This is a genomic window from Variovorax sp. M-6 (genome assembly GCF_052114385.1).
Taxonomy (GTDB): domain Bacteria; phylum Pseudomonadota; class Gammaproteobacteria; order Burkholderiales; family Burkholderiaceae_C; genus Variovorax.
In genome coordinates this window covers 1-55,827 of record NZ_JBFREQ010000005.1, presented here as the reverse complement: position 1 = coordinate 55,827, position 55,827 = coordinate 1, and the positions used below count along the sequence as shown (strand labels likewise).

General features: G+C 65.0%; 53 protein-coding genes and 2 pseudogenes (1 of these 55 only partly in view). 34 read left to right on the top strand and 21 right to left on the bottom strand.

All coding sequences use genetic code 11. The features are described 5' to 3' along the window. On the top strand, positions 1 to 450 hold the 3' portion of the coding sequence (locus AB4Z46_RS07600) for a TetR/AcrR family transcriptional regulator (protein ID WP_442282878.1). Its footprint begins 192 nt before the window's first position; only the last 450 of its 642 coding nucleotides appear in the window; the start codon falls outside the window, past its left edge; the stop codon is at positions 448 to 450. Between the two features lie 28 nt (positions 451 to 478). Here the strand turns inward: AB4Z46_RS07600 and AB4Z46_RS07595 are convergent, their stop codons facing one another. The 6 genes from AB4Z46_RS07595 to AB4Z46_RS07570 are packed head-to-tail and all read right to left on the bottom strand — an operon-like array spanning position 479 to position 7,222. After that, positions 479 to 1,444 (bottom strand): PDR/VanB family oxidoreductase, encoded by a 966-nt coding sequence (locus tag AB4Z46_RS07595; protein ID WP_442282877.1) that lies wholly within the window; start codon positions 1,442 to 1,444, stop codon positions 479 to 481. Between the two features lie 9 nt (positions 1,445 to 1,453). After that, on the bottom strand, positions 1,454 to 2,863 hold the full coding sequence (locus AB4Z46_RS07590; RefSeq protein ID WP_442282876.1) for an FAD-binding oxidoreductase: 1,410 nt from the start codon (positions 2,861 to 2,863) through the stop codon (positions 1,454 to 1,456). A gap of 20 nt (positions 2,864 to 2,883) precedes the next feature. Continuing rightward, positions 2,884 to 3,744: an ABC transporter permease gene (locus AB4Z46_RS07585; protein WP_442282875.1), complete on the bottom strand. Its 861-nt coding sequence runs from the start codon at positions 3,742 to 3,744 to the stop codon at positions 2,884 to 2,886. After that, complete coding sequence (locus AB4Z46_RS07580) at positions 3,722 to 4,525, bottom strand: ABC transporter ATP-binding protein (RefSeq protein WP_442282874.1); 804 nt, start codon at positions 4,523 to 4,525, stop codon at positions 3,722 to 3,724. The genes AB4Z46_RS07585 and AB4Z46_RS07580 overlap by 23 nt, the downstream gene beginning before the upstream one ends. Before the next feature lie 55 nt (positions 4,526 to 4,580). Beyond that, positions 4,581 to 6,212, bottom strand: coding sequence for a carboxylesterase family protein (locus AB4Z46_RS07575; protein WP_442282873.1), 1,632 nt, complete (start codon positions 6,210 to 6,212; stop codon positions 4,581 to 4,583). Then, a complete protein-coding gene (locus AB4Z46_RS07570; protein WP_442282872.1) occupies positions 6,209 to 7,222 on the bottom strand; it encodes an ABC transporter substrate-binding protein in 1,014 nt (337 codons plus the stop codon). The genes AB4Z46_RS07575 and AB4Z46_RS07570 overlap by 4 nt, the downstream gene beginning before the upstream one ends. A gap of 268 nt (positions 7,223 to 7,490) precedes the next feature. Between AB4Z46_RS07570 and AB4Z46_RS07565 the strand changes: the two genes are divergently transcribed. Further along, positions 7,491 to 8,693: a Rieske 2Fe-2S domain-containing protein gene (locus AB4Z46_RS07565; protein ID WP_442282871.1), complete on the top strand. Its 1,203-nt coding sequence runs from the start codon at positions 7,491 to 7,493 to the stop codon at positions 8,691 to 8,693. An 86-nt stretch (positions 8,694 to 8,779) separates the two neighbouring features. Continuing rightward, on the top strand, positions 8,780 to 9,703 hold the full coding sequence (locus tag AB4Z46_RS07560; protein ID WP_442282870.1) for a PDR/VanB family oxidoreductase: 924 nt from the start codon (positions 8,780 to 8,782) through the stop codon (positions 9,701 to 9,703). A gap of 43 nt (positions 9,704 to 9,746) precedes the next feature. Here AB4Z46_RS07560 and AB4Z46_RS07555 read toward each other — a convergent pair whose 3' ends face one another. Both AB4Z46_RS07555 and AB4Z46_RS07550 read right to left on the bottom strand, forming a co-directional pair. Next, positions 9,747 to 10,460 (bottom strand): hypothetical protein, encoded by a 714-nt coding sequence (locus AB4Z46_RS07555; protein ID WP_442282869.1) that lies wholly within the window; start codon positions 10,458 to 10,460, stop codon positions 9,747 to 9,749. Positions 10,461 to 10,465: 5 nt separating this feature from the next. After that, positions 10,466 to 11,140 carry an alpha/beta hydrolase family protein gene (locus AB4Z46_RS07550; protein ID WP_442282868.1) on the bottom strand — a complete coding sequence of 225 codons (675 nt, stop codon included), beginning with the start codon at positions 11,138 to 11,140 and terminating at the stop codon, positions 10,466 to 10,468. A 130-nt stretch (positions 11,141 to 11,270) separates the two neighbouring features. On the opposite strand from AB4Z46_RS07550, the gene AB4Z46_RS07545 reads away from it, so the two are divergent. From AB4Z46_RS07545 to AB4Z46_RS07520, 6 genes are all read left to right on the top strand, one after another. Further along, positions 11,271 to 12,062: an AraC family transcriptional regulator gene (locus AB4Z46_RS07545; RefSeq protein WP_442282867.1), complete on the top strand. Its 792-nt coding sequence runs from the start codon at positions 11,271 to 11,273 to the stop codon at positions 12,060 to 12,062. Positions 12,063 to 12,272: 210 nt separating this feature from the next. Then, positions 12,273 to 13,580 (top strand): MFS transporter, encoded by a 1,308-nt coding sequence (locus AB4Z46_RS07540; RefSeq protein ID WP_442282866.1) that lies wholly within the window; start codon positions 12,273 to 12,275, stop codon positions 13,578 to 13,580. 55 nt (positions 13,581 to 13,635) lie between these two features. Beyond that, complete coding sequence (locus AB4Z46_RS07535) at positions 13,636 to 14,175, top strand: hypothetical protein (RefSeq protein WP_442282865.1); 540 nt, start codon at positions 13,636 to 13,638, stop codon at positions 14,173 to 14,175. Positions 14,176 to 14,190: 15 nt separating this feature from the next. Continuing rightward, positions 14,191 to 15,843, top strand: coding sequence for a GMC family oxidoreductase (locus tag AB4Z46_RS07530; protein ID WP_442282864.1), 1,653 nt, complete (start codon positions 14,191 to 14,193; stop codon positions 15,841 to 15,843). 41 nt (positions 15,844 to 15,884) lie between these two features. Then, positions 15,885 to 17,363, top strand: a complete 1,479-nt coding sequence (locus AB4Z46_RS07525) for an aldehyde dehydrogenase (protein ID WP_442282863.1) — start codon at positions 15,885 to 15,887, stop codon at positions 17,361 to 17,363. Positions 17,364 to 17,451: 88 nt separating this feature from the next. Beyond that, positions 17,452 to 18,048 carry a helix-turn-helix domain-containing protein gene (locus AB4Z46_RS07520; protein WP_442282862.1) on the top strand — a complete coding sequence of 199 codons (597 nt, stop codon included), beginning with the start codon at positions 17,452 to 17,454 and terminating at the stop codon, positions 18,046 to 18,048. A gap of 25 nt (positions 18,049 to 18,073) precedes the next feature. Here AB4Z46_RS07520 and AB4Z46_RS07515 read toward each other — a convergent pair whose 3' ends face one another. Together AB4Z46_RS07515 and AB4Z46_RS07510 are read right to left on the bottom strand one after the other, a co-directional pair. Continuing rightward, on the bottom strand, positions 18,074 to 19,033 hold the full coding sequence (locus AB4Z46_RS07515; RefSeq protein ID WP_442282861.1) for a PDR/VanB family oxidoreductase: 960 nt from the start codon (positions 19,031 to 19,033) through the stop codon (positions 18,074 to 18,076). A gap of 6 nt (positions 19,034 to 19,039) precedes the next feature. Then, positions 19,040 to 20,032, bottom strand: a complete 993-nt coding sequence (locus AB4Z46_RS07510; protein WP_442282860.1) for a TauD/TfdA family dioxygenase — start codon at positions 20,030 to 20,032, stop codon at positions 19,040 to 19,042. Between the two features lie 298 nt (positions 20,033 to 20,330). On the opposite strand from AB4Z46_RS07510, the gene AB4Z46_RS07505 reads away from it, so the two are divergent. After that, positions 20,331 to 21,209, top strand: a complete 879-nt coding sequence (locus AB4Z46_RS07505) for a tripartite tricarboxylate transporter substrate binding protein (protein ID WP_442282859.1) — start codon at positions 20,331 to 20,333, stop codon at positions 21,207 to 21,209. On the opposite strand, the gene AB4Z46_RS07500 is transcribed toward AB4Z46_RS07505, so the two are convergent. Beyond that, positions 21,196 to 21,996, bottom strand: a complete 801-nt coding sequence (locus AB4Z46_RS07500) for an aldolase (protein WP_442282858.1) — start codon at positions 21,994 to 21,996, stop codon at positions 21,196 to 21,198. The two genes, AB4Z46_RS07505 and AB4Z46_RS07500, sit on opposite strands and share 14 nt — an antisense overlap. A gap of 322 nt (positions 21,997 to 22,318) precedes the next feature. On the opposite strand from AB4Z46_RS07500, the gene AB4Z46_RS07495 reads away from it, so the two are divergent. Continuing rightward, complete coding sequence (locus AB4Z46_RS07495) at positions 22,319 to 23,107, top strand: AraC family transcriptional regulator (protein WP_442282857.1); 789 nt, start codon at positions 22,319 to 22,321, stop codon at positions 23,105 to 23,107. Positions 23,108 to 23,180: 73 nt separating this feature from the next. Here the strand turns inward: AB4Z46_RS07495 and AB4Z46_RS07490 are convergent, their stop codons facing one another. Further along, on the bottom strand, positions 23,181 to 24,299 hold the full coding sequence (locus AB4Z46_RS07490) for a PLP-dependent cysteine synthase family protein (RefSeq protein WP_442282856.1): 1,119 nt from the start codon (positions 24,297 to 24,299) through the stop codon (positions 23,181 to 23,183). Between the two features lie 4 nt (positions 24,300 to 24,303). Next, the gene (locus AB4Z46_RS07485) at positions 24,304 to 24,696 is read right to left on the bottom strand and encodes a Rid family detoxifying hydrolase (RefSeq protein ID WP_442282855.1); all 393 of its coding nucleotides are present in this window, start codon (positions 24,694 to 24,696) and stop codon (positions 24,304 to 24,306) included. Between the two features lie 107 nt (positions 24,697 to 24,803). On the opposite strand from AB4Z46_RS07485, the gene AB4Z46_RS07480 reads away from it, so the two are divergent. From AB4Z46_RS07480 to AB4Z46_RS07470, 3 genes are all read left to right on the top strand, one after another. Then, positions 24,804 to 25,697 carry a LysR family transcriptional regulator gene (locus AB4Z46_RS07480; protein WP_442282854.1) on the top strand — a complete coding sequence of 298 codons (894 nt, stop codon included), beginning with the start codon at positions 24,804 to 24,806 and terminating at the stop codon, positions 25,695 to 25,697. Positions 25,698 to 25,795: 98 nt separating this feature from the next. Next, complete coding sequence (locus AB4Z46_RS07475) at positions 25,796 to 26,830, top strand: uroporphyrinogen decarboxylase family protein (RefSeq protein ID WP_442282853.1); 1,035 nt, start codon at positions 25,796 to 25,798, stop codon at positions 26,828 to 26,830. A 21-nt stretch (positions 26,831 to 26,851) separates the two neighbouring features. Continuing rightward, complete coding sequence (locus AB4Z46_RS07470; RefSeq protein ID WP_442282852.1) at positions 26,852 to 27,835, top strand: Bug family tripartite tricarboxylate transporter substrate binding protein; 984 nt, start codon at positions 26,852 to 26,854, stop codon at positions 27,833 to 27,835. A gap of 67 nt (positions 27,836 to 27,902) precedes the next feature. Here AB4Z46_RS07470 and AB4Z46_RS07465 read toward each other — a convergent pair whose 3' ends face one another. Next, the gene (locus AB4Z46_RS07465; RefSeq protein ID WP_442282851.1) at positions 27,903 to 29,669 is read right to left on the bottom strand and encodes an AsmA family protein; all 1,767 of its coding nucleotides are present in this window, start codon (positions 29,667 to 29,669) and stop codon (positions 27,903 to 27,905) included. A 47-nt stretch (positions 29,670 to 29,716) separates the two neighbouring features. Next, positions 29,717 to 30,265 (bottom strand): cupin domain-containing protein, encoded by a 549-nt coding sequence (locus AB4Z46_RS07460; protein ID WP_442282850.1) that lies wholly within the window; start codon positions 30,263 to 30,265, stop codon positions 29,717 to 29,719. 231 nt (positions 30,266 to 30,496) lie between these two features. On the opposite strand from AB4Z46_RS07460, the gene hisD reads away from it, so the two are divergent. The 4 genes from hisD (at position 30,497) to AB4Z46_RS07440 (ending at position 34,888) form a co-directional block, all read left to right on the top strand. Then, complete coding sequence (hisD, locus tag AB4Z46_RS07455; protein WP_442282849.1) at positions 30,497 to 31,777, top strand: histidinol dehydrogenase; 1,281 nt, start codon at positions 30,497 to 30,499, stop codon at positions 31,775 to 31,777. A gap of 29 nt (positions 31,778 to 31,806) precedes the next feature. Further along, on the top strand, positions 31,807 to 32,772 hold the full coding sequence (locus AB4Z46_RS07450; protein ID WP_442282848.1) for a Bug family tripartite tricarboxylate transporter substrate binding protein: 966 nt from the start codon (positions 31,807 to 31,809) through the stop codon (positions 32,770 to 32,772). Positions 32,773 to 32,774: 2 nt separating this feature from the next. Further along, positions 32,775 to 34,283 carry a M81 family metallopeptidase gene (locus AB4Z46_RS07445; RefSeq protein ID WP_442282847.1) on the top strand — a complete coding sequence of 503 codons (1,509 nt, stop codon included), beginning with the start codon at positions 32,775 to 32,777 and terminating at the stop codon, positions 34,281 to 34,283. Positions 34,284 to 34,381: 98 nt separating this feature from the next. After that, positions 34,382 to 34,888, top strand: a complete 507-nt coding sequence (locus tag AB4Z46_RS07440) for a CinA family protein (RefSeq protein ID WP_442282846.1) — start codon at positions 34,382 to 34,384, stop codon at positions 34,886 to 34,888. A gap of 124 nt (positions 34,889 to 35,012) precedes the next feature. Here the strand turns inward: AB4Z46_RS07440 and AB4Z46_RS07435 are convergent, their stop codons facing one another. The 5 genes from AB4Z46_RS07435 to AB4Z46_RS07415 all read right to left on the bottom strand — a co-directional run bounded on the left by AB4Z46_RS07435 (position 35,013) and on the right by AB4Z46_RS07415 (position 41,929). Further along, entirely contained in the window at positions 35,013 to 36,908 is a 1,896-nt protein-coding gene (locus tag AB4Z46_RS07435) for a serine hydrolase domain-containing protein (protein WP_442282845.1), read from the bottom strand. 195 nt (positions 36,909 to 37,103) lie between these two features. Next, positions 37,104 to 37,769: a LuxR C-terminal-related transcriptional regulator gene (locus AB4Z46_RS07430; protein ID WP_442282844.1), complete on the bottom strand. Its 666-nt coding sequence runs from the start codon at positions 37,767 to 37,769 to the stop codon at positions 37,104 to 37,106. After that, complete coding sequence (locus tag AB4Z46_RS07425) at positions 37,742 to 39,487, bottom strand: ATP-binding protein (protein WP_442282843.1); 1,746 nt, start codon at positions 39,485 to 39,487, stop codon at positions 37,742 to 37,744. Before AB4Z46_RS07425 ends, AB4Z46_RS07430 begins: the two co-directional genes overlap by 28 nt. Positions 39,488 to 39,653: 166 nt before the next feature. Next, entirely contained in the window at positions 39,654 to 41,732 is a 2,079-nt protein-coding gene (locus AB4Z46_RS07420; RefSeq protein WP_442282842.1) for a hypothetical protein, read from the bottom strand. A 17-nt stretch (positions 41,733 to 41,749) separates the two neighbouring features. Further along, entirely contained in the window at positions 41,750 to 41,929 is a 180-nt protein-coding gene (locus tag AB4Z46_RS07415) for a hypothetical protein (protein WP_442282841.1), read from the bottom strand. A 392-nt stretch (positions 41,930 to 42,321) separates the two neighbouring features. Here AB4Z46_RS07415 and AB4Z46_RS07410 point away from each other — a divergent pair. The 16 genes and pseudogenes from AB4Z46_RS07410 to AB4Z46_RS07335 form a co-directional block, all read left to right on the top strand. Next, positions 42,322 to 42,603, top strand: a pseudogene (locus tag AB4Z46_RS07410) (site-2 protease family protein); the annotation flags it as partial. A 455-nt stretch (positions 42,604 to 43,058) separates the two neighbouring features. Further along, the gene (locus tag AB4Z46_RS07405) at positions 43,059 to 44,057 is read left to right on the top strand and encodes a GNAT family N-acetyltransferase (RefSeq protein WP_442282840.1); all 999 of its coding nucleotides are present in this window, start codon (positions 43,059 to 43,061) and stop codon (positions 44,055 to 44,057) included. Positions 44,058 to 44,203: 146 nt separating this feature from the next. Further along, on the top strand, positions 44,204 to 44,470 hold the full coding sequence (locus tag AB4Z46_RS07400) for a hypothetical protein (protein ID WP_442282839.1): 267 nt from the start codon (positions 44,204 to 44,206) through the stop codon (positions 44,468 to 44,470). Between the two features lie 86 nt (positions 44,471 to 44,556). Next, on the top strand, positions 44,557 to 44,907 hold the full coding sequence (locus AB4Z46_RS07395) for a VOC family protein (protein ID WP_442282838.1): 351 nt from the start codon (positions 44,557 to 44,559) through the stop codon (positions 44,905 to 44,907). 296 nt (positions 44,908 to 45,203) lie between these two features. Beyond that, positions 45,204 to 46,292 carry a serine hydrolase domain-containing protein gene (locus AB4Z46_RS07390; protein ID WP_442282837.1) on the top strand — a complete coding sequence of 363 codons (1,089 nt, stop codon included), beginning with the start codon at positions 45,204 to 45,206 and terminating at the stop codon, positions 46,290 to 46,292. A gap of 36 nt (positions 46,293 to 46,328) precedes the next feature. Further along, positions 46,329 to 46,583, top strand: coding sequence for a DUF6868 family protein (locus AB4Z46_RS07385; protein ID WP_442282836.1), 255 nt, complete (start codon positions 46,329 to 46,331; stop codon positions 46,581 to 46,583). A 115-nt stretch (positions 46,584 to 46,698) separates the two neighbouring features. Next, positions 46,699 to 47,127, top strand: coding sequence for a hypothetical protein (locus tag AB4Z46_RS07380; protein ID WP_442282835.1), 429 nt, complete (start codon positions 46,699 to 46,701; stop codon positions 47,125 to 47,127). A gap of 547 nt (positions 47,128 to 47,674) precedes the next feature. Further along, entirely contained in the window at positions 47,675 to 48,628 is a 954-nt protein-coding gene (locus tag AB4Z46_RS07375) for a PKD domain-containing protein (RefSeq protein ID WP_442282834.1), read from the top strand. A 218-nt stretch (positions 48,629 to 48,846) separates the two neighbouring features. Then, positions 48,847 to 49,428 (top strand): hypothetical protein, encoded by a 582-nt coding sequence (locus AB4Z46_RS07370; RefSeq protein WP_442282833.1) that lies wholly within the window; start codon positions 48,847 to 48,849, stop codon positions 49,426 to 49,428. A gap of 165 nt (positions 49,429 to 49,593) precedes the next feature. Then, positions 49,594 to 50,319 carry a hypothetical protein gene (locus tag AB4Z46_RS07365; RefSeq protein WP_442282832.1) on the top strand — a complete coding sequence of 242 codons (726 nt, stop codon included), beginning with the start codon at positions 49,594 to 49,596 and terminating at the stop codon, positions 50,317 to 50,319. Positions 50,320 to 50,447: 128 nt separating this feature from the next. Beyond that, the gene (locus AB4Z46_RS07360) at positions 50,448 to 51,422 is read left to right on the top strand and encodes a hypothetical protein (protein WP_442282831.1); all 975 of its coding nucleotides are present in this window, start codon (positions 50,448 to 50,450) and stop codon (positions 51,420 to 51,422) included. 242 nt (positions 51,423 to 51,664) lie between these two features. Next, the gene (locus AB4Z46_RS07355; protein ID WP_162573579.1) at positions 51,665 to 51,922 is read left to right on the top strand and encodes an SWIB/MDM2 domain-containing protein; all 258 of its coding nucleotides are present in this window, start codon (positions 51,665 to 51,667) and stop codon (positions 51,920 to 51,922) included. Between the two features lie 67 nt (positions 51,923 to 51,989). Next, positions 51,990 to 52,541, top strand: a complete 552-nt coding sequence (locus tag AB4Z46_RS07350; protein WP_442282830.1) for a GNAT family N-acetyltransferase — start codon at positions 51,990 to 51,992, stop codon at positions 52,539 to 52,541. Between the two features lie 75 nt (positions 52,542 to 52,616). Beyond that, positions 52,617 to 53,465 carry an alpha/beta hydrolase family protein gene (locus tag AB4Z46_RS07345; protein WP_442282829.1) on the top strand — a complete coding sequence of 283 codons (849 nt, stop codon included), beginning with the start codon at positions 52,617 to 52,619 and terminating at the stop codon, positions 53,463 to 53,465. 1,460 nt (positions 53,466 to 54,925) lie between these two features. After that, positions 54,926 to 55,270 carry a hypothetical protein gene (locus AB4Z46_RS07340; protein ID WP_442282828.1) on the top strand — a complete coding sequence of 115 codons (345 nt, stop codon included), beginning with the start codon at positions 54,926 to 54,928 and terminating at the stop codon, positions 55,268 to 55,270. A gap of 76 nt (positions 55,271 to 55,346) precedes the next feature. Next, positions 55,347 to 55,652 carry a hypothetical protein gene (locus AB4Z46_RS07335; protein WP_442282827.1) on the top strand — a complete coding sequence of 102 codons (306 nt, stop codon included), beginning with the start codon at positions 55,347 to 55,349 and terminating at the stop codon, positions 55,650 to 55,652. Positions 55,653 to 55,685: 33 nt separating this feature from the next. Here AB4Z46_RS07335 and AB4Z46_RS07330 read toward each other — a convergent pair. After that, positions 55,686 to 55,827, bottom strand: a pseudogene (locus tag AB4Z46_RS07330) (IS30 family transposase); the annotation flags it as partial.

The window sequence follows — 55,827 nt, the reverse complement described above, 5'->3', positions numbered from 1 at the left end:
CTGCTGCAGATGGTCGTGAGCGAGTGGAGCCGCGAATCCTTCAATGAGCGCGACGGCGACCCTGCACGGGTGCTGGCCTCCTATGTGAAGCGCAAGCTGGAGTTCTCGTTCCGCCAGCCCCTGCTGTCGAAGATGTTCGCCAACGAGCTGATCAGCGGCGCGGAAGTGCTGCACAGCATCCTGACGCAACCGCGGACACGCGCCGGTCAAGCCATTCAGACGCTGACGCGCTGGATCGAGGAAGGAAAGATTCGCCCACTCGATCCATGGCTTTTCCTGATGCACATCTGGGCGGTCACGCAGCACTACGCCGACTTCGACGTGCAGGTCCGCTTCATGATGCGGCTGCGCGCCGGCGAGGCGCTCGACCAGGCGCGCATCACCCGTGAGGTGGTTGCCTTCGTGCTGCATGGCTGCGGCCTGTCGCCGACCGAGGAAGACCTCGCCTGAAGGGCGGGCCGGCCGCGCCGCAGGTTTTTCAGAGGGCGATCGCCAAGGCGTCGCCCTTCGCGCGCGAGCAGCAAAGGGCCACCTTGTGCTGCCGTTGCGCGCCGGTGAGGCAGAAATCGCGATGCTCGGCCGCCTGGCCTTCGCCCTCGACCACGCAGGTTCCGCACAAGCCCTGCTCGCACGACACCGGCACGTCGATGCCGATGGCCCGCAGCGCATCGACGGCGCTCTGGTCCGCCGCCACGGGCACGTCGATGCCACGCTGCGTCAAGCGCAATGCGAAAGGGCGACCGGCCAGCGGCGCGGATTCGGCAGGCGCCGCAAAGTACTCGGCATGCATCTGCTCTTCGGGCCATCGGCTGGCCGCAGCGGCATCGCGCACCGCCGCCATGAAGCCGGTGGGGCCGCACAGGTAGGCGTGCGTTCCGGGTGCCTGGGCGGCGAGAAGCGCATGCAGGTCGATGCGCTCATCGACTTTTCCCTCATCGATGTGCAAGCGGACGAAGGGCCGCAGGGCCGGGTCGCCGAGCGAGGCGGCGAATGCGAGGTGTTCACGCGAGCGGGCGAACACGCAGAGCGTGAAGGAGCCGCCTTGGGCGCGCAGGCTCTGCGCCATTGCGAGCATCGGCGTCAGGCCGATGCCTCCCGCCAGCAGCAGATGGTGGGCGGCTTCGCGGCGCAGGGGGAAATTGTTCCGCGGCGCGCTGACGGGCAGCAGATCGCCCTCCCGCACACGCGCGTGCATGGACGCGGAGCCGCCACGGCCCTGGGTTTCTCGCTTGACGCCGATCAGGTAGCTCCGGGTGCCCTGCACCGACGCACGGGCCAGCGAATACTGGCGGACGAAACCACCCGGCAGGTGCACGTCGATGTGCGCGCCGGCCGCGTGGTCGGGGAGTGGACGCCCCTGCGGATGCGTCAGCTCGAAGGAGAGGATGTCGGGTGTTTCGCGCGCGATGCGCGCGACCCGGACGGTCAGGATGCGATCGGACATGTCTTGGCCTCAGCGTTCCGTGGCCATGTCCAGGTGCCAGCCGCGCGTCTTGCCGGGGTTCATCAGGCCCATCGGGTCGCTGCGCTTCTTGAAGTCGATCTGCTGGCTGTCGATGGCCTTCATGCCGCCGTCCTCGATGGTCACCACATGTGGGTTGAAGATCTGGCAGCCGCCCTGCGACTCGATCTCGCGCATGACCTCGTACTGGTGCTCGATGCCCTTCCAGCGAACCAGCAGGATGCCGAAGGTGCCGTGCTCGCCACCGGCCAGGGAGAAGTCCTGGTGCTGCAGCACGTCGTCGCCGAAGATGTCGAGGTGCCGCTGCACCACGGCGGGGTCGAAGGGCTGCGCATAGGCCACCTGCAGGTAGGTCCAGGACTTGTCGACCTTCAGCGCCTGCAGCGTCGTGTGGTTGTACGCGCACTCATAGGCCGGCGGCAGCCCTTCGGCCAGCAGCTCGGCCTCGGTGCCGGCCACCGAGATGTGGCCGCCGTGCGCAGCCACCAGCGCGCGGAAGGCGGGCAGCGTGCCGGGCGACACCATCGTGAACGCGGCGTGCCGGTCGGGCGGAAAGCGCGCGCCCATGGAGGTGTAGTAGGGCGAAAAGCGCGCCTCCACCGTCGACAGCAGGAAGAGATCGATGTCCGGCCGGCAAGCGGCCTGGGCGAAGTCGAGCACGCCGCGGTAAGTGGGAAAGAGCGCAGTGCAATGGCGCCATTCGACGGCCGGGCTCAAGGCCACGGTGACGTCGAGGATCACGCCGTTCGTGCCGAAGGCATGCTGCACCTTCTGGATCTCGTCGCCTTCCAGTTCGATGATGCGGGGCTCGCGCTCCACCGTCATCACGCGGGCGCGCAGCATGTTGCCCGGATCGCGCAGGATGCCGTGGCGGAACGAGCCGATGCCGCCGAATCCGCCTGCGATGAAGCCCCCGAGCGTGGCGACGTGCCAGGTGGAGGGCCACATGCGCAGGGCCTGCCCGGTCTCGGCCACCGCCAGCTCGATGTCGCGCAGGCAGGCGCCGGCCTGCGCGCGCACCCAGCCGGCGCCCATGTCGAGCACGCGGCACATCGAGGTGACGTCCATCACCAGGCCGTTTTCCATCGGCACGCACTGGCCATAGTTGCCGGTGCCGCCGGCGCGCACGGTCAACGGCAGTTTCCACTTCGCGGCCGTCGCGCAGACCTGGCGCACATCGTCTTCCGTGCCGACCTTGACCACGAGGTCGGCCACGCGATCGGCCAGCTGCGCGGTCAGGATCGGGCTGTACCAATGGAAGTCGCGCGACAGGCGCTTGCGCGTGCCGGGCGCGGTGATCAGGTTCAGGCCGGCCAGGTCATGCGCCACCGCCGCCCAGTCGATGGGGCGGGGGTCGTGCAAGGCGCGCCCGGGGTGCGGAATGGATGCAACAGCGTTCATGAAATCAGGTTCGATCTGCGTCAGTGCTCGCGGCGCATTTCGCTTTCGTGCCAATGGCCCAGGACGGCGCGCGAGAGCGAGGCAAAGATGATGAAGATGACGATGCCCAGCAGCGACACCAGCAGCAGCGCGGCGAACATCATCGGGATCTCGGTGCGGAAGCTGGATTCGAGGATGCGCGAGGCCAGCCCGGTCTCGCGGCCCGCCGTGCCGGCCGTGAACTCGGCCACGACCGCCCCGATCAGGCTCAAGCCGCCCGCGATCTTGAGCCCGCCCATGAAGTAGGGCAGGGCGCTCGGCGCCAGCAGGTAGCGGAAGGTCTGCCAGGGCGAGGCCTTGTAGAGCTGGAACAGGTCGCGCAGGTTGCTGTCGGCGCTCTTCAGGCCGATGACCGTGTTCGACAGGATCGGGAAGAAGGCCACGATCCAGGCGCACAGCAGCAGGGCGATGGTCGTGTTCGGCACGTAGATCAGGATCAACGGTGCGATCGCGATGATCGGCGTCACCTGCAGGATCACGGCGATCGGGAACAGGCCGATCTCGACCCACTTGAAGAGCGCGAAGGCGATCGCCAGCAGCACCCCGCCGACGATGGCCGCGGCCAGCGCGAGCAGGGTCAGCTTGATGGTGAACCACAGCGCCACCGACAGCGAGGTCCAGTTGTCGACCAGCGTCTGCAGGATCAGCGTGGGCGCGGGCAGGATGTAGTGCGGAATCTCGTTGGCGCGCACCATCCACTCCCACAGCAGAAGAAGGGCCGCGATGATGGCCAGCGGCACCACCGTGCGCAGCAGGCTCTCGCGCCGGCGGCGACGGAGCGCGCGCGCTTGCAGCAGGTCCGCGCTCGGAGCGGCGGCATCAGTGGTCAATGTCGATCCCATTCAGGGCTCCATGCAACGAGTCGGAAACAGCCATGCAATGAGCGTTGTAGCGGCTGGAGGTGCGGAAGGCTTCGCCGCGCGGGTAAGGCTCGTCGATGCGGATCTCGTCGACCACGCGACCCGGTCGCGGCGCCATCACCACGATGCGGTTCGACAGGTAGACCGACTCGTAGACGCTGTGGGTGACGAAGACGACCGACAGGCGGTGCTCGCGCCAGATCGCCAGCAGGTCGTTGTTGAGCTTGATGCGCGTCATCTCGTCGAGCGCGGCGAAGGGTTCGTCCATCAGCAGCAGGCGCGGCCGCGTGACCAGCGCGCGCGCGATCGACACCCGCATCTTCATGCCGCCCGACAGCTCGCGCGGGTAGACGTCGGCGAAGCGCGACAGGCCGACCATCTCGAGCACCTGCGCCACCACCGGCGCCGCTTCGTCGCGGCCCATGCCGGCGAGCTTGAGCGGCAGCCAGACGTTGTCGAAGACCTTGGCCCAGGGCATCAGCGTCGGCTCCTGGAACACGAAGCCGAGCTCGCGGTCGCTGTGCGCGTCGGAGCTCTGGGGCGCGGTCCATTGCATGCGGCCGGCGCTGAGGCTGGTGAGGCCGGCGATCAGCCGCAAGGCCGTGCTCTTGCCGCAGCCCGACGGGCCCAGGAAGCTGACGAAGTCCTGCGCGCCGATGTCCAGCGTCATGCCCTGCAAAGCGAGGGTTCCGTTGCCGAAGCGTTTGCCGACGCCTGACAGGCGCACCAGCGGTGCGCTGTCGGTCGATGGGGAGGGTTGCATGCTTGTCATGGGCTTCGGGCGCTTGTCGGCGCCAATGCGGTTCGTCGGCCAGGCGCTAGTCCAAATAGGGACGCCACTTCTCGCAGCTCCCATGGGTGTCCGCGAAGCGGTGGGGCGACGACGTGGATGGCTCCGCCCAGACATGGGCCGACATGGCGGGCGAAGTCATTGCTTTCCAGTCGGGCGAGCCGGAGCCGGCCGTGGCGGCCGGGTCGGCGCCGTGGGCGATCGCGGCCCAACTGCGCATCATTCGCTGCGACAAGGCCTGGTCTTGCGGCGTGAAGGGATAGCCGGGCGGATACACCGGCAACCCGAAAAGAAGATCCAGCTCGTCGCCATGCGTCGCGCCCAGATAGGGCTTGGGATGGTTGGCGCTGACGTGCGAGAACCAGTAGCCGTAGACCGGGCGCCTGCTGTGGCGAACGAAGGCCTGCGCCGCGTCGTAGCTTCCGCAATAGAGGTAGAAGTCGCCCAGCAGACGGCTCAGGGCCTGCCAGTTGCCCTGGGCTGCACGCACAGGGGCATACCACGACAGCATGTCCTGGACCTGCTCCGGCGCGAAGAACGGCTGCAATGCGCTTTGCGCCGCGTTCTCATACACCGTGTCTGCCACCGGATCGCCGGGCTTCTTCCAGCCAGTGCGCGACAGGGCCAGGAAGTTGCCCTCGTTCGCATTGAGGCCGATGGTCACCGTGACGTCGCGCTGAAAGCGACCCTCGCGAAGCAGCCGAAGCGGCTGCGCCTTCAGGAGGCGCCCATCTACCGTCGGCTGGAAGTAGTGGCTCTGGGCTAGGCCCGGAAGCAACTTGTCGGCCGGCACCTGGCGCAGGCAGTCCAGCAACGGGGGGCCTTCCTGCGGGCAGCCCTGCGCTTGCGCCAATGCCTGCGTGCCGCGGGTCGCTTCCTGGAGTGTCGGCAGGCGCCATTGCCAGGTGGATTGCAGGATCGCGCGATGGAACAAGCCTGCGGATTTGTCCGCCAGCAGGTTCATCAGCACGCTTGAGGCCCCCGCGCTTTCACCGAACAGGGTCACGCGCGACGGGTCTCCGCCGAACATGCGGATGTTCTCGGCGATCCAGCGCAAGGCCATCTGCTGGTCCTGAATGCCGGCGTTGGCGTTTCCTTGCCGGGCGTGATCCTTCGTGGCCAGAAAGCCGAAGGCATTCAGCCGGTAGGCCGGCGTGACGACGATGACCTTGCCCTGGCGTGCCAGGATTTCGGCCCGGTTCTCCGAAGGGCGTCCGGTCCAGTACCGGCCGCCGTGGAGAAAGACCATGACGGGGAGCAGTCCGGCGGGCGGCTTGCCGTCGGCGGCGCTTGCTTCGGGACGATAGACGTTCAGGTACAGGCAGTCCTCCGACATGCCGATCTCGGCCGGCACCTTGCCGTCCTGCATGCAGGCGGGCTTGAAGCGTCCGGCTTCCAGCACGGCGGGCGCCCACGCCGGGGCCGGTGCGGGCGCCAGGAAGCGTCGCGCCTCGACCGGCGGCTGGGCGAAGGGAATTCCCAGGAATGCCGCCGTCCGGCCTTCGTCGAGATAGGTGCCGCGTACGGCGCCCAGTGCGGTCTGCAAGACCGGCCGCTCGGCCCCCGGTGGCCGTGGGCCCGCCTCCTGGCCGGCCGCCGGCAGCGCGGCGACAGCGCACAGGCCGAGGCACGCCACGGCCGCGAGGATTCTCCTGCTCACTTGGCGGAGGACTTCAGGCCGACCTTCTTGTTGACGAACTGATCGGTGACGGCGATGTCGGCGTTGACTTCACCCGGCTTGTAGATGCCGGCCTTGATCATCCGGTCGGCGAAGTCGCGCACGCGCGCCTTGTCGATGGCGCCGATGCCACGGGTCGCCGCGTCGCCGGAATCGACCAGGCCCAGCTTGATGACCTGGGCGCGCTCGGCCTCCAGCTTCGCATCGTTCAGGTCCGGGTTGAACTTCTTGATCAGATCGAGGCCGGGTCGCGGATCGCCGTTCAGGAAGTTGTTCCAGCCGATGATGGAGGCGTCGACGAAGCGCTGGACCAGATCCGGGTTGCTCTTGATCAGGTCGTTGCGCGTCTCGATCATGTTTCCATAGGTGTTGTAGCCTTGGTCGGCCAGCAGGAACAGGTCGGTCTCGGCGCCGAGATCGGCGGCGTACAGGGCCTCCGCCGTGGCAAAAGCCTGCTGCACCGACGTCTTGTCCGCCATGAACGGACCGAGGTTGAAGGTGTAGGGACGGAACTGCTCGTCGCTGAAGCCATGCTCGGCCTTGAGCCACTGCCAGAAGCCGAATTGATTGCTCTTGGCGATGAAGACCGTCTTCGCCGACTTGAGGTCCGCGAAGTTGCGGTACTGGCCCTTGTGGGTGATGAGTCCCGTCGGGTCCTTCTGGAAGAAGGCGGCCACCACGGTGGTGGGCACCTTGCTGCGCGTGTTCTCGAGCGCCGTCAGCAGGCCACCGGTCATCAGGAAGTCGACGCGCCCCGCCGCCAGCATGGGGCGATTGTTGACCTGCGGCCCGCCTTGCTGGATCGTCACGTCCAGACCGAACTTGCGATAGGTGCCGTCGGCCACGGCCTGGAAAAAGCCGCCCTGACTGGCTTGGGCTTTCCAGTTGGTGGCCAGGCTCACCTTGTCCTGCGCCAGCGCCAGCGTGCTCGTGATCAACATGGCCGTGGTGGCCAGAAGCCTGGCGCTGCGCATCAAACGAAACCGGTTCATCGTGTTTTCCTTGGAGCAACTGAGGGTGCAGATGCGAGTTCGCTCAAAAGCCGAGCGCCTGGGTCAACTGTACAAACGGTTTAACCAATTGGTCAAATGCGAGTTTACCCTGATGCCCATCGACATTCTCCTTCTTGTATTCGCGGCTATTTGAAGCCTATCATTTGGTTTGACCGATTGGTAAGTTTTCTGTTGTCTCGGGCGCCGACAGGCCTGCAGTCGACGCCTGCGGCGAGCACGCCCCGCTCTCTATGAAGGAGATCCATTTTTGAACGTCATCGAGAAACCCATTCACCTCTTCGGAACCGCGTACGGACGGAAGCCCGCCACGCACGACGCCGTGCTGACCGAAGTCGGACCGGGCACGCCTTGCGGAGAGTTCATGCGCCGGTACTGGCACCCCGTCGGGCTCTCCGAGCGTGTGACGGATCGTCCGGAGCGTGTCCGGATCCTGGGCGAGGACCTGATCCTGTTTCGTGACCGGAAGGGACGCCCGGGCTTGCTGTATCCGCGTTGCGCCCACCGGGGAACGGATCTCTATTTTGGCCGCATCGAGGACGAAGGCATTCGCTGCTGCTACCACGGCTGGTTGTTCAGCGTGGACGGCCAGTGCCTGGACCAGCCCTGCGAGAAGAACGGCGGTGAGCACCGCGACAGGATCCGCCAGCCCTGGTACGCCGTGCAGGAGCGCTACGGCATCGTGTGGGCGTACATGGGCCCGCCGGACAAGATGCCGCTGCTGCCGCGCTGGGACATCCTGGAAGACGTGGCGCCGGGAATGAAGCTGCACGTCACCCATTCCAGCCTGTACGCGGGCGGCGACGACGATGTCGAACTGGTTCCCTGCAACTGGCTTCAGGAGTGGGAGAACGTCATGGACCCGTTCCACATCCCGGTGCTGCACACGACCTTCAGCGGCGTGCAGTTCGTGCCCGAGATGGGGGTGATGCCCGAAGTCCACTGGGAATACACCGACACCGGCGTTCGCTACACCGCCTACCGGCGCCTGGACGACGGCCGCGAAGTCGATCGCGTGACCGCCGCCATGTTCCCGTACGTGCGCATGGTCCCGAACGTCCAGCTGAAGCATGGCGCGGCGTCGGGCGTCGGCTGGGTCGTGCCGGTGGACGACACCTCCTTGCGCCTGTGCTTTGCCATGAAGATCCCGGAATCGGAGAACTCCCTGCCCCGAAGCCCCAATCTGCGCCCCTGGTCGAAGATGACGGAGGCCGAGCGGCAACGCTATCCCGGCGACTGGGAAGCCCAGGTCGGACAAGGCCCGATCACCTTGCATGGCGAAGAGCACCTCGCCACCAGCGACAAGGGCGTGGGGATGCTGCGCCGCACGTTGCTGCAGCAGATCAAGGCCGTGCAGCAAGGGCAGGACCCGGCCGGCGTCATCTTCGATCCGGCCCAGGAACTCGTCCGGGTGGAGGCCGGCAACTTCTTCCGCGACACGGCCACGCGATGAGCAACGCCGCGGTCGCGCAGGCCGCCGATGCCTCGACCACGCCGGGCCGGGCTGTCCACTGGCACGCGGCGCGCGTCAGGCAGCGCGTGGCGATCGCCGCGCAGGTGTGGCTGTTCGAGCTTTCACCGGAAGCGGCCTACCCCTTCGAGTGCGTGGCGCCGGGGGCGCACATCGATGTCGAGTTGCCGAACGGCGCGGTGCGCCAGTACTCGTTGCTCACCCACATGGCCGATCAGCCGGCGCGGTTGGTGATCGCGGTCAAGCGCGATGCGCTTGGGCGCGGCGGTTCGATGCAGCTGTGCGACGCCGTGGAGGCTGGCGCCCGCTTGCGCATCGGCGCGCCGCGCAATCACTTTGCGCTGCATGCGGGCGAAGCGCCGGCCGTCCTGTTCGCCGGCGGCATCGGCATCACGCCGATCTGGTCGATGGTGCAGGCACTGAGGCAGCGCGGCAGCCCGTGGACCTTGCACTACGCCGCGCGTTCGCGCGCGGATGCGCCGCTTTGGGATCGGCTGGAGGGCGACGCGAACGTCCACCTGCATCTGGATGACGAGTCGGGCGGGCAGCCGATGGACATCGTCGGGATTGCGCACGAGGCGCCGCCGTCCGCGCATCTGTACTGTTGCGGGCCCGCGCCGATGCTGGACGCCTTCGAATCGGCTTGCGGCGATCGGGACCGGTCGCGTGTGCATCTGGAGCGATTCGGTGCCGCGCCGGTCCCGGCGGTTGCGCCGAGCGCGGCGAATGCCTGCGTGCTGCGCCTCGCGCGCGCCGAGGTGGAACTGCAGGTGGAACCTGGCCAGACGATCCTGGAGGTGCTTCGACAAGCGGGGATCGAGGTCTCGTCGTCCTGCGAGCAGGGCATCTGCGGCGCCTGCGAGACCCGGGTCCTCGAAGGCGAGATCGAGCACCGCGACGGTATTCTCAGTCCCGCGGAACGCGCCGCCGGCAACCTCATGATGATCTGCTGCTCGGTCGGCAAGGGACAACGGCTGGTGCTGGATCTGTAGCAGGGCGTGGGGGCCGGGTTGCAGCCGTCGCTCGCGCGGATGCTCAATCGACCCGGCACCACCGGCCGGAATCCGGGCACACACGGGCCCGCGCACCATTCAGCCAGACCTGCTCTTCGTCCAGCTGCAACGAGGTCGAAGGGTCGACATCGAAGGCGATCCGAAGTGCGCGCCCGACCTGGACGTTTTCGATGGGAAGCTCCCAGGTCAGGAACAGCTGAGTGCAATCCTGGTCGGGTGTGAAGTCGGCCACATCGAAGCGGTCGCTGTGACGCCTGATGACGGCGTGTGGCTGGCCGGTATCGAAAATCACGGCCGTCCCCCTGGCCAATGGGATTCGATGACCGGCAGAGGGGAAATGCAGGTCCAGGCCCTTGTCTTCGCTCAGGAAGAGATTGCAAAACGCCGCACCGCCGTAGTGCGCGCCGTCATGGTGGTACTTCGCGCCGCGGCAGGCCATGAGGGCGACGTCGCTGGAGGCAAGAACCTCGTGGAGACCGAGCGTGCGCGTCCAGTCGGTCGCCGCCTGCACGCAGTGCCTGTAGTCCGGCCAGCGCATGCGGGCTCGCGCCAGAGGCAATGGCTCGACATCTCCGGGTTCCAGGTCCAGGCGCAACGAGATCTCCCTTTGCCAATCCGCCATCAGCCTCGCGGGGGGCGCAGGCACGTCGACGGTGCCTGTCAGCACGACGTCGCTCACGCTTCGGCTGCGGATGGCATCGCCACTCCAGAAGTAGGAAGCAAGGAGGTGGTTCATCCGGATCAGTGTCGCAGCATCCAGTCGGCCGAGCCGTCGAGGACCTGGGCCATCACCTCGCGGTCATTGCGGCCCGAGCGGACCAGCACGTGGAAGGAGTGGTCGGCTTCGTCGATCCGCATCAGGGTCGCCGGCGGTCCGAGTTCGGCCACGAGCTTCTCGATCCGGTCGAACTCCGCCAGCTTGTCGCGCGTGCCCTGGACGAACAGCATGGGCGTGCGGACGTCGAAGAGATGGCGGGCACGGTCGCTCGATGGCGCGCCGGCCGCGTGCAGCGGAAAGCCCAGGAACACGAGGCCCGCCACGCCCGGCAAGGGCTTCAGGGCCTGCGCCTGGGAGGTCATGCGGCCGCCGAACGACTTCCCGCCCGCGAAGAGCGCAAGCGAGGGAAAGAGTCCGGCGGCATGCGCCACGGCGGCGCGCACCGCGGCATGCGCGATCGCCGGCGAATCGGTGCGCTTCGAGCCGCGCTCCATGTAGGGAAACTGGTAGCGCAGCGTGGCGATGCCGCGCTGTGCCAGGCCGTCGGCCACCTCGGCCATGAACGCGTGCGCCATGCCGGCGCCGGCACCGTGCGCGAACACGTAGCAGGCGCGCGGCGCCGGCGGCGACTGCACCAGGCCGGAGACGCTTTCGCCGTCGGCCAGAGCGATGGTGGTGGGTCGTGCTTCGGTGTTCATGTGGCGTCCTCTCGATTCCGGCGCACGGCAGCGCCGCAGCCCGAAATTGTGGCGCATGTCGGCGCGTCGGCGGGGATCGGGAGGTCGCATCAAGATTGCCTCATCGGCAGCGCGCCATAGAATCCGCGCGATGAGAGATCGATCGGGTGACGTCGACAACTGGGTCCGGAGCGTCGATGTGGCGCTGCCGCCCTTGCTGGTCACCGAGTACCGATGGACTCGAACCACAGTGCCGCAAGGCCACAAGCACAGCCGCGGGCAGCTGGCGTTTTCCGGCGAAGGCGTGATCACCGTCACGACGGCCGGCGGCCGGTGGGTGACGCCGCCGAATCGGGCGGTGTGGATACCGCCCCTGGTGTTCCATGAAACGTCGGCGGTTGCCGATGTCACGATGCACAGCGTGTTCGTGCAGGAGAACCTGGCGGCGGAACTTCCCAAGGCCGTGACCGCGGTGGCGGTGTCGCCGCTCTTGAGAGAGTTGATCTTCCACGCCGCGGAGTTCCCCGAGCAGACCGACAAGTCGGCCGCCGAGCAGCGCATCCTCGACGTGATCCTGGATCAACTGCATCTGATCCAGACGTCTCCGCTGGACCTTCCGATGCCGCAGGACAAGAGGCTGCGGAAGATCTGCGAGGGCATCCTGCGCGATCCGGCCTCGCGCGCCTCGCTGCTCGAGTGGGAGCGGATCGTCGGCGCGAGCAAGCGCACCATCACGCGGCTCTTCCCGCTGGAAACGCAACTGACCTTCGACGAGTGGCGCAAGCAGGCCGTGCTGCTCGAGGCCTTGCGTCGCCTGGCCGCTGGCCAGGCCGTGAGCCAGGTCGCCATCGAGCTCAACTACGACAGCCCGAGCGCCTTCATCGCGATGTTCAAGAAGTCGCTCGGCGCCACGCCCGGAAAGTACTTCCCCCGGGGGAAGTGACGACACGCGCCGGACAGCGGCGCCGTTCTTCCAACCGACTCTCTCGCACGTTCCGTCGCAGGCCCAGGGCATTGCGTCGGGGCCGGTTTGCGCACGTTCGCAATGTGACGCAATGCGGGCATGCGCTGTCCGATTCCGGCAAGTCCCGCGGCCACCCTCCGGCTATTCTGAGCCCATCCAATCCGAGCAACCGATCAACTGGAGTGTGAGATGGTGAGCCAAACTATTGCGCCGACTTTCGGCGTCGACCTGATCCCTTCGCTATCCCAACGCAGGAAGGCCGCGGCGGCCAGCGTGATCGGGACCACGATCGAGGTCTACGACTTCTTCATTTTCGGAACCGCTGCGGCACTGATCTTCAGCAAGCAGTTCTTTCCGAGCCTGGACCCGACCGCAGCCCTGATCGCGTCCTTTCTCTCGTACGCGGCCGGGTACTTCGCGAGGCCGCTCGGTGCTTTCCTGTTCGGCTATTTCGGTGACCGGTGGGGCCGCAGAGACACGCTGCTCATCACGCTCGTTTTGATGGCAACGCCGACGATCCTGATCGGTCTGCTGCCGCCCTATGCGCAGATCGGCCTGCTCGCTCCCTTGTTGCTGTGCGTCCTGCGCATCCTCCAGGGCATTGCCTACGGCGGCGAGTGGGGCGGCGCGGTGCTGTTGGCGGTGGAGTACGCGCCCAAGGGCCGCAAGGCCTTGTGGGGCAGCCTGCCCGCGGCCGGGGCCTCGGCCGGCATCGTGCTGGCCAGCCTGGCCTGGGCCGCCACCTCCTCGCTGGCGGAAGACGCATTCCAGTCCTGGGGTTGGCGGCTTCCCTTCCTGGCCAGCGCGATTCTCCTGGTGGTCGGCGTGTTCCTGCGCCGCAGCGTGAAGGAAACACCGCAGTTCGAGAAGGCCAAGCGCAACGGCGAGACCTCGAAGGCACCCATCTCGGAACTCTTCGCAACCGCCAAGCTGCCGATGCTGCGCTGCATGGGCATGCGCATCTTCGAGAACAGCTGGTTCGCCATCCTGCTGGTGTTCATCGTGTCGTATGCCGTCAGCACGGCGAAGATTCCGAAGGCCGAGGTGCTGAATGCGATCGCATTCGGCGCGGCGATCTCGATGCCGATGTTTCTCTTCGTCGGATGGATCGGCGACCGCATCGGGCAAAAGATCGTCTACGCGGCGGGTGCCGTGCTGCTGGCGGGCTGGACCTGGATCATGTTCGACGCCATCGCCGGAGGCCGGCCGCTGATGCCCATCGTCGTCGCCCTCGGCTTCATCTGGCCGATGGTGTTCTCGCCGCAAACCTCTCTGTTCGCGGCCCAGTTCGATACGCGGGTGCGCTACTCGGGGCTGTCGGTGTCCACGCAGATCGCCGGCATTCTCGGTGGCGGCATCGCGCCCTTCATCGCGGCGGTGCTGGCGGCCAAGGCGGGCGGCAGTCCCCACCTCATCGCCGTGTACCTGACGGTGCTCGCGGGCCTTGGCCTCGTCAGCGTGTATTTCATGCGCCCCACCAGGTCGTTGGACGACTGACCGGCCCGTCGAGGCCGGAATCAACCCCCACGGATCAAGCAACAGGAGAAAGCAAATGGCTGCATCAACCGATGTACAACGGCGCGGCGTGGAGTTCTATGCATCGTGGTCGCCCGCGATGCAGAAGTTCCGCGTCCCGGAGGAAGACCTGGCGGTCGTCATGCAGGCCGCCGACCACATGATTCCCGGCGGCGATGGCTGGCCCAGGCCGTCCGGCACCGATGTCGCGGGCTACATCGCCCGAGGCGCCCGGCGCAAGACCGACGTGGACATGCTGTCGCTGGTCGCCGGGCAGCTGCGTGCATCGCTGGGCTCGGCGGATGCGTTGCAGAAGGCCCTGACGGAACTGCAGGCGAGCCAGCCCGTGGCGTTCCGCGTGTTGCAGGAGTTCGTGTACTACGCCTACTACGCCCAGCAGGACGTCGTGCGCGCGATTCGCAACCTGCTCGATTGCGACTACATCAGCCCGCCGCAGCCGCGCGGCTACGAGATGCTGCCCGACGACGAAATCGCCCCGTCGCGGGCCCACAGCTATGTCCCGACGCATGCCGTGCGCCGGGTGGACCTGAGCAAGGTCGACTTTTCCGAGAAGTAAGAAGAGGAGAGAAGCATGCGCACCGATCCCCACCGCGTCACCCGGACGGAAGTACTGATCATCGGCGCCGGCATGGCCGGCGGCGCCATCGCCAAGCGGCTGAGCGACCACGGCATCCAGGTGATCTGCCTGGAGCAGGGCCCCGAGATCCAGCAGAGCCAGCTGCCGCATCTGTCCGAGATGTTCGAGCTCGACAAGACCCGCGATGCCAACGTGCACCCGAACGTGCGCGGCCTGAAGGAGGACTATCCCGTCACCTCGGACGACGTCGGCTCCAGCATCCGCATGGTCAGTGCCGTCGGCGGCAGTGCCACCAAGTACTCGGGTGTCTGGATGCGGCCGCGCCCCAGCGATTTCAGAAAAGGCACCGAGCACGGCATGGCGCCGGACTGGCCCATCTCCTATGAAGACCTCGCGCCCTACTTCGACATCTGCGACGGCGAGATGGGCATCTCGGGCCTGAACGGCGACCCCGGCTATCCGGCGCGGTCGCCGCGAAACACGCCGATGATTCCGCTGGGCCGCTCGGGCAAGCGGCTGGCCGGCGCGCTGGACAAGCTGGGCTGGCACTGGTGGCCCACCGACAACGCGATCATCACCGAAGACTTCGACGGCCGGCTCGCGTGCAACCATTGCGGCCAGTGCGTGATGGGCTGCCCGCGCGGCTCGATGGCGACCAGCGCCACCGCCTACTGGCCGCAGGCGATCCGCAACGGCGCGGATCTGCGGACCTTCGCGCGGGTGCACCGCATCGTCTACGACGGCGCGCGCGCCAAGGGCGCGGTCTATGAAGACCTCCACACCGGCGCCCACCACGAGATCTCGGCGGACATCGTCGTGGTCTGCGCCAACGGCATCGGGACGCCGCGATTGCTGCTGATGTCGGCCACCGGCAGCTCCGACGGGCTGGCCAATTCCAGCGGCCTGCTCGGAAAGAACCTGATGCTGCACCCGCAGGCCTTCGTCGAAGGCATCTTCGACGACCCGATGGACAGCTACAAGGGCGCGCGCGGATCCCCGCTGTACTGCGGCGAGTTCATGGAGACCGACGTCTCGCGCGGCTTCGTCAACGGCTACACCATCGTGATGGTGCGCGCGCCGGGCGCGGGCTACGCGTCGATGGGCTACTCGACCTTCAAGCCCGTCCACTGGGGAGCGGACCACCATCGGCATTTCGGCGAGATGTTCAACCACCAGGCCTGGCTCATGAACCTGGCCGAAGACTTGCCCCTGGAGCGCAACACGGTGACGCTGGACCCGCTCAAGAAGGATTCCAGCGGCCTGCCCGCGCCGAAGGTCAGCTACCGCATGCACGACCAGGACCGGCGCGCCACCCAGCACGCGATCGACCGCTCCGAGGAGTTGATGCACGCGGCCGGTGCGCGGATCGTGAACAACTCCGGCGTGCTGGAGCAACCCTGCGGCTTCCACCTGATGGGTACCGCGCGCATGGGCTTCTCGCGCACCGACTCGGTGGTGAACAAGTGGCACCGGAGCTGGGACATTCCGAACCTGTTCATCTGCGACGGCAGTTCGATGGCCAGCAGCTTCGGCGTGACGCCGACCGCGACGATCGGCGCGATGGCGGTCCGGCTGGCCGACTACATCGCGAAGAACAGGACCACGCTGTTGCAGAAGACAGCGACGGAAGAGGCGGCGATCGCCTGACCCTGACTCCCATGACAACGTAGAAACAACGGCGGAAGAAAATGAAAAAGTACTCAATGTTCGTGGATGGCAAGGAAGCCGCTCCCAGCACCGGCGACTGGTTCGAGACCTTCGATCCCTTCCTCGGCGCGCCCTGGGCGCTGATCCCTCGCGGCGCCGCGGAGGACGTCGACCGCGCGGTGCAGGCGGCGCATGCCCAGTTCGCGGGCGGCGAATGGTCGCAATTGACGCCGACCCAGCGCGGCGCGCTGCTGCGCAAGGTGGGCGATCTGATCGCGCGCGATGCCGAGAAGCTCGCTGCGCTGGAAGTCAAGGACAACGGCAAGCTGATTGCCGAGATGTCCGGGCAGCTGAACTACATCCCGCAGTGGTACTACTACTTCGGCGGCCTGGCCGACAAGATCGAGGGCGCGGTGCTGCCCTCGGACAAGAAGGGCTACTTCAACTTCACGCGCAACGAACCCCTGGGCGTGGTGGCCGCGATCACGCCCTGGAACTCGCCGTTGCTGATCCTGTCCTGGAAGCTGGCGCYGGCGCTGGCCGCGGGATGCACGGTCGTCATCAAGCCGTCGGAGTTCGCCTCGGCCTCGACGCTGGAGTTCGTCAAGCTGTTCGCCGAGGCCGGCTTCCCGCCCGGCGTGGTGAATGCGGTCACGGGCTTCGGCAAGGATGTCGGCGCGGCGCTGGTCGAGCATCCGCTGGTGAAGAAGATCAGTTTCACGGGCTCCGACCACACGGGCCGCCTGATCAACGAACAGGCGGCGCGACAGTTCAAGTCCGTCAATCTCGAACTCGGGGGGAAGTCGCCCAACATCGTCTTTGCCGATGCGGACATGGACGACGCGGTCAACGGCGCCATCTCGGCGATCCTGGCGGCGACCGGGCAGACCTGCATCGCGGGCTCGCGCCTGCTGCTGCAGCGGCCGATCCACGACAAGTTCCTCGAGAAGCTGATCCCGATCGCGCGCTCCGCGCGCATGGGCGATCCGGCGTCCCCCACCACGCAGGTCGGCCCGGTCACCACGCGCCAGCAGCTCGACAAGATCGAGTCCTTCATCGAGATCGCCAGGAACGACGGCGCGACGCTGGCGCTGGGCGGGCAGCGCGCGCGCCGCCCCGAGTGCGGCGACGGCTGGTTCGTCGAGCCCACCATCTTCACCGGCGTCGTCAACAGCATGCGCATCGCGCAGGAAGAGGTGTTCGGACCGGTGCTGTCGGTGATCCCGTTCGACACGGAAGAGGAGGCGCTCGCGATCGCGAACGACACACCGTTCGGCCTGGGGGCCGGCGTATGGACGCAGGACTTCGGCCGGATGCTGCGCATGTCCGAGCGCATCCAGTCCGGCACCGTATGGGTCAACAGCTACCGCGCGGCGAGCTTCATGTCGCCGTTCGGCGGCTACAAGGACTCCGGTGTGGGACGCGAGAACGGCCTGGGCGCCATTCACGAGTACCTGCAGACCAAATCCGTCTGGATCAACGTGGGTGTCAAGACCGGCAACGCGTTCGTGATGCGATGAGTCGCGGTGTGGGCGGCGCGGCTTGCGGGTAGGCATAATCCTCGAGCCGTTGCCGCCGGCAGACGCGCGGCCCACCTGGAGCTCGGTATTGAAGAAGCCATCGGACAGCAGAGCGCCGATCCCTGAAGAGCTAGCCCTCGGTCCGCGCCTCAAGAACCTCAGGCTCCGATCGCGTCTGACCCTGGACGATGTGTCGCAGCGCAGCGGGCTCGCCAAAAGCTACCTCTCCAGGCTCGAGCGCAGCCTGAAGCGGCCTTCGATCTCGACGGTCCTGAAGCTGTGCGACGCGCTGGGCGTCAAGCTCTCGTCGCTGTTGGAAGAGGGCGCCGAGGACCCCATGATCCGCGTGATCCGCAAGAAGGACCGCAAGGACCACGTGGTCCGCGGCGACGCCGACAACGCGGTGAAGAACTACCAGATCGTCTCGCCGGCGGACGACCAGCGCTTCCTGAGCCTGTTCCTCGTCAAGCCCAGCGCGAAGAAGACCACGCGGGCGAGTTCGAGCCACTCGGGCGAGGAGATCGCCTACGTGCTCAGGGGCTGCGTCGAGTTGACGATCGGCGGCTCCACCATCACGGCCGAAGAGGGCGATTGCGTCCATTTCATGGCGCAGACCGAGCACACCATGCGCTCGGTCGGGCGTGCGGTCTGCGAGGTCCTGGTGGTCACTTCGCCGGTGCACTGAAGCGCGTTCCGGCCCACGCCGGCGGCTACAGATCCAGGACCAGGGTCGCCGACCTGGCGCGCGAAACGCAGATGCGGATCCACTCGTTCTGCGCGGGCATGCCGCCGTACTGTGCATCCCTGTGGTCGGGCTCGCCCGCGAGCACGCGTTGCGTGCATCGCCCGCAGCTGCCATGCCGGCAGTCGTAGTCGACCGGCACGCCGGCCGCGAGCAAGGCGTCGAGAATGGTCTGGCCCGGCGGGACGCCGACCTCGCTGCCGCTTTTCGCCAGTACGACGTTGAACGCCGTGTCGTCGGGTGAAGCCGCGCCTTCGAAGGATTCGGCGTGCACCCGGCCCGCGTCCCACGCCAGCTCGCGCGCCATCGAGGCGACGTCGTGGATCATGGCGCCCGGCCCGCAGACGTAGACGTGCGTGTCGGCAGGCGCCCGCGCCAGGATGCCGTGGAGGTCCAGCCGTCCCATCGCCGGGTCGGCCGTGGTCACGATGGTGCAGGTGCCGTGCCGCAGGGCGCGTAGCTCGTCCAGGAACGGCATGCCCGCCTGGGACTTTCCCGAGTAGAAGAGCGTGAAGTCGATTCCCTTCCGGTCGAGCTCCCGGGCCAGCGACAGCAGCGGCGTGATGCCGATCCCGCCCGCGATCAGGAGATGTCGGCCCGCCTCGGGGGCCAGGCCGAAGCCGTGCACCGGATCCGACACCATGACCACCCGGCCCGGGCGCACGCTGGCGTGCAGGAACGCCGAGATGCCCGTCGACCGCCGGCCGCGGGCGACCGAGATCTCGTAGCCTCCGGCATCGTCGGGCCGCGAGGTCAGGGTGTAGGCCCGCGTGCCCTGCAGGCCCGAGGCGGCATCCTTGAGCGCGACGACCACATGGGCGCCCGGCTCGAACGGTGCCACCGGCTTCCTGTCGGCGCGCACGAGCCGGAATGTCTTGACCTCCGCGCAGGCGACGTCGACCGACGCCACCCGGAACATCGTTGCCATGCGCGGCTAGCGTCCGTTGTAGGCCGGATCGCCCTGGTCGCGCAGCCAGATCCGCAGCAGGTGCCGCCGCTTGCCTTCCTCGTCGTTGTCGACGAACTCGGTCCGGCTGTGCACGATCACCTGGTTGTTCACGAACTGCAGCTGGCCGGGCGCCATGTAGAACTCGGCCACCAGATGATCCTGGGCGAACAGCTCGTCCAGCGCGGCGACCGCGTCGGCCGTCGCATCGTCCAGGTCCGCCTCGCCCATCTCGAACGCGCTCTTCATCTGGTAGGGCCCGACGCGCGCCTTCAGCACTTCGCCGTCGAAGCGCAGGAAGGGGGCGCTCATGCAGGGCGGCTCCGCGGGGTCGTGCTCGCGCATCCGGAAATACTTGAAGTCGGCGTAGAGGCGCGGCAGGACGTCGGGGTGGTGGTCCAGCAGCCAGTTGTAGCCGCTGATGACGCTGAACGCGCGGCTCAGTCCGCCGCTCTTGGGCTCCTGCAGCATCAGCAGGCCGACGTATTCCGGCGGCAGCGGCGTGTTGGCCCCGTCGTTGTGGAACTCCAGCAGATCGCGCGAGGTGGAGCCGCGGGCGGCCGTTCCGGCCTTCATCGGAATGCCGGCGTCCTTGACGTCGGCCATCATGTTGCCGTTGTGCTTCTGCGCGACGGGCCGCCCGAGCAGCGACGAGACCACCCAGTACACGGCGCGTGCCTCGTCCGTCGACATCTGCTCGGTCGGCAGCCGGTCGAGCACGCAGATGCCGATCCCGTCGTCGAGGGTCGTGCGGACGGGGCCCTCCATGAACGCCCTGGTCCTGTCCAGTGCGTACTGCGAGGGCGTGAGCGTCTGAAACGGCGCGGGCGAGCGCCTGATGGCTTCGAGCATGACGAGGATCTCGTCGGTGACCTCCCTGGGCACCGGGAGCAGCCAGGACGACTGCTCCAGGGAGTTCAGGGTCCAGGCCATCGGGCCTTCGATCGGGGCGATACACATCGGACTGGCTACGTTGTTCATGCGTGTTCTCGGGTTGGTCTGCGACGCCTGAACGATAGGGCCGCCGGTGCGCTTGCGTGCGTCGCGTTCAGGCCATTCGATAGCGGGTCGAGGCCAAAGCGCCGTCCACCCGGCGATTGCGGCGTCGACCCGGCATGTGTCCGATTTGCGTTAGCGCCAACGCGTGCGCCTGGGCATCATGCAGTCCACCTCACTCGGAGCGAAGCCGATGAATGCCTGTCTCGCGCGCCTGGTCCTTGGCGCGGCCACCGCTGCCCTCTCGTGGTGCGGCCCTTCGGCCGCGCAGGAGGGGAAAACCATGAAGATCGTCGTCATCACCGCGCCGGGCGGGGCCGGCGACTTCATGGCCCGCTACGTGGCCGAGCGCCTGGGGACCAGGACCGGAAAAACGGTGCTGGTCGAGAACCGGCCCGGTGCCGGAGGCAACATCGCTTCCGCACTGGTCGCGCGTGCCCCCAACGACGGCATGACGCTGCTGCTGACCTCGAACAGCCACACCATCAATCCGCAGATCTTCAGCAAGGCGGGATACGACGCCTTCAAGGATTTCACGCCGGTCGTCCAGCTCACGCGGGGGCCGGTCGTGCTTGCGGTCGGGCCGGGCAGCCAGGCCAGCACGTTGCGCGAGTTCGTCGAGGCCAGCAAGCTCAATGCGGCGAACGGCAGCTATGCCACCTACGGCATCGGCGGTGCGGCCCACCTGGTGGGAGAGATGCTGAGCACGGCCTCCGGCGCGAAGCTGCAGCATGTCGCCTACCGGGGCGCGGCACCGGCGCTCAACGATGCCGTCGCCGGCCAGGTTCCCGCGGTCCTGGTCTCGCTTGCCGCCGCCAGCGCCTTCATCAAGTCGGGGCAGCTGCGTCCCCTGGCCGTGTCTTCCGCCACGCGCTGGCCGGGCGCGGCGTCCATTCCGACCATCGCCGAGAGCGGCTGGAAGGAAGTGGTCTACGACATCTGGATCGGTCTGGTCGCGCCGGCCGGCACACCGGCCGAGGTCGTGAGCCAGCTCAACCGGGACATCGCCGAGATCGTGAAGACGCCCGAGGCGCGCGAGAGCTTCGCCAGGCAGGGCATGGAGCCGGTGGGCGGCAGCCCTGCGGAATTCGATGCCTACCTCCGAAGCGAATCCGCGACGGTGGGGCAGGTCATCAAGGCCAACAGGATCAGCGCCGACTGAGGTCTTCCGCGGTGCCGCGGCGAAGGCAATCGGCGGCGCCGCGCAGCACGCTTCGCGCGAAGTACTGGAAGGTCAGGCTGATGATCTCGGGCTTCAGCAGGAAATCCCGCGACTCGCGGGCCAGCTCGGGCTGCACCGGCGTGATCGGGCCCAGCGCCCCGGCGCGCAACTGGGCGGCTGCGGCCTGTTCCATCCAGATGGCCAGTACGGCGGCCTCCTCGATGCTGATGCCCGCGGTCAGCAGCCCATGGTGGGCCAGCAGCAGCGTCTTCTTGCTGCCGAGCGCCCGGGAGATGATCGCACCTTCGTCGTCGGCGATCGGCAGGCCGGGCCAGTCGCCCAGGTAGGCGCAGTTGTCGAACAGCGGCGTGGCGTCCATGTGCGAGACGACCAGCGGCTGGCCGGTCATGGACAGGGCAGAGGTTGCCGGCGGGTGGGTGTGGACGATGCTCTGGACATCCGGACGCGTGCGATAGACCCAGAGATGGAAGCGCGTCGCCGGGTTGGGGAGCGACCTGCCGTCCAGCGGACGCAAGTCGTTATCGACCAGGATCAGATCGTCGATCGTGGCCTCGTCCGCGCCGGTGCCGAACTTCAGCGTCCAGTAGGTCCCCGGCTCCACGCCGCGCGCACTGATCTGGCCCGCGAGCCCGCCGTGCCAGTGGCCGGCGGCGCCCAGCATGCGGCAGGCCAGAACCAGTTTTTCGTCGAGCGGGCGGGCGTCGAGTCGCACCTTGCTTGCAAGCTCGTCATCGACCCGGTTGCGGGTCGCATTCTTGTCGTTCATGGATTTCCTTCTTGAGTTGGATCGGTCGTTGCAATAGGCTGGGCAACAAGTTGTCCATTCAAGCACCTGACTTCGAACGAGTCAATTCTGGAATCGGACAGTCTTGGGAGTTACAAGCACTGAATTCCCTGATGGACAACTTGTTGCTCAACGGCACACAATTTGCTTGTTCGTGGCGTGTCCTTGCGAGATGGGGGGACACGTCCATCAACCACGGAAGAAGAGGACACGATGGCGCGCAGCGCATGGCGAAACGCAAGCGTTTGCGGCCTGAATGGTGCGGCGTCGCTCGCTGGTTGTCCAACCGAATCAGGAGATCCCCATGCCTTGGCTTGCAGATGTCGAACATACTTTCTGCGTCAGCTCGGAACAGTGCGGCGCGAACCTGCTCTTCGCGCCGCACACCCACCCCACGCTCCAGATCATGTTCAGCCTCGAGGGTGTGCTGACGGCGTCCACCACTTCCAGCGAGTGGCGCGCCCCGCCGCACTCCATGGTATGGATACCGCCTCACAGGCAGCACGGCCTTGCCGTCGCGCGTCCCTGCAGGGTGTTCTGCATTCACCTGCCGACCGACGGGCAGGAGGAGCCGGACGATTGCAGCGTGTCTCCGGTGCCGCCGCTGGTCATCGAGCTCGTGGCCTATCTGGCGCGGCCGGATCGTTCGGTGGACCTGGCGCGGCAAGCGTGCCTGAAGGAGGTCATCCGGGAAGAGCTTCGATGCGTGGACCCGTCCGCCTGCAGGATGCAACTGCCGCTGGACCGCCGGGCCGCCCGGGTCGCGCGCGCCATCCTGGCGGAGCCTTCGAACCCCCGGACGCTGCATGAGTGGGCGAATGAAGTGGGGGCCTGCGAGCGCACCCTGTCACGCGTGTTCGAGCGGCAGACGGGCCTCACGTTCAAGAAATGGCAGCAACGAAGCCGCTTGCTGCGGGCCGGCGAGCTGCTGCGCCAGGGGACGCCCGTGACGGAGGTCGCACTGATGGTGGGCTACGAAAGCGTGAGTGCCTTCATCTCGATCTTCAGGAAGGAGTACGGCGTGACGCCCGGCACCTTCGTGACCGCGCCTCGGAGAGGCAGCGCGGAGGGCCGGCTCGTCGCTTCGCCCTGAGTCGGGCGCGCGGCAGCGCAGGTTCGTCCGGCCCTCAGAGGACGTCGCGAAGAAGCAGCATGAAAAGACCCGGTTACGCGACTTCTTCAACAGGACGCAAGGCGTTTCCAGGCTGGTTCTCGGCGGCCGTCCATTCGCCGGTCGCGCAAATCTCTTTCACCAGATTCAAGTGCAACGCCAGATCATGGCCTTGAGATGCCACCCACTGGTCATCGTAGTAAGTGTCCAGGTAGCGTTCGCCAGAGTCGCATGCGAGGAATACGATCGAGCCCGACTCCCCGGCCGCGACCATGTCGCAGGCCAGCTTGAGGGCACCGTGGAAGTCGGTTCCTGTGGACCCGCCGTAGCGCTTTCCCGTCAAGCAAGCCAGGTAGCGCATCGCAGCGTAGGAAGAAGCCGTGGGAACACGGATCATTCGATCGATCACGTCGGGTACGAACGAAGGTTCCACGCGTGGGCGGCCGATGCCTTCCACACCGGATGAGCGCGTGCTGGTGATGCCCGATTCACGAGACCGGTGATAGTCAAGAAACACCGAGTTCTCCGGGTCGACCACGCACAACTGAGTGGCATGCCCGTGGTAGCGAACGTAGCGCCCGATGGTGGCCGAAGTCCCGCCCGTGCCGGCACCCGTGACGATCCAACGGGGAACCGGATGTGACTCGTTCTTGAGCTGATCGAAGATCGATTGGGCGATATTGTTGTTGCCGCGCCAGTCGGTCGCTCTCTCCGCGTAGGTGAACTGATCCATGTAGTGCCCGCCGGTCTGTCTTGCCAGCCGGGTCGCCTCGTCATAGACCTGCTCGGGTCGATCGACGAAGTGACAGCGACCGTCGTAGAACTCGATCAGCTTGATCTTGGCGGGGGAGGTACTGCGCGGCATGACAGCTATGAAGGGCAAGCCGAGCATCCGCGCGAAGTAGGCCTCCGACACTGCGGTGCTCCCCGAAGACGCTTCGATGATGGTGGTTCCAGCGCGCACCCAACCGTTGCACAGCGCATACAGAAACAAGGAGCGTGCCAAGCGATGCTTGAGGCTTCCTGTGGGGTGCGTTGATTCGTCCTTGATGTACATCGAGACGCCGGGAAGCCCCGGGATCTCGAGAAATGTGAGGTGCGTGTCGGCCGAGCGTTGAAAGTCGCGCTCAATGCGTCGGATCGATTCGGAAGTCCAGGAACGCAGGTTTGGCATGAGATTACTCCTTTGGATCGGCCAGCTTCAGTACCGCTTCGATCTCGATCTGCGCCCCCTTGGGCAGCGATGCGACGCCGACGGTGCTGCGGGCGGGGTACGGGGCGACCAGTACAGAAGCCATGACTTCGTTGACGGTCTGGAATTCGGATAGGTCGGTCATATAGACAGTGAACTTGACGACGTCACGCAGAGAACCGTTGGCGGAGCGTGCGACGGCTTCCAGGTTCTGAAGGGAGACGCGCGCCTGCTCGCCGATGTCCCGAGGCATCACGCTCGCCTTCGTCAGTGGCAACTGGCCCGAGACATAGAGAAATCCTCCGGCAGCAATGGCTTGGGAATACGGACCAATCGCTTCAGGAGCGTCTGGCGAAGTGATCGCTTGGGTGCTGTGCATGGCTATCTATCCGTGATGCATTGACATGAAGCGAAGTGTTCCACTCGACGATTCGAAGAACCAGCGGGATATGATGAAAGCTGGATTTGTGAACTACAAAGGCAGAGATGCGCTACAGCCTCATGGATATCAGAGTGTTCGTTGCCGTAGCTGATGCGGGAAACGTCTCACGCGGCGCAGCGACCTGTTTTCTTTCTCCTTCTTCAGCGAGCCTTCGCATCAAGCAGCTGGAGCAGACACTGGGGGTCCAGCTCTTCGAGCGACTGCCGCGGGGGGTCGCACTGACCCGGCCAGGCCAGGTGATGTTGGAGCACAGCCGAAGATGCCTTGCCGAGCTGGAGCAGATGCACGCCAACCTCGCTCCCTATGCCTGCGGTGTGAAGGGTCATGTGACGCTTTTCGCCAATAGCACCGCGGTCGCGTCCTTTCTTCCAACGGACCTGACGGAGTTCCTTCGGGAGCGGCCGTCAGTGCGGGTGAACCTCGAGGAGCGACTCAGTTACGACATCGTTGCTGCAGTGGCCGGAGGGCGAGCCGACCTGGGCGTGGTGACCTGGGACGACGGGCATCCCGACCTCACGTTCGAGGACTACAGACAGGATGAGCTTGTCATGATCGCATCGCGCTCGCAAAGGCTTGGGCAGCGCGGGTCAGTGCAGTTCGTCGACTGCCTCTCTCATCCTTTCGTGTCGCTGCATAGCGGAACCGCAATCCACACCTTCGTGCTGAACAAGGCCGTCGCATTGGGGCACCACATGGATGTCCGCATCCAGGTGGCCTCATTCGCTGCGGTGGTTGCGCTGGTTCGCGCCGGAGTCGGCATTGCCGTGGTGCCCCGCTCGGTTGCCGGACATCTCGAACTGGAAGGCGTCCGCCTGGTCGCACTTCGCGAGCCATGGGCGAAACGTGTGCTTCGGGTGTGCTGGCGAAAGGAATCCGGCACGCTTTCAGAGCATGCGTTGGCGCTGATCCACCGTCTATGCGGAGGAGCGCCTGGTTGAGACAGTCGGACAATTGAAAGGACCGTTCGACTTACACAAAGGCTACGTTCGCATCATCTCGATTGTCACTCTGAACCGATCGACGAAGAATTTCCCCATTGACAACACGCCAGCTGGATGCTGCGAAGAAGGGGATATTTGAAATGGATCATTGGAAGCGAATCGAAGAATCTCTGTCCGGCAAACCCTCAAGCCGACCACTGATCGCGCTGTGGCGTCATTTCCCTCACGACGACCAGTCACCGGAGCGCCTGGCTGCGCAGACTCTCCGATGGCAGCAACGTTGGGATTTCGACCTCGTCAAGTTCATGCCTTCAGGCACCTATGGCGTGGAGGATTGGGGCGCTGTCAGTGCGAGCCAGAATGCGCCTAACGGCGCCCGAGACGTGGTGCGAGCGGGAATTCGCGATGTGGAAGATTGGACGAAACTGGCGCTGCTGGACACCAGAAAAGGGGTGTACGGAATGCAGAACCAGGCCCTGGCACTCGCGGCAAGGGAACTGGGCGGCCGCGTGCCCATCTTGCAAACGGTTTTCAGCCCTTTGACCACGGCGCGAAAACTTGCAGGAGATCGCTTGTTTGCCGACATGCGTCGCGCTCCCGAGGTGCTTGAAAAGGCGCTTTCGGTCATCACCGACGTCACCATTCGATTCGCTCGCGAGGCCATCGCCTGCGGCGCGCATGGCATGTTCTTCGCTACGCAGCTCGCATCGCATCGCTTGGTGACGACAGATGAGTACGACCGCTTCGGTCGTGCCTATGACCTGCAGGTTTTCGATGAACTGCGAGGAGCGACCCGGCTGAACATGCTGCACGTTCATGGGGTGGACACCATGTTCGAAAGGTTGGCCGCATATCCCGTGGAGATGATGAATTGGCACGATCGCCTGACCGAACCTGCGCTGCGCGACGCCGCGCGGATTTTTCCGGGCTTGCTCGTCGGAGGCCTGAACGAGGGGAAGACCCTCGTCGACGGAACTGCCGGCGACATCGAACGGGAAGTGCACGACGCGCTGAGACAATGCCCTGATGGCAAGTTCATGATTGCCCCCGGTTGCGTATTGCACACGCGTACGTCGGACGACAGCATCAAAGCGGTGCTGCGGGCTGCGAACAGTTTCAACGAGCACTGATCAACACGAGCGAGGTTTGTTATGAAGATGAGTCATGCGGCCGGTTTCCTTCTGGCATCCAGCGCCGCCTTTTTCTCGCTGCAGTCGGCGGCTGCTGACTGGCCCGAATCCGGCAAGGCGATTCAGGTGATCGTTCCGGCCCCGGGAGGCAGCGGCACGGGAGACACGATTGCGCGGCTGGTGGCAGAGCAACTCGCGCGTCGCCTGCGCACGAGCATGGTGATCGACAACCGAGCAGGCGCAAACGGGAACATCGGTGCGACCGCGGCGGCGCGCTCGACACCCGATGGCTATCACTTGCTCTTTTCGTGGGCTGGGACACTTGCCGTCAACCCTGTCATGTACAAGGGCCTGGGGTTCGATCCGCGCAAGAGCTTCGAGCCGATCGGACTCGTGGCAGACGTTCCCAACATTCTGGTGGTAAGCAAGGATCTACCTGTCCGAGACTTCAAGGGCTTTCTGGAGTACGCCAAGTCCCGACCTGGCCAGGTCAATTTCGCGTCCACCGGAAATGGCAGTTCGATGCATCTTGCCGGGGAGCTTTTCACGCGAGAGACTGGAACAAAGCTCGTGCATGTTCCCTACAACGCCCCCGGGCAGGCCACCACCAACTTGATCTCGAACGAGATCCAGGCCATGTTCCAGCTGGTCCCGGGCATTCTGGGGCACGTGCGCGGCGGCACTGTGAACGCACTGGCCGTGATGTCGCCCGTGCGGTCTTCTGCATTGCCAGATCTGCCGACTACCGCAGAGCTCGGCTATCCCCAACTTGTCTCGTCCACATGGTTTGCGCTGCTGGCACCCAAGGGTATTCCACCGCAGATCGCGGATCGCCTCAATACAGAGCTCAACGCGGTTCTTGCGATGCCGGAAGTTCGAAAACAGCTTGCGGACATGGGCGCCACGCCTTTGGGTGGCACGAGGGAGGCACTGGGCGAGCACATCGCGCGCGAGACCAGCAAGTGGGCGCAAGTGGTGCAGCGAGCCGGAATTCAAGCTCAGTGATGTTGTTGCGCGCGACTGGACGAAGGAGCTTCTGAGTAGGGCGGCCGACTTGCCGGCCAGGCGTCGCTCAGCCGCCGAAGATCTTGCGGCGGATCGGCCCCTGCGTGTCGCGCTTGGCCGGCGAGCGGCCCGGGCCTGCCTGCGGCCGCGCCGGCGATGCGGCGTGGTCGCAGGCCGACGGCTCGCCGGCGGCGTTGCGCAGCACCGGTGCCAGCAGCGAGATCCCGCCGGTCGCGGCGGCCACGCCCACGTTGGCGGCCTGGTGCACGGCGCCGCGCGGGTTGATGCTCAGCTCGAGGGCGTCGAAAGGGCCCTGGAGCACCAGGAGCCCGACCAGGCTGCCCGGATTGAGGTCGAGGCCCCGCTTGACCTGGGGCCGGAACGCCAGCGAGAGGGTCTGCCTGGCGAGGTTGATCTCGCCGCTGGCCGAGACCGCGATCTGCCGCGTTTCCACCGCGATCGAGCGGTCGATCGCCGCCACGCCGTTGCGCAGCGGCAGCCGCGCGACGGCGCACTGCACGACCAGGTTGTCGCGCGGCATGCTGCTCGGGATCAGCGCTTCGATCAGGCGCGAGAGGACGTCGCGGTCCAGCGCGGCGGCCCGGCCCGCCAGCCCGACGTCGCGGGCGCTCAGCAGGACGCTGCCGCTCGATGACGCGGCCAGCGCCGCGGGCGTGCGGCCGGACATCGCGAGCTTGGCTTCGACGTCGGCACGGCCGCCCCTGAAGCGCCGGCCGCCTGGATGCGCAGTGTCCAGTGCCTCGACCGACATCGACCTGGCGCTCAGCTGCAGATCGATCCGCGGCGCGGCCTCGGGGCGCAGCGCGACCCGGAGCTGTCCGCGGGCCTGGCCGCCGGCGATGGCAAAGCTGAACGGCTCGACCTGCAGCCGTCCGGGCTCGTAAGAGACACGGGCCTGCAGGGCCGAGATGGCCGGAAGCGGCGGGATGCTGAGCGTGGCTGCCGACAGTGCCGCCTCGAGTTGCAAAGGCACTGCTGCGCCCAGCTTGAGTGTCGCGTTGCCGGTCAGGTGTTGTCCGGCCATCGACAGCGCCATCGGATCGGCGCGCCATTGCGTCGGCGCATGCACCACCGTCGCGTGCCATTCGAGCGGCACCGGAAGCACCTGTGCCGCCGGGCCGAACGGCGTCAGCGCCGGCGCCGCATCCACCCGGACGGACACTTTGGCGTCGAACGCCCCGATGTGTGTGCCGGTGCCCATGCTGCCCTGGACCTCGAGGGATGCGCCCTCGGTGCTGGCGCGCAGATCGAGCGGCCACTCGGCGCTGCCGGCCAACAGCGCCTCGACCGGCCCGACCTCGCCCTCCACCTTCCAGTGTTGAGGCCCGAACGCCAGCTCGGCGGTCAACCGGCTCCGTGGGTCCTTCGCGGCCAGGGCCAGCGATTCGATGCGCAGGATCTGCCCGGTCGGGAGCCCGATGTCGGCGTCCTGGGCATCGACGCTCAGGATCCGCAGGGTGCCCGCGAGCAGCTCGCGCAGCGAGACCGCGAAGGCGACCTGCCGGGCCCGCAGCGTGTCGACGTGCGAGCTTCCTTTCGGGCTGGCGAGCACCACGTCCGTGGCCTCGATGGCGAATGTCGGCACGAGGCGCAGGTTCAGGTCGCCCTCGATGCGGAAGTCGCGCCCGGTCGCGGTGCTCACGCGTTCCGCGAGCATGGAGGCCAGGCGCGCGGGAGGGTAGGCATGCCGCAAGGCGACCCAGGCCGCCGCGGCGAGCAGGCCCAGCACGCCCAGCGCGATCAGCGCCATCAGCGCACGGCGCCCCGTACGGCGCCTGCCATTCTTGTCGTCCCGAGGAGGGCTGGTCTGCATCCAGGCATTCTCACGCTTCCGGCTCGGCCGGGTTCAACGGATCGGCCCTAGTAGGTCGGCGGGGTCACGGCGCTGATGATCTCGGCCTTGGTCTTGCCGACGTTGCGAAAGCGATGCGGCGTCTGGCTGTCGAAGTAGTAGCCTTCGCCGGGGCGCAGGACCCGGACGGCGGACCCGACCGTGATCTCCACTTCGCCGCTCAGGACGAAGCCCGCTTCCTGTGCCTTGTGCGAGAACGCCTCGCCGGTGTCGGCCTCGACCTCGTAGGTCTCGTGGAGCATGAGGATGTGCCGGTTCGGATGGTTCATGCCGAGCATGCGGTACGACACCGTCCCCGCGTCGCCGATCTCGACCAGGTCCTCGTTGGCATAGAAGGGCGAGTAGGGCACGGATTGCTGGATGTCGTCGAAGAAGCCCACCAGCGTCGTCCCCAGCGCGTCGAGCATGGCCGACAGGGTGTCCACGCTGGGGCTCGTGCGATCGCGCTCGACCAGCGAGATCGTCGCGTGCGAGATGCCGGAACGCGTGGCGAGCTGGCGCACCGTGAGCTTGCGTCGCGTTCTCAGTTCCTTGAGATGAAGGCCGATCTGGGGCATGGGGTCTTTCGTCGGGCGTGGTGAGTATCTTGAACAGGAAAGAGTCGGGTTAACCCCTTGGCGGGCCGGCGCGCATGGTCGCGTGCGGCTTGGCCAGCCAGGACCGCGGCGGCAGCGGACCCGTTGAGTTTTCTAGACGACCCGCCGGCGCCATCTGGCGGGAGCGGGGGCGGACTCCTAGACTTCCCCCGGTCGATTCACCCATTCGCGCCAAGCGTACCCCACACGAACATGACCCTCACGCAACTTCTTTCCAGGCTCGAATTCATCAAGGCTCCCGCTCCGGTCCAGAACAAGGAACTCGGAGAAGTCGAAACGGTCGTGCGCGGCATCGTGCAGGCGGTGCGCGAGCGCGGCGACGCCGCGGTCCGCGCGTACTCGAAGCAATTCGACAGGTACGAGGGCGAGGCGCTCGAGGTGACGCGGGCCGAGCGCGAAGCCGCGGTGGCCGCGCTCGATCCGCAGACCCGCGCCGACACCGAATTCGCGATCGCCCGCGTCAAGGCGTTCGCCGAAGCGCAACTGGGCACGATGCAGCCGCTGGAGGTGGAATCGCTGCGCGGGGTGCACCTCGGCCATCGCATCATTCCGATCCAGCGCATCGGCGCCTATGTGCCCGGTGGCCGCTATCCCATTCTTTCCGCGCCGGTGATGACGATCGTGCCGGCGAAGGTCGCGGGCTGCGACGAAGTCATCGCCTGCCTGCCGCCCAACGCGCACCCCGCGATGATCGCGGGCTGCCATCTGTCGGGGGCGGACCGCATCTTCCGCGTGGGCGGCGCCCAGGCCATTGCGGCCATGGCGTATGGCACCGAATCCATGCCGCCGGTGGACAAGATCGTCGGCCCCGGCAATGCCTACGTCAACGAGGCCAAGCGGCAGGTCTTCGGCCAGGTCGGCATCGACCAGCTGGCGGGACCGAGCGAGATCTTCGTGGTCGCGGACGAGACCGCGGATCCGCGCATGGTGGCCACCGACCTGCTGGCCCAGGCCGAACACGACATTCACACGCGCGTCGGCCTGATCACGACCAGCCGCGAGGTCGCCCGGCAGACGCTGAAGGAGGTCGAGTCGCAACTGGAGGACCTGCCCACCGCCAACGTCGCCCGGCCGTCGTGGGTCGAGTTCGGCGAGATCGTGCTGGCGCCCGACGAAGCGACGATGATCGCGTATTCGGACCACGTGGCCGCGGAGCATCTGCAGGTTCACACGCGGGATGCGCAGGCCACGGGCCGGAAGCTGCGCAACTACGGTTCGCTGTTCATCGACAAGCGGGCCAGCGTCGTCTATTCGGACAAGTGCTGCGGCACCAACCACACGCTGCCCACGATGCGCGCCGGCCGGTACACCGGCGGGCTGTGGGTCGGTTCCTTCGTCAAGGTGGCGACGCATCAATGGATGGACCCGGAAGGCGTCGAGGCCGTGGCACCCCCGGCCATGCGCCAGAGCGCCACCGAGGGCATGGAAGGCCATCGTCGCGCGGCCGCGCTGCGGCTCGAAGCGCAGGCCTGAGCGATTTTGAAGATCATCTGGACACACGCATGAGAAAACTGCTTCTTTCAGTGGCGGCCGCCGGGCTGCTGGCGCCGCTCGCAAGCCTGGCGCAATCGTGGCCGACGCGGCCCATCAAGCTCATCGTCCCGTTCGCACCCGGCGGCACGACGGACATCATCGCGCGCACCATGGCCGACCGGCTCTCGCGCGAACTCGGTCAGCCCGTCGTGGTCGACAACCGCGCCGGCGCCTCCGGGGCGATCGGCTCGGACGCCGTGGCCAAGGCCGCGCCCGACGGCTACACCATCGGCATGGCGACCGTGACCACGCATGCCGTCAATCCCGCGGTCTTCGGCAAGCTGTCCTACAACGTGCTGCGCGACCTGGCGCCCATAACCCGGCTCGTCTCGGTGCCCAACGTCATGACGGTCGGTCCCGGGGCTGGCGTGAGCTCGATGCCCCAGCTCGTCGCCGCGGCAAGGGCCAAGCCCGAGAAGCTGACCTACGGGTCGCCCGGGGCCGGCTCCGAGGCGAACTTGATGGGCGAGCTGTTCAACCAGAGCGCCCAGGTCAAGCTCTTGCACGTGCCCTACAAGGGCAGCGCGCCGGCCCTCCAGGATGCGATGGCGGGCCAGATCGACGTGGTCTTCGACAACCTGCCGTCGTCCTTGCCCTTCATCCAGGGCGGCAAGCTCAAGGCGATGGCCGTGGCCGCGCCGAAGCGCATCGCGTTGCTGCCCGACGTCCCGACCTTCGCGGAAGCGGGACTGGCGCCGGTCAACGACACCTCGTGGTTCGGGCTGGTCGCGCCGGCGAAGACGCCGCCCGAGATCGTGAACCGCATCCAGGCCGCCTCCGCCAAGGTGCTGGCGACAGCCGATGTGCGCGCGACGATCGAGAAGCTGGGCGGGGAGCCGGTGGGCAATCGCCCGGATGAGTTTGCCGCCGAACTGCGCGGCGAGCTCGCCAAGTTCAAGCAGCTCGCGGACACCTCCGGCATCCGGCTGGATTGACCATGGTCGGCGTCGTGGACAGGGCGTGCATGCGCATCCTCGTCGGGCAGGTTTTCCAGGAAGCGCACGGCTTCACGCCGCTGCGCACCGGGCTCGACTCGTTCGTGATCGAGACCGGCGAAGCGGTGATCCAGAACAATGCCGACGCCGATTCGGTGCTGGGCGGAATCATCCGAATCGGTTTCCAGCAGGACTGGAACCTGGTGCCGACCATCGCCGCGCGCGCGAGCCCGGGCGGCAAGGTGACCGACGCCGCCTATGCGTTCATCAAGGAACGGATCCTCGAGGTGGCCCGCAGCGGCCATTTCGACGCGATCGCCCTGTGCCTGCACGGCTGCATCCAGACCGAATCGCTGGACAGCGCGGAGGCCGACCTGCTCAAGTCGCTGCGAGAGATCGTGGGCGTCTCGGTGCCCATCGTCGCCGGTTTCGATCTTCACGGGCATGCCGGGGGCGGGATGCTGGAGCATCTCGACTACGCGACAGCGTACAAGACCAACCCGCATGGCGACGCGGGCGCGACCGGCGAGCGTGTCGGCAGGGTACTCACCCGGATCCTGCGGCAGTCCCTGCGGCCGGTGGCCGCGAAGGTGACGGTGCCGATGCTGACCCAGGGGAACGACGAGACCGCCTCCGGACCGCTGCTGCGGCTGCACGCGCTGGCCAGCGAGCGCATCGCCGCCAGCGCGCGTCTGCTCGACGCATCGATCTTCAACGTCAATCCGTTCATCGACGGCGAGGGCGTGGGCCAAACGGCGCTCGTCTACGCGATCGACGAAGAGGGCTTCCACGAGGCGGCGCGCCTGGCGGAGGCGCTGGGCAATGGGCTCTGGGATGCGCGCGACGAGTTTCAACATCGGCTGCCGGCGCTCGACGAGGCGCTGGCCAAGACGCGCGGGCGACTGATCGTCGGCGACTTCGGCGACCGGGTGCTGGCGGGCGGGCCCGGGGACAGCCTCTTCGTCGTGGACGAGCTGCTGCGCAAGCGGCCGGCGTTGCGCGTGGTTGCGCCGCTCACCGATCCGGCCGCGGTGGATGCCTGCGAGATGGCCGGTGTCGGCCAGACCTTCACGCTGGCCGTCGGAGGATTCTGCAGCGCCGGCGCGGCCACTCGCACGATGACCGGCACCGTGCGCCGGACCGGCCACGGCACCTACCGCAACCGCGGCGCTTTCATGCGAGGCGCCAGCCTTCGGATCGGACGCCATGCGGTGTTCGAGTCGGGCAACTGCACGCTGCTTCTCACCTGCGAGCCCCTGATGAGCCAGGACCCCGGCTGCTTCCTGGATTGCGGCATCGACCTGGAAGCCGCCGACGTGATCGTCGCGAAGTCCGGCTACCACTTCAAGCTCGCGTTCGACCAGCTCGGCGAGTGCGTTTGCGTCGCCACGCCCGGCCTCACGACCTACGAGCCCCGATCGCTTCCGATCCAGAAGGCGCGTCCTCTCTATCCGCTGGATGCGTTCGAGTACCGCGCGACCGCCACGCGCGTGGGCGCGGCGGCGGGCTGATCCGGGCCCTTGCGCCTTTGTCAGCCGCCGGCCGCGAAGGCCCGACGCCCGCTCGCGTTATAAGCACTCATCGCAACGCCACACGCCGGGAGTCCCGAATGTCCGATCTGCCACCGCTCGCCACTCTTGCCGCCCGCGTCGGCGCCGCCTTGCGCGAGCGCGGCCAGACGGTGGCGGTCACCGAGTCCTCGGCCGGCGGCCTCGTTTCGGCTGCGCTGCTGGCCATTCCGGGCGCGTCGGCCTTCTTCCTCGGCGGCGCCGTCGTCTACACGCGGCGCGCGGGCAGGGCGCTGCTGGGCCTGAGCGCCGCCGACGTCGTCGGAATGCGCGCGGAGACCGAGCCCTACGCCGCGCTCGTCGCCCACAGGATCCGCGACCAGCTCCGTGCCACCTGGGGGCTCGGCGAGAGCGGCGCGGCCGGGCCGTCGGGCAGTCCGTACGGGGATGCGCCCGGCCATGTGTGCGTCGCGGTCGCCGGCGCGGCCACGCAGACCCGGACCATCGAGACCGGCGAAGGCGATCGGGCCCTGAACATGGACCTGTTCGCGCGGCAGCTGCTGTCGTTGTTCGATGAAGTCCTGCAGGCAACCGACGCCCCGCGATGAGCAGGCGAGGGACTGCGGCGCTTGCTGGCGGGCGAAGCCGATTGACCTACTTCCTGTTCAACACCAGGAAGAAAAGGAACCCGGCGATGAGAAGGAATGGTGTTCATGGACTTGGAAAGGATCGTCATGCCGCCACTCGCTGGCAGACCATTGTTCCGGAGTGCATCTCCTCCTGGCCGTCCACCGTCACCATGAAAAGTTCGTACAGGTCGCGGCCTTCGTTGCCGGGGATCTTGACGGTCATGCCGGCTTCGTTGTCGCTCACCACGCGCAGCAATTGCTCATTGTCCAGCATGACGTAGCCCGGCCTCTCTGCCAACTCGCCGATGCGATAGATCACTGGCGAGTGCAGGCGGCTCTGGGTCGAATCGGGGGATTCGTTGACAAGACGCCATTGGCTCCCCACGCGCGCGCGCCACGCGGGCGGCAGCGGCGTGTCCAGCGGCGGAAGCCATTCGCCCACGGGGCCCTCGCTCCAGTACAGCGCGTTGGCCGAGAGCGTGCGAATGATCAGGTAGCGACGCCCTTCCACGGTCTGGAAGCGGTAGCAGGTGGAAGCTTGTCCATCCGCCCACCAGCGGCCATCGGTGCGGGCGCGCAGATTGGCCAGCACGAGGGTCCAGCCAGCTTCGCTCCAGCGGCGCAGGGTCAGCGAGCCGTCGGCTGCCGCGAGAACTTGGAAGGGGGCGGTGTGGTTTGCATAGACGCCCGTCAAGACACCGAGGTCAGGAGCGGGGGACGCCGCTGGAGGCACTGCCCCGGCAATCGCCGGCGGCAGCGTTTTGATCGCGCCGCGCTCCTGGGCTGCGCGCAGCAGCAGGCCCTCGGCCAACTGGCGCATGCCGTAGTCGAAGCCGTTGCCGCTGATCAACATGGCCAGCCGGGCTTCGGGCAGCACGAAGAAGTCGGCATTGAAGAAGGCGGTGCCACCGTTCTTGTTCCAGGCCAGCAGCCCGGCAGCATCCAGACCCGGCTGCCGCACGGAGTCCCATCCCAGGCCCCAGCGCCATGACGATGCCGAGGGGTTGATGCGCGTGCGGGCGCCCTGGTCGACGCCCATCTCGCGCACCGCGTCGGCCGAGACGATGCGTCGGCCCTGGTAGACGCCCTGGTCCAGGAACATTTGCGCCAGCTTCAACATGTCCGTGGGAGTGGTGAGAGTTCCGCCGGTCGCGTAGGGCGCGGGCATTTCCTGGGGCAGGCTGCGGCCCTCGGCGTACGGGTGTGCATACGTGCCTTCGGCGGCCGGCGTCACCGGATAGCCCGACAGGGTCATGCCCAGGGGGGCGAAGATTTCGCGCTGGACGAATTCGTGGAAGGGCAGCCCGGTCAGCGCGCGGACCAGCGGCTCGACCATGGTGAAGCCGTCGTTGCAGTACACCGCGAGTTCTCCCGGCTCGTGCTTCAGGTGCGAGTTCGCCAGCTCCTGCAGGGTGTCCTGCGCGTAGTCCGGATAAGGCGCGAACATGAACGCGTTGCGCATGTTGGTACCCGGGAAGCCGGAGCTGTGCGACACCAGGTGGCGCACGGTCACCCGCTCGTAGCCCGGGGAGAGCATGGTGAACCCGGGCAGCAGTTCGACCAGCGGCTGGTCGAGCGCCAACTGGCCGCGGTCGCGCAGGATCATCACGGCCAGCGTGGCGATCACCTTGGCGACCGAGCCGATGTAGAAGCGCGTGTCGGGGGTCGCCAGTTGCCCGGTATCGCGGTTGGCGTAGCCAAAGGCCTCGCGCCAGACCACGCGCTCATCGGCGAACAGCGCCACGGACACGGTGGTGGTGGCGGATTCAGGTCGGCCGAGCGCGGCCTGGATGGCCTCGCGGCACCACTTCACCGATTCAGGGTCGGCGAGAGCGAGTGGCGTGCCGGAACCACCGCTACCGCCGCCGCAGGCCTGCAGCAGCGGGGCGGCAAACCCGGCCAGAGCCGAACCCAGGTAGGCGCGACGCGAAATGCCGGGACTGGAGAACGTGGAAGGCTCGACGAGGGTGCGGGAAGCAGTCAATGGCGAATCAGTCATGGATTGGCGGGCGTTGGATTGGCTCGATGACGAGTTGAACACCGCCCTCCGGCGCACACATCGGACCTGGCTCCCAAGCGCATTGGGGTAAACGGCAGGCTGGGTCAGGGCATCCGGCTCCATTCCCCACGATGGGCGCCGACCACCGGATTCCCGCCCTCACGGGAATGACGGCGTTCAAATGCAATCGTGAACCTAACGGCTGGAGAGGTAGGCCAGCACCGCCTGGACTCGCCTGTGGGAGTCGTCGTTGATCTCCAGCCCGAGCGTCATGTAGATGCTCGTGAGGTGATTGACCACGGTCTTTTCGGAGATGAACAGGCGCGCGGCAATGGCCGCGTTCGAGCGGCCTTCGGCGACCAGCGTGAGCACGGCGCGTTGGCGGGGCGTGAGTTGGGCCGCGGGTGTGCCGGCCCGGTCGGCGCGTGCGAGCAGTTGTTCGACGACCGAGGGGTCGAGCACGATCTCGCCGGCGACGATCCGGCGCAGGTCGGACAGGAAGTCGTCGATGTGGGTGATGCGTTGCTTGAGCAGATACCCGATCCCGCCGCCGTCGGCGTTGAGCAGCGCACGCGCGGAATGCGCCAGCACGTATTGAGACAGCACGCAGACCGGAATGGCGGGCCAGGTGCGGCGGATTTCCAGCGCGGCGGCGAGTCCCTCGTTGGTGAAGCCTGGCGGCATTCGGATGTCGGTGATGACGAGCGCGGGCGACTCGTCGCGCACGGCAGCGATCAGTTCGTCGGCGGTGCCGACGATGCGGACGATCTCGAAGTCGCCGTCCGCGAGCACCACTTCGAGCCCGCGGCGGATCAGCGCCTCGTCTTCGGCCATCACGACCCGCAGGGGATTTGCGCCCATACCTTTGTCCCTCCTTCTGGTGGCATGTCCACGCCGCTCGCACCGCCGAGCGCCGCGACCCGGTCGGCGATGCCGGCCAGGCCGGTGCCGCGTCGCGGATCGATGCGGGCGTTGCCGTTGTCGGTGACGGCGACGCGCAGGTGTGCGCCATCGGCGTGGAGCGACACGGTGCAGTGCGTCGCGCCAGCGTGTTTGACGACGTTGGTCAGCGCCTCGGCCACCACCAGATAGGCTGCGGTTTCGGCGCTGTCGCCGACCCGTCCCGGCACCGCCGCATCGAGGCGGGTCGGGATCGGCATCGACTCGACCAGTTCTTCCACCGCCCCAGCGATGCCCAGTTCGACCAGCGCCGGCGGCACCAGGTCATGGACGATGGCACGCAGTTCGGCGGCGGCCTGGTCGATCGTGTCGCGCAGTGCGGTCGCGCGTTGCGCCACTTGGTGCGCCGGTGTGGTGGCGATGCGTTGCGCCTCGATGCCGATGAGCACCAGTCGGGCCTGCAGGCCGTCGTGCAAGTCGCGGCCAATACGCCGCCGTTCGGCATCGGCGGCGCTGAACAGGCGTTCGCGCGACTCGACGACCGCTTGCCGTGAGGCGCGCAGTTCGACGGTGAGYCGTTCGCGCTCGAGCGCCAGCGCGACGAAGTTGGCGGCGCGCTCGACCTCGTGCGGGTCGCGCAGCAGATCGCCGTCGTACTCGATCACCGCCACCGGCGCCCCGCCCAGGTCGATCTGGTGGCGGGCGCGTCCCATCCCGCCCTCCGGTTCGGCGGCGATCAGGCCCTCCGCGCTCACCCAGCAACGCAACTCCGTCGACCAGTAGCGCATCGCGAGGGTGGGGTCGCCCAGCGCGGCGACCAGCGCATCGCGGATCGGGATGCGCGACGCCTCCGATTCGCCCAGCCACGCGCCCAGCGTCTCCAGGTCGGCGGTGCGGAGAAAGCCGCCGCGCAGGAACGCGATCAGCACCACCAGCGGCAGCGCCGCGACCGCGATGATCTGAAGCGAATCGCGTATTTCCCCCTCGGCGCCGTACTCGGACGACCAGATGCGAAACACCCACGAAATCAAGGGAACGAACACCATCACGAAGATTCCGTAGCCATAGACCACGCCCAGCGGCCGGCGGTGCTCAGGCCTGGCCCGGAGCAATCGCGCGATCAGGACGATGGCGACGGCCACGCTGAGCGCGGTGGTGGCGAACGATTGCGCAATGCTGAACATGCCGGCAAGACTCCAAACCGAGGTCGGCGCCGGCGGATCGAAGAAGTAGCGCAGCACTTGCAACCCGGTTCCCGCGATGTACCCGCCGGCCACGAGCGCGCGTTCCCGCGACGAGGAGAGCCGCCCGGTCGGGAACGCCACCAACAGATGGACGAGCGCCCCATAGAGCGTCGGGACCATCGCGTTCACCATCAGGAACGCCGGCACCGTCGTGTTGTTGAGGCCGACGATCCATACCCCCAGGCCGGTCCACACCAGCAGCATCCCGACGCCGTTGCGGGGGCGGCGCCACCAGGCGATCAAGCCCGCCGCGAGGTAGATCCAGAACACCACCGGCAAGGCCCAGACCGTCGCGACCGCCAGCGGCGGCATGCCTTCGAAGGTGAACAGCGGAAACAGCATCAGGCCGAGCACGACGCCCAGCCCGCCCAGCATCCACAACGCCAACCCAAAAGGGGATGACAACGCACCCCGTGGCGAGGCCGGGCGGTTCATCGAGTCCGTGCCTGCAACTACTTGATCTCCCGAATCAACAGCGGGGGCCCCACGGCGAGCAGCGAGCCGGTGGCCTTGATGTCGCCAGCGCGAAAACGCTCGCGAAGGCCGCGGCGCTCAGCGCGCGTGAAACCAACGTCTCGTGTGTCATGCTCCGCCTTCTTCGTTACGGCAAATAGTCCACCACGACCGTGGCCTGCAGGCTGTTCTTGGTCACTTGATCTTCCCTCGTCTGATGCGGATAGGCGGCTTGGCACCAGGCGCTCGATTTGGGATGCGGCACCCCGTTGCTGTTGACGACGCTGCAATCCGCCGGATCGATGACCAGCGCCTTGTCCGGGTCGCACTGCGCTGCCTGGCATTCGGGGAATGGCGCTTTGATGACCAGGGTGTAGCGGTTGTCCTTTGCATCGGTGAAGCGCACCTTGATGGGATAAGAAGGCACCGTGCCCACCCTGAACCCCGCGATCTGGCTATGGCTGGGCATGGTGACGTCCTGCTTGTCTTGCTCGCAATTCGGATCGCCGGCCTCCCTGCCGAAGGCGCATACGCCGTATTTCTTGAGCAAAGGCTGGGTCACAAGGGGAGCCTGGCTTTGAGCGACGCCGAGCGCCAGGGAAAAACCGCCCGAATAGGTGAACTGCCCCTTGTTCTCCAGGCCGCGGTCTCCGCCCACGGTAAAGACCAGGCCGTCACCCAGTTCGCTCATGAAGCCCACGGCGTCATCCACGGAGAACCCATAGGCGCTCATCCCGAGATCGTCGTGGATCAATTTGACGTAAGGGTTGAATGTCAACCGGGTGTCGTTTTTGACGTACTGCTGCAAGTGGTTGTATTGCAGGTCATGGATGTACATGGGCTGGATGGTCGCATGCGTCCAGCCTGGAATCACGGTGTCGGCCAATTTATTCGCCCCTGAGCCGCAGCCTTCGTTGAAAGGCACCCAGCCATAGATGTGCAGGAGGGCCTCCCAGTAGGTGAAGGTCGCCAGCCTCTGCGGCATCGCCTGCGGGCATTGATTGCCGGCATGCAGCGCCAGGTACTGATCGTGGCTCTTCTTGAAGAATGCCTTGACCGCTTCCATCTTGACTTTCAGTTCAGCCGGGCAGGGGATCTGTTCGGTGATGTAGTTGCTCGCTTGTTCATCCGCTGTCCATGCGACGCAGGAACCCCACAGGTTCTGGATGTTCTGGACCGCCGCGCCGAAATTGCCGGCTTTCTTCTCATTGTTGTCGCATCCGCCCTCGATGCACTTCATCACCGTCAACACCGGCGGAAGATCAGGCGGGTTGACGGGTTTCACGGGCACATCGTGGTCGGTCAAGGTGCCGGTGCGCTGGGCAAAGATGTTGTAGCCGCCCGGCAATTTCCGTTCGTACAGGTTGTAGACGGGCCAGCCCTCGCCGACGCCGCCGGCCTGCAAAAAAGCATTCAGGGCGCTTCTGAATGACGGCAAGGACTTTGTCGATCCGCTGTATCCGATATAGGGATTGTTCTTCGGCCCGATCGCCACGGGCAGATAGACATGGTCCACGTAGGAGATGTTGTATCCCACGTTGTCCGGCTTGAGCCACCGCGTGGCCTGTCCAGCCGGAGGATCGAGGGAATCCCCCAAGGTGAATTCCGACAGTTGCGCATAGGTGTCTTCCGGAAGCCCCTCCGTGCCGGCATAGACACTGAGCGCACACTGCGCGCCTTCCCCCGTGCACGTGACGCTGGCCGGTGTCGCCAATCGCTGGTCCGAGTCCAGGCGCAGCCGCTCATTCCTGTCGGCCAGCACGACGCGCCCGCCATTCCACCAGGTGATGTATTTCGCGTTCGGCAGGGTCCCCGCCGGCAGTTCGCTGAACAGGGGGAGCGTGATCGTCACCGACGAATTCGGCGGTATGCCCTGGCCCTCGTTGACATACAGCCTGTAGATGTAATTGGAGGGATGGGGATCCTGCGTGCGCAGACATCCTTGAACCCACTGGTCTTCCTCGTTCTTGCCGATGGCCAGAATCGGATAGATCGCGCCATCGGAATCGTTGTTGATGGTGACGGTCTTGGGCGCGACCGCCATGGGCTTGTTGTCATGGTCCAGGCACGTCACCGCGCCCGGGGTGCTCGCGGGAGGGTCCGGGGGAAGCGGCGGGTTGGTGGCGCCGACGGCCGAACCGGAGCCGCCGCCGCAGCCCGCCAGCGCGAAAGCGCCCGCCAGGGCGACGGCGCACAGCGCGCGTGAAATCAGTGCGTTGCGTGTCATGAGTTTCTCCTGGGGTCTCAATAGCCTTGCTGGAACGCCACGACGATGCTCGCCAGGTCCGCGCGAGCGGCGAGGCAATCCTGGAACGAACAGAAGGAAGCTTGCAGCAGCGCAATGGCAGGCCCGGCCATGCCAAAGCCCGGCAAGGTGGGCCGCGCCGCGTGGGTCTTCTGCTTCGCACGGATGACGTGGTCCATCCGTCGAGTGAAACACCCATCCCCGGTCCTGCGCATCGGACCTGGCTCCCAATCGCGCCGAAGGCGGTTTTCTTTCTCGACAAGAACCACAGGCTTGTCATCCGACTCGACCGACTCCCGAGCCAATCGGAGCCGATGAGGGCAATTCTTGCAATGTATGCATCGCCGCACGAAGTTGTCATGCCGCCAGACCGTCCGCTTTCGCGAGGCCGCTACTGCTCCTTGAGACCCTCCCGGAAGCCGCTGCACGAAGCGCGTGCACACCCACCCGCCGTAAGGCAGCATGCGGGCCAGGAGCGGACGCTCGGCCAACCTTTCGAGTTCGCGAGGGCCCCGCACACGTCAGGAGAGCTCATGTTTGACCACGTCAAATTCGGCGTCAGCGACTATGTCTTACGCCGCGCGTGTGGTTAGTCGGGGTTCCGGTTCTGGTAGCGGTCTTTCTCTGGCGACCGAGTCCGCTGCTCATTCTCGTCGCCGTGCTCGCGGCGCCCCAGGTGATCCGCGCCTGGAATTACGATCCGAAGGATCCTGCTAACCAGGCGTACTACACGGTCACGGCCGAGACCCGGTTGACCTACTGCGTCTACTATCTGGGCCTTCTGGCGTTTCTCGCGGTCATGGCTCATGACACTCACGAGATGCTGGGCGCAGTCCGCAGCCTGCATGGCTAGCCCAGTTCGATCTGATTGGTCTGGATTCGTGCGTGCCCGGGAACGGCCAAGACCGGAAGTTCGTCACGACCGTCCAGTTTTCCGCCAACGTTGCCTTGCAGGCGCACCCGCGCTGACTACGTCGACTGGGAAGACGCACGTCGCTCACGTCTTTAGGTTAGCCGCAGGTTTGGGTTGGCAAAATCTTCTGCTACTGTGATTCACCCTGCACGATGTGACCACTTCTCAACCTGCTGACATGGCTCACACCATGCCTGGGCATGCGCTCAACTTCTCGGACGTGCCCACCTTCGCCTGGACTGCGTCGTTGACCCGCAAAGGCTACGCAACCTCTATGAGAACTTCGCCTTCGCTTTGCACAGCGTCGCGCAGAAAGGGGGCTTTCTGTATGCTCGATACGAGCTCCCGACGAAAAATTCGCTGCGACAGCAATCAGCAGCTGGGAAGGACATTTGATGCATAGTCAACTGCAGGGTGTGAAATTTCGAGCATTCGCGGGCCCATCGGATTTCGAAGCCATGGTCGCTTGCGCCAACGCGAGCTTCGCCGCCGACCAGACCGGGTTCTTCCGAAAAGTCGAAGATGTGGCACGGGACTACGCCAATTTCACCGAATGCGTGCCACAACGAGACGTGTGGATTGCCGAAGTCGGTGCAGAAATCGCGGGCTATGTGCGTGCCTGGCGTTGGGCACAGGCGGATGGCCTCCAGCTCTATGGGCAGTTCGGAGTTGTTGCGCCGCAATGGCGCCGGCGGGGAATCGGCGCTTCATTGCATTCCTGGCTTGAATCGCGACAACGCGAGATGGCGGCGGCTCACCGCAGCGCGCCAGGGCACGCACACCATGCGTTCGTCACTCAGGGCGAATCCGCGCGAGCGGCGCTCTTGGAGAAAGCCGGCTATCGAGTCGAGCGCTATTTCTGCACCATGGAGCGGCCCACGCTGAACGCCGTTGCTGACTTTCCGCTGCCGCCCGGATTGGAGGTGCGGGAGGTGCGGTCGGAGCACCTTCGCGCCATCTGGGATGCGCATGCCCGCGCGTTCCGGACGCACTGGGGCTATTCACCGCCAGATGAGGCGGACTACCAAAGGTGGCAGGTGAGCCAGGTCTTTCAGCCGCACTTGTGGCAGGTCGCCTGGGAGGTGGAGACCAACGAAGTGGCTGGTCAAGTACGCACATACATCGACGAAGTATGGAACGCGGCGAATGGGCGGAAGAGGGGATGGACAGAGTTCATCAGTGTGGGCGAGCCCTGGCGGCGGCGTGGCCTCGCTCGCGCGCTCATCTCCCTCAGCCTGCGAACCCAGGAGGCTGCGGGCATGGACGAATCCGCACTGGGGGTCGACAGCCAGAACCTGAACGGCGCGAACCGCGTCTATGAAGATTGCGGGTTCATCGTGACCAGGCGCAATCGCATATTCCGCAAGCCGCTGGAACTGGGCGAAGCAAGTTAGCCCAAGGCGCCGACCGGCTACAGTCGGCCAGGACCGGTCGGTCGCCGCGCACTCCCAACAACGTCGCTCTACCCAGGCGGAAGCGCGTGCACGCCAACTGCAGGTGCATGAAAAAACGCCCAGGACCAGACGTCTAATGGAGCCCTATGGACGCAATCCTTGTGATAGCTCTAGCCATCCTCGAGGCAGCTTTTATCTTGACTGGGAAAGGGCTTGTGCGGGTGCTTTCCCTTGGAAGATGGCGCGGTGAAGCACTGAACGGCCATGAGGCAAATATCCATGCCGCCGCCGGAGCGCTTGCTTTCGTCCTGGACGGCAGGCGTGTAGTCACGGTCGCCGGACTCACTTTGGCTGGCGCGGCGTTCTACGGGGTGCTCCTGACGGCGGTCTTCTGGTTAGCAACAAGCTGGTAGGTCAGAATGCGGCCACAGCCCGTCAATGAGGCTCGCCGTCCTCTTCGAGCGCGGTATCCCATCCACAACCGCGAAAGGGAAGCAAGTTGCAGGTCAAACGGATAGTCGCCAATTTCGAGGCGCTCGACCCAGGCCGGGCCCGGGCGTTCTATCAAGATGCCCTTGGCCTCGAGGTTCTGATGGACCATGGCTGGATTCAGACCTTTGGCTCTCCGACGGAGATGACCATACAGGTCAGCTTCGCCGCGGAAGGTGGCTCTGGCACCCCGGTGCCGGACCTCTCGATTGAAGTGGATGATGTGGATGCTGCGCTCGGGCGCATGCTCGCCGCCGGCTTCTCTGTCGAATACGGACCCGCTGACGAACCCTGGGGCGTCCGCCGGTTCTTCGTTCGCGACCCATTTGGGAAGCTTGTCAACATCCTTGCGCACATGTGAACCCCGTCCGCAAACAAACCTCTACGACGAGAATCGGCCACAACCAGTCATTCGCCGCCCGCGCTCAATTCGCCCGATAGCCGACCCTGAACCGCCACCTCCACAGTTTTGATGAGGTTTCATCGGCAGTAGTGCGCCGCTCAGTTGATCCACGAGGCCGAGGCAGTTGCTGTGGCAGGATGCAGCCAGGAACGGACATGCCGGCCTGCGCCAGAACCTGGCTCATTCATACTCGCACTGTCGCGAGAAGCGTTTGTCGATTCGCGCAATCGACGTCCTAGGGAGCTTGGAGATCGATGATGAGTTCTCGACGGAGCTTCGTTTTCGGCGGTACAGCTTCACTACTGGTGGCCGGGATGGCCGCCAGAATCGGCCGTGCAGCGTCGCCCGCGGACCTCCTTGATTGGCAAACGGCCAGCCCCGAGAGCCAAGGCATCTCTGCCTCGACGCTTGATGCAGCCCTGACTTCCGGCTCGTCTGTCAGTCCTCTACGGAGTCTGCTGGTCGTGCGAAACGGGTTGCTTGTCGGGGAACGCTACTACGGAGGCGCTACGAGCGCTGACTTGCTTGCAGTCAACTCGGCAACCAAGAGCGTGTGCTCGATGTTGGTGGGTAAGGCACTTCAACAAGGAAAGCTCAAAGCCCTTTCGCAGTCCATGGGCGAGTTATTGCCTGACCTCGTTCCGAAGTTCCCCGGCTCGTCTGCCTCCAGCGTGACGTTGGGACAAATTCTCACCGGAACCACGGGCATCTCCTACGAATTCACGACGCAGCTTCGCGCGTTGGTGACCGCGCCTGACCCAGTGCAGCACGTGTTGGGCCTACCGAACGACGGGAGAGCTCCCAATTCTTGGTCGTACAACGATGCGGCGGTCTCACTGCTCACCCCCATTCTCGAACGCGCCCAAGGGATGCCGCTTGAAGACCTCGCGAAGCGGGACCTGTTCGCTCCGTTGGGAATCGAGCGGTTCTCCTGGGGTCGAGACAAGGCCGGCAATGCGATGGCCTATATGGGTCTCAAGATGCGGACGCGCGATTTGGCGAAGCTGGCCTGGTTGATGGCTGACGGGGGCAAGTGGAAGGGTACGACTGTGCTGCCAGCGGAATGGGTCACGGAGAGTTCGCGGGCGCATATTGTCGGCGTCTGGCGGAATCCTCCCATTGTCGACACCGGCTATGGCTACCTATGGTTTACTGGGATTCTGAGGGGCAAGCCCGTCGCGTGGGCATGGGGATATGGCGGACAGTTCGCCCTGTTCGTGCCTTCATTGAAGCTTGCCGTCGCCACGGCAGCGACCGACCCGCGGCCCCAGGATTTGCGCGCCCAGACCGCAGCGGTGATGGCTGTCGTCGCTCAGGTAGTGGAAGCTGCCGGCCAAGGCTGAGAACGGCCACGAGCGGCCCCTCATGGAGAACGTCCAATGACGCTTCAGTTTGTGAGCGATTTTCTGCTGTGGTGCGCAGTTCTCAACTACGCCGTACTGCTTGCTTGGTTTGTCGCCTTCAGGTTTGCCCATGCCTGGATGCGAAGGCTCCACGGTCGATGGTTTCACATATCGGAAGAGCGCTTCGATGGCATCCACTACGCATGCATGGCGGTCTACAAAGTTGGCATTCTTCTTTTCAACGTCGTGCCATACGTCACCCTCCGCGTCCTGGGGAGTCATACCGGCTGACCAAGCGCGCGCTCCCAACGATTTGAAGCACAGAAAGACCAGGATTTTGCTGCCTCCCTGCAAGGGCAGAATGCGGCCCACAAGCGGACGTCCAACACGAGGGGCAGAATTCGGCATGCATTCGAAGCAGCTTCTCGCGCAGAACGTGGAGTTCGGCAACGCCGGCGATTTGGACACCAGCGGAACAGGCTGGTTTGTCGGGTTCAGCGATTGGACCAAGAAACCACCTGGCGAACTGCGCCATGTGCCTGCCGAGGAGCTTGCTGCCGGGCTGTGCGTCAAGTGGTTCTCTCATCCGGCAGGCAATCCGAACGGCGAATCCAAGCCGTTGAGCGAGGGGCGAACGATGTCAGTCTTGGTGAGCCCAACCAGCGAGTTCAGGATTGAGTTCTCAGCGACCGCTGACTTCGCGCCGCCGGACGTCCTGGCGCACACCCTGCGCCGCCAGGGTGACTTTGTCATCTGGGGCCCGGGCGTGTTTCATCGTGCCTTTGGAGTCCAGCCGGCATGCATACTCACGGTCCGATGGTCCTCGCCGCGGTAGACCGCAGTCGGCCAACAGCAGCCGTTCGGCGGCGCCGCAGAATTCGCGGCATAGCTGACCTTCGCGGCGTGCGCGCCCGCGTTCCGGCTTTGATGCGTCCCGCTTGTCAAGTCATCGCATGCGGCCGAGCCGGGTGTTTCACCAGCAAATTTCTCTTAGAACTGACCCGCGACTGACCACAAATGAACACTTTGGCGTTACATTTGAATGTAACCAATAGTTGATTTGAGGGGCGGTGATGGATGGAGTGGAACTGTCGGTCCGCTTGGGCCGGTATGGTCGCGGACCTGTGTGGTGTGCGTTCGCGAGTTGTGCAGCCGCCTTGATGCTGGTTGCGTGTGGTGGTGGTGGTGGCGGTGGCGGAGGTGCCGGTGCGTTTTTGCCGACGTCGACAACCGGGACGACGACGGCAGCGACCGGAAGCACGACCACGACGCCTACGGCTACCGATGACAAGAACCCTGAGGTCCCGGTTCAGCCCGACCCGGACCCAGAACCGCAGCCGCAACCCGAGCTGCCAGTTGCGAGGGTTCCCAGCAACATCGACATGCTGACGAAGAGAACCATCGGCATTGACGCATCGAAGAGCACGGGCATCAACGGTGCGGCAGTCAGCTACCTCTGGAATCTTGTATCCAAACCGTCAGGCAGCACGACGCAGATTTTCGACCCCACCCCGCCCATGACGACACTCTGGGCTGACATCCCAGGCACGTACACACTGAAGCTCGTGGTCTCCAGCGGAGGAAAGACCAGTGCTCCTGCGTACGTGGTTGTGAAGGCAGTTGCCCCAGGCGCGCTTCCTGCGTTTGCGACGTTCAACGCCAGCGGGTTCAAGATTTCTGATTCGGCGGTGTTGAGTGGGTGCGCGTACTACCGCAGGGTCGCAAACTACGGGAACTTCTGGGACTTCATCTCTAATCCGTATGACTTCAGCTGCTTGTTCCAATCCAGCGCGGATGCCGAGCGCCAAGGCGGCTTTAGCGGCGGTCAGCTCAGCGGCTTTGCACAGAACTTCTCGTTGCTGCAAGGCAGTGGTATCTCAGGTACGTCCCAAATCACGCGGGCGGACGTGAACACCGTCTCCGGCTACGAATTCAAGACGTCGGCAGAAATCATCGAGTTGTCCAAGGTGCCGGCCGGAAAGGCTACGGGGACGGTGCTTGCACACCAGGTGGCGGTTGCAAATCCGGCGCCGTACACGTCCGGGACTCTCCAATACAAGATTGGAGGCAGTTTCGTGCCGACGAACGTTCCCGCAGGTTGGGAGATGGCACAGGAAATGACCGTGAAGGTGGTTCTCTCCGGCACGACATTCGATAACAATCAGGCGGTTCTCGAGTCGTTCACCATTTTCGAGAAGACCTTTACGTCGGATTTCTCGGAGACCATCCCGCTGGAGATGACATGGTCACAGCTTCCCGCCAGCTTCACTGGGAATTTCGCGTCGTATGGGGCAGTGGTGGTCCATCGAATGACGTTAAAGCGAGCCAACGAGTAAGCTCCAGAGGACGTCGCCGCGAAGTGACGACCTTTTGCACCTCTGCGCAGCCCTACGAGAGTGTCGGCAGCCCCAGCGGATGCTGGTAGCTGCCGCCACAAGGGAGGGGCCGCGGACCCCTCGTTTCGAGCCGCTCCGCAACAGAGCTACAGTCGGTCAACCGCTGGGGCCGGCCAACTGCGGACATTCAGACCAACCGCCCAGTTTGAAGGAAGACGATGGGGTACAACCTGCGTTTGTGCACCGTAAGCGACGAGCAGCTGGACCACCTGCAGGTGAACCCTGTGCACACGCGCGATTTCATCGAGGGGCGGCGCCCGAAGATGACCGCGACTGAAAAGGTCGGCCCTTGGTTCTCGAAGCGCGAGGTGACGAAGGAGGTCGACGTCGAGCTCGGATGCGCTTGGCCTGAATCGGAAGTTGCCTGCACGGAGCTGTATTCCAAGGGCGGGCTCTATTTCGTCCTCAACGGAACTACTGCCAAGGTGGACGGTGTCACGAACTTTCCCAATGTCGGAGGGCGGTACCGCGGAGAGATGCTTGGGCTGGCGGTCGAGCTTGGCGAGGTGCAGCTTGGACATGCGCACGCCTTTCGAGCAGCGCAGGTAGTCGAGCTTCGAGCAGCATTGCGCGACTTGGATGCGGCCACAGTGGACGAGCGGTCGCATGCCTACTCTTCTGAGACGGGGAGTGATGCGCAAGAGCTTGCGCAGGACGCACTCGCTGATGTCAGGGCCCTTCGCGAATGTCTCGACCGCGCTTGCAGCGCCCATCTCGGCATGATTTGGTTCTGGGGCTAGAGCGGCCAGCAGCCGACGTTTGTCTCCGCATCCGTGCGCCGCCACACTTTTGATGAGAGCTCGAGCCGCGGGCATGCGTTGCCCCACCGGACGATGAGGTCTCAGTAGCCTTGTGGCAGGATTCGGTCGACGGCGGGCAACCGCCCAGCACTTCAACACTTGTGTTTGAATCGGCTCACGACGGTCGACCTGTCCAATCCTCAAGACGTTGTCGCAGAGGCCTTCGACTCTGACGAGTCAGTACGCCTCGAGTTTCAGAATGCCGTTGCAGCGGACGCTCTAACGTTCGCCGAGGCGTTTGCCGCGGCCTACAAGATGTTCATCGATTTTCAGAGAGAGTGCGAAGGCGGCGTGCAACGGGGGCTAGTAGGTGCGTTCATCCACGGGGTGTTGGACGATTGCCTCACATCCGTCAAGCTGCTGCTCTCCGGGAAACTTGGTGCATCGGGCAATCTGGCTAGGCAAGCCGTGGAAGGAATCTGCATGGCGCTGCTGACTGCCCACCCCCGAACGTTGCTCTTCAAGGACCAGGAGTGCAACTACTGGAAGCTTGTCGTCGATGAGGACGAACGTGCAGAGGGCAACCGGGCTCCCTATCAGGTTCTCGCCAATGAATCGAGGCTGGGATTATCTGCGGGCGCGGCGACTCAATTGAAGCGGAACATTGACAGCCATCATGCTCACAGCCATGCGGGGCGTCTTGCCATAGCGCTCCGAATGGACTTGGCTCCAGGCGGCAAGATTTACTTCGGGGGGCATTTTGATGCTGAGAAACTCGACGGATACCGTGCGGAGTTGCGGCAGCGGACGGCGCTGTGCCGGTGGGCGTTGGAAGTGATGCAGGAACTTGTCGGTACCGTCCGCACGCTTCCCGTGGATGCCTCTGAGTGACTTTCAAAAGTTTGCCAAGGTTCGACGGCTTTCGGGATGATTGGATGGCTGCGATTCAAGGGCAAAGCACGAGCCGTATCGTTGAACGCGAAGCATCGATACCATAATTTTCCAACATAGGGAGGGGGATGCAATCAGCAATCTTTGCCGTCGGCAACGAGCCGTATCTCCTTTGGGAGCAGGACGTTGCAGAGAGAACACGGGACTTTTTGGACGGTTTGGACCCCGAGTTCTTCTCATATGTCCTCAAAGCGCACACCAAGACGGACGACGAGAAGAGAGCGTCCGTATCTATCCGCCTTGCCCTTCATCACGCAACGGAGACGATGTTCTCTCTCCTGTGTGCTCTGGTACAGGCACCGGACTGTCCGTATGCTTGGATTTCGCGCTGCTCAAACACGGAGTTGCGCGATGTCGTCAAGAGAATCAGCGAAGGGGACCATACGCTTCTGTCGAAGTTCAAGCTCGCGGGAATGGGTTGGAACCCAATCGCCTCGCTGGTCTTCGAGACGTTCGAGCCGGGCACAGAGAGGCAACTCTCAGCCATTCGCGGGTCCTCCAAGCTTTGGAGCGGATTGGCCCGCGAGCATCTAAGCGACGCGGTCATCGATGAGTACAACGCCACGAAGCACGGTTTCCGGACACGGCCGGGTGGCTTCAAGATTGAAATCGGACCGGTGACCACGCCCGACTTGACTCCCGAAGAAGCTGAGATGACGCTCATAGGCGAGTCGAAGTTCGGTGCAATGTTCTACAAAGTGGAGAAGTTGGACGTCAGGGGTGGTCGGCAAATCCGGTCGAGGGTGGTGGCGACGAACTGGGCTGCTCAGCGCGACATCCATCTCCTCCAACTGACGCAAAATAGCATCAGCAATGCTGTGACTCGGCTCAAGATTGCCAATGGTGTAGACCCGAGCAGTTGCGAGTTTCTTCTCCCGGACAACGAAGAGGACTTCTCTCGCCCATGGGAGCACTCGCCAGGGGTGACCAGTGTGTACCTCCCATTCGGGGCGGACCCGGAGGCCGTTCCCGACTTCTCCAAGGATGAGTTGCTCCGCAGGCTGCGAGATGCTCTAGGTGGCAATGTTCCGGCTCCTTCTTAGTACCAGTCCTTTTCCCGCGGCTGAGCGGGCAACCAAGATGCCAGCCACGTTGGGCCAAGTGATGTTGGACCATATGGCGGCATCGCGTACGTCAGAATGCGGCCAACATCGGACCTTCATGCCTGCCTTCCAATTTGCCAAGAACTGACCGACGGACATAACCCACAACCGCCGTTCGGAGCCGCGCCCAGCGAAACCTTTTGGGGGGCGTCCGTAGAATTCACCGCTTTGCCGAGACAAACATGACCACTGCCAAGAAGCAAACGGCGTTCACGCGCCCCCTGACACCCAGCGTCGAGCTCGCAGCCGTCATTGGCTCCGCACCCCAGCCTCGAACCGAGGTCACCAAGCTGCTGTGGGGCTACATCAAGCTGAACAACCTCCAAAACCCAGCGAACAAGCGCAATATCCTTTGTGATGCCAAGCTTCAAGCGGTGATGGGCAAGCCCGAGGTGACGATGTTCGAAATGTCGGGTCTTGTTGGGAAGCACCTGTCCTGAAGAGCGTTGCCGCCCGCACGCAGCCGGCTCCGGCCGGCCAGCACCAGACATTCCGACCGTACCTCTGATGGACCAAACTTCCCCAGCATTTCCCGGTTCCATTGAGACCCGGCGCCTCAATCTGCGCTCGCCGGACCTCTCAGACGCCGAGGGAATGTTCGCCTCTTACACCCAGGATGCGGATGTTGCCCGGTACATGGTTTGGCGACCGCATGGCTCGTTGGAAACCACGCGCGACTTCATCGCCAGTTCCGTCGCTCAGTGGAACGCCGGCTCAGCGCTCCCTTACATCATCACCCTGAAGGCGAGCGGCCAACTCATCGGCATGCTCGACGTGCGTCCGCTCGGCCACATCGTCAACATTGGCTACGTGCTCGCACGCAGCCAATGGGGCCAAGGTCTGATGGTAGAAGCCATTCAGGCGTTCACAGCCATCGCGCTCCGTCTGCCAAGAATCTTCCGCGTTGAAGCGACCTGCGATGTCGACAACCGCCCGTCCGCCCGAGCGCTAGAGAAAAGCGGCTTCCTGCTGGAGGGACGGCTTGCCCGCCACACGGTCCATCCGAACATCTCAGCCGAGCCCCGAGATTGCTTCATCTACGCCGCTTGCCGGCCGTAGCGACAGGCAGAATGCGGCCACCACCGGTCATTCGACTGGACGAACAGATTTCCCTCCTCTACCAAGTAAACGGCCATGGAATCAGGCGTCCGCCAAATTGCGATACGTGACCCGCAGAGCGGTTCGTCCTTTCCCGCTGTCGTCCAGTATCCGAGCGAAGCCTCATCCACCGGAACTTCAATCGGGCCGTACCACTTCAACGCCACCCTCGACGCCCTGATCGCGCCTGGTCACTTTCCGGTGTGTGTGATTTCGCATGGCGGCGGTGGCTCCCATCTGCTCTATCGCTCCATTGCAGGCTACTTGGCGAGGGAAGGTTTTATCGTCGTGAGCCCTGAGCATCCGGGGGACAACCGAAATGATGGCTCGCTCTCGAATACGGATGCGGCGGCCGCGAACCGCCCACGCCAAGCATCGCTGGCCATCGACGCTGTTCTCACGGACGAGTTCTTCGGGTCTGTAGCAGATGACCGGCGAATTTGCGCGCTGGGGCATTCAATGGGCGGCTATACGGCTCTAGCGTTGGTGGGGGGGAGTCCATGGTCTCGAACGGGAAGCCCGATCGCAGTGCAGGCCGATGCGCGGGTTCGGGCGACTGTGTTGCTTGCCCCATCGATGGACTGGTTTCTGGCCCCTGAGTCGCTTGCCGACGTCAGGTCACCGATCCTGGTAATCACTGGCGCGCAGGATCAGATCACCCCAGTGCAAAGGATCGAACAGGCGCTATCGACGCTGCCCAAGGGCGTCCTGCACGATTTGATCGTCGTTGACGGAGCAGGCCACTATTCTTTCTTGACGCCTTTCCCAGCCAGTATGCGGCGGCCCGGATTTCTACCGGCCACCGACCCAGACGGTTTCGATAGGGAACGGTTTCATGCGCAGTTCCCCGCGACTATCCATGAGTTTCTGATCGGCGTCCTATGAAGCAACGAACTAGGCGGGAGCTACAGCGGAAAGGCTGAGGTCGGCCAGGACCCGACGTTCGGCTGGCGCGTTCAATTCGCCCGTTAGCCGACCTTCGCAGCGGGCGCAACGCCTCTTGTCGCATTGAGGAGCGACTTTCTCTGAAGCGGGTGCACACCAACAGAACGGAGCCCACAATCGACCGCAACTCGAATTCACCATGCCTGACGTCGCATCTGACCCACGCCTCGAAGCTCCTGCTGGATGGTTGCCTGCGGGGTTTGCCTATCAGCCAAGCTATCTGGGTTATCTAGCGTTCGATGAAGCAGAGGTGGAGGCCAACGAAGGGTCGTTCACATCTCTTTGCTTCGTGTGGCCGGCGGAGCTCAGTTCGTCCGAAAGCAGACGTACAAGCTGGTGACCCCGTGAAGGCCAGACCAAGAGGGCAGCCGTGGGCCGCGCGTCGTCGACGAATGGTTCGCAGAAGAACAGACGAGGAGAAACATGTTGCTTAGAGCATTGACGGTGGCTTGTGGCGTGCAGTTGTTTGCCGCGTGCTCTAGTCCCACAGGCGGGAGCGGAAGCTGCGAGTTGAGCGCGCCGCCGAGCAGCGCTCGGCTCCAAGAAACTCATGGCGTGACCCTCCTGATATTTCCGAGCACGATATCGCCCCAGTACTCTGGATGTCGGAGTGTTTGGTTTTCCTCGGGCCAGCTATTCGGTCGGATTCGATTGGAGGACGGGAAAGTGAGGTCCGTCAATATCCAAGGGCCTGACGAGGCTCCGGTTAGGTGCGAGTTCGAACCCTCGGGGCAACTGACACTCGGCGACGCGGGGAGATGTCTCCCTCAGCAAAGATGGCTAATGCAGTGAGATGCTTGCGATGCAGGAAGTGTCCTGCGATGACGTGTTCAATCTGCGTTTCGGGGACAGCAACGCCGACCTTGGGCCAACATCCTGAGAGGCGCATAGCGGCCAAAACCGGTCAGTCGACCTCGCCTCAGAATTTGGCCTGGAAGCGCACGCTCGCGGCGCGCGCACAACGGTTTGATGGCGAGTCGGGAGCGCATCGCCTGAAGCGGGTGCACACAAACCGGCCCATAGGGACAATCGCCGAGAGACGACATGCGGGACGTGCCTACGGTCGCGCTCGAGCCGTCACTTCTCGGTTTGTACGGGGCATTGGAGGAAATCGAAAGATGAGAACTGCAGGTATGCCTGTGAAGGTAGGAGTCACGAGGCGTGTGTGTGTGATGGCGCTCGTAAGCAGTGCAGTCCTAGCCGGGTGCGCGACAAGACGGGAAGACCTGAACAAGGCCGCAGTCCGCCAGGAGATTGTTATTGAGCAGTCGCTTGTATGGAAATTCACTGCCGGAATGAATGTCAAGATTGAGCACGAAATCGTACCGGGGCGGTACGTCGCGGAGTTGGAGGATAGGTCCGGTACCTACTTCTTCGGAGCAGGCCGACCCATTCGTGACATGAACGAATGGCTGTATCCGCAGTCACGATGGCTTGAAGGCGGCATCTTTCTGCCCAAGAATCATGCACAGCCGCCGAGGTTTTTCTATGTGTTCGAGGCGCTCCCTACCTCGCCCAAGCAGGAAAAGCAGAAGGCTGACTATGTGCAGGCTCAGGTGATAAACGCGACCGCCATGCCGCCACAGGGAGCTACGGGCCTCCAGGCGGGCGCGGGAACGGCAATCGGACACGGGCTGGTGGCCGGAATGGTCCAGGCGCACTACGGCGCTCTTGAACAGATGCGCCCTATCTCAGACAAACGCATCGCAGAGACGATTTACCAGGGCCTCCGCACCCTCCAATAGTTACCACGGCACGCCGGACCCTCCGGGCGTGTGGCGCAGTTCGGCCCGAACCGGAACTTCCTTCCTACCTCTCAAAATGCGCGTTCGCGACAACCTTTCGCCGCTCCTCAAGCGCATCGCCAGCTTTTTGTGGATGGTCGGCCTTGGTCTGTGCTTCATCACAGCGATTTCCGGGCTTTGGGGGTGGCACCTAGTCGGGGCGCTTCAGTGCGTCGTCCTTGTGGTTCTGGTTGCGAGCGAAAGGGAGGCCCTTGAGGGAGTCCTGAGGGGCAGCCTGGGAGGAACGGCCGACCGCGCATTCGGTTGGTACCAGATTTCGCTGGTCACTGTGGCGATTGCCGTTAATCTGATGCTGCTGGTACGCTGGGCTGCTCATTGGTGAGCCAGACACCAGTGCGCGCTATCGGCTGCGGATTCAACCGGTCGATGCAACACATTCACTGAACATCTCAGCGGGTGTATGGAAGCCGAGCGTCTTGCGCGGCCTCTCGTTCAATTGTCTAGCGATCGCATTGAGTTGAAGCTGGGAGAACCCTGAGATGTCCATGCCCTTCGGC

What these genes read in the sequence shown, in the direction of transcription:
- AB4Z46_RS07595 (WP_442282877.1), bottom strand. Translation starts at nt 1,444, where the DNA reads ATGTCCGATCGCATCCTGACCGTCCGGGTCGCGCGCATCGCGCGCGAA.
- AB4Z46_RS07590 (WP_442282876.1), bottom strand. Translation starts at nt 2,863, where the DNA reads ATGAACGCTGTTGCATCCATTCCGCACCCCGGGCGCGCCTTGCACGAC.
- AB4Z46_RS07585 (WP_442282875.1), bottom strand. Translation starts at nt 3,744, where the DNA reads ATGGGATCGACATTGACCACTGATGCCGCCGCTCCGAGCGCGGACCTG.
- AB4Z46_RS07580 (WP_442282874.1), bottom strand. Translation starts at nt 4,525, where the DNA reads ATGCAACCCTCCCCATCGACCGACAGCGCACCGCTGGTGCGCCTGTCA.
- AB4Z46_RS07570 (WP_442282872.1), bottom strand. Translation starts at nt 7,222, where the DNA reads ATGAACCGGTTTCGTTTGATGCGCAGCGCCAGGCTTCTGGCCACCACG.
- AB4Z46_RS07555 (WP_442282869.1), bottom strand. Translation starts at nt 10,460, where the DNA reads ATGAACCACCTCCTTGCTTCCTACTTCTGGAGTGGCGATGCCATCCGC.
- AB4Z46_RS07550 (WP_442282868.1), bottom strand. Translation starts at nt 11,140, where the DNA reads ATGAACACCGAAGCACGACCCACCACCATCGCTCTGGCCGACGGCGAA.
- AB4Z46_RS07545 (WP_442282867.1), top strand. Translation starts at nt 11,271, where the DNA reads ATGAGAGATCGATCGGGTGACGTCGACAACTGGGTCCGGAGCGTCGAT.
- AB4Z46_RS07540 (WP_442282866.1), top strand. Translation starts at nt 12,273, where the DNA reads ATGGTGAGCCAAACTATTGCGCCGACTTTCGGCGTCGACCTGATCCCT.
- AB4Z46_RS07535 (WP_442282865.1), top strand. Translation starts at nt 13,636, where the DNA reads ATGGCTGCATCAACCGATGTACAACGGCGCGGCGTGGAGTTCTATGCA.
- AB4Z46_RS07530 (WP_442282864.1), top strand. Translation starts at nt 14,191, where the DNA reads ATGCGCACCGATCCCCACCGCGTCACCCGGACGGAAGTACTGATCATC.
- AB4Z46_RS07515 (WP_442282861.1), bottom strand. Translation starts at nt 19,033, where the DNA reads ATGGCAACGATGTTCCGGGTGGCGTCGGTCGACGTCGCCTGCGCGGAG.
- AB4Z46_RS07510 (WP_442282860.1), bottom strand. Translation starts at nt 20,032, where the DNA reads ATGAACAACGTAGCCAGTCCGATGTGTATCGCCCCGATCGAAGGCCCG.
- AB4Z46_RS07505 (WP_442282859.1), top strand. Translation starts at nt 20,331, where the DNA reads ATGAAGATCGTCGTCATCACCGCGCCGGGCGGGGCCGGCGACTTCATG.
- AB4Z46_RS07500 (WP_442282858.1), bottom strand. Translation starts at nt 21,996, where the DNA reads ATGAACGACAAGAATGCGACCCGCAACCGGGTCGATGACGAGCTTGCA.
- AB4Z46_RS07495 (WP_442282857.1), top strand. Translation starts at nt 22,319, where the DNA reads ATGCCTTGGCTTGCAGATGTCGAACATACTTTCTGCGTCAGCTCGGAA.
- AB4Z46_RS07490 (WP_442282856.1), bottom strand. Translation starts at nt 24,299, where the DNA reads ATGCCAAACCTGCGTTCCTGGACTTCCGAATCGATCCGACGCATTGAG.
- AB4Z46_RS07485 (WP_442282855.1), bottom strand. Translation starts at nt 24,696, where the DNA reads ATGCACAGCACCCAAGCGATCACTTCGCCAGACGCTCCTGAAGCGATT.
- AB4Z46_RS07480 (WP_442282854.1), top strand. Translation starts at nt 24,804, where the DNA reads ATGCGCTACAGCCTCATGGATATCAGAGTGTTCGTTGCCGTAGCTGAT.
- AB4Z46_RS07470 (WP_442282852.1), top strand. Translation starts at nt 26,852, where the DNA reads ATGAAGATGAGTCATGCGGCCGGTTTCCTTCTGGCATCCAGCGCCGCC.
- AB4Z46_RS07465 (WP_442282851.1), bottom strand. Translation starts at nt 29,669, where the DNA reads ATGCAGACCAGCCCTCCTCGGGACGACAAGAATGGCAGGCGCCGTACG.
- AB4Z46_RS07460 (WP_442282850.1), bottom strand. Translation starts at nt 30,265, where the DNA reads ATGCCCCAGATCGGCCTTCATCTCAAGGAACTGAGAACGCGACGCAAG.
- hisD (WP_442282849.1), top strand. Translation starts at nt 30,497, where the DNA reads ATGACCCTCACGCAACTTCTTTCCAGGCTCGAATTCATCAAGGCTCCC.
- AB4Z46_RS07450 (WP_442282848.1), top strand. Translation starts at nt 31,807, where the DNA reads ATGAGAAAACTGCTTCTTTCAGTGGCGGCCGCCGGGCTGCTGGCGCCG.
- AB4Z46_RS07445 (WP_442282847.1), top strand. Translation starts at nt 32,775, where the DNA reads ATGGTCGGCGTCGTGGACAGGGCGTGCATGCGCATCCTCGTCGGGCAG.
- AB4Z46_RS07440 (WP_442282846.1), top strand. Translation starts at nt 34,382, where the DNA reads ATGTCCGATCTGCCACCGCTCGCCACTCTTGCCGCCCGCGTCGGCGCC.
- AB4Z46_RS07435 (WP_442282845.1), bottom strand. Translation starts at nt 36,908, where the DNA reads ATGACTGATTCGCCATTGACTGCTTCCCGCACCCTCGTCGAGCCTTCC.
- AB4Z46_RS07430 (WP_442282844.1), bottom strand. Translation starts at nt 37,769, where the DNA reads ATGGGCGCAAATCCCCTGCGGGTCGTGATGGCCGAAGACGAGGCGCTG.
- AB4Z46_RS07420 (WP_442282842.1), bottom strand. Translation starts at nt 41,732, where the DNA reads ATGACACGCAACGCACTGATTTCACGCGCGCTGTGCGCCGTCGCCCTG.
- AB4Z46_RS07415 (WP_442282841.1), bottom strand. Translation starts at nt 41,929, where the DNA reads ATGGACCACGTCATCCGTGCGAAGCAGAAGACCCACGCGGCGCGGCCC.
- AB4Z46_RS07405 (WP_442282840.1), top strand. Translation starts at nt 43,059, where the DNA reads ATGCATAGTCAACTGCAGGGTGTGAAATTTCGAGCATTCGCGGGCCCA.
- AB4Z46_RS07400 (WP_442282839.1), top strand. Translation starts at nt 44,204, where the DNA reads ATGGACGCAATCCTTGTGATAGCTCTAGCCATCCTCGAGGCAGCTTTT.
- AB4Z46_RS07390 (WP_442282837.1), top strand. Translation starts at nt 45,204, where the DNA reads ATGATGAGTTCTCGACGGAGCTTCGTTTTCGGCGGTACAGCTTCACTA.
- AB4Z46_RS07385 (WP_442282836.1), top strand. Translation starts at nt 46,329, where the DNA reads ATGACGCTTCAGTTTGTGAGCGATTTTCTGCTGTGGTGCGCAGTTCTC.
- AB4Z46_RS07380 (WP_442282835.1), top strand. Translation starts at nt 46,699, where the DNA reads ATGCATTCGAAGCAGCTTCTCGCGCAGAACGTGGAGTTCGGCAACGCC.
- AB4Z46_RS07375 (WP_442282834.1), top strand. Translation starts at nt 47,675, where the DNA reads ATGCTGACGAAGAGAACCATCGGCATTGACGCATCGAAGAGCACGGGC.
- AB4Z46_RS07370 (WP_442282833.1), top strand. Translation starts at nt 48,847, where the DNA reads ATGGGGTACAACCTGCGTTTGTGCACCGTAAGCGACGAGCAGCTGGAC.
- AB4Z46_RS07360 (WP_442282831.1), top strand. Translation starts at nt 50,448, where the DNA reads ATGCAATCAGCAATCTTTGCCGTCGGCAACGAGCCGTATCTCCTTTGG.
- AB4Z46_RS07355 (WP_162573579.1), top strand. Translation starts at nt 51,665, where the DNA reads ATGACCACTGCCAAGAAGCAAACGGCGTTCACGCGCCCCCTGACACCC.
- AB4Z46_RS07350 (WP_442282830.1), top strand. Translation starts at nt 51,990, where the DNA reads ATGGACCAAACTTCCCCAGCATTTCCCGGTTCCATTGAGACCCGGCGC.
- AB4Z46_RS07345 (WP_442282829.1), top strand. Translation starts at nt 52,617, where the DNA reads ATGGAATCAGGCGTCCGCCAAATTGCGATACGTGACCCGCAGAGCGGT.
- AB4Z46_RS07340 (WP_442282828.1), top strand. Translation starts at nt 54,926, where the DNA reads ATGAACGAATGGCTGTATCCGCAGTCACGATGGCTTGAAGGCGGCATC.
- AB4Z46_RS07335 (WP_442282827.1), top strand. Translation starts at nt 55,347, where the DNA reads ATGCGCGTTCGCGACAACCTTTCGCCGCTCCTCAAGCGCATCGCCAGC.